Raw genomic sequence first — 51,388 nt, 5'->3', positions numbered from 1 at the left:
GGTCAGAGTTGAACCTGAGTCAAGACTCGGGTTCAACTCTGACCCCACTCTGACCCCCCAGCTTTCTGCTTAGCGCTGGACGCGACCGCTTCCGGAGCCTTTCATCAGGCCCTCGACCTCGGCCACGCTGACGCGGTTGAAGTCACCGTTGATGGAGTGCTTCAGGCAGCTGGCCGCCACCGCAAACTCCAGCGACTGCTGGCGGTCCTCGTAGCGCTCCAGGCCGGCGATCAGCGCACTGGCGAAGCTGTCGCCACCGCCGACGCGGTCGATTATGTCGGTGATCTCGTAGTGCCGCGACAGCTTGAAGCCGTCCTTGTCGCGCAGGCAGGCGGACCAGCCGTTGCGGTCGGCGCTCTTCGATTCACGCAGCGTGATGGCGATGGTCGACATGTCCGGGTACTCCTCCAGCACCTTGGCGCTCAGCGCCTCGTACTTGGCGGTATCCAGCTCGCCGGTGCTGACGTCCACGTCCACTTCAATACCCAGCGACTTCTGGCAGTCTTCCTCGTTGGCGATGCCCACGTCCACGTACTTCACCAGTTCGCGCATCACTTCCGGCGCACTCTTGCCGTACTTCCACAGCTTGCCGCGGAAGTTGAAGTCACAGCTGACGATCACGCCGGCGGCCTTGGCGGCCTTCACGCACTCCAGAGACAGGTCCGCCGCACTCTGGCTCAGCGCCGGCGTGATGCCGGTGATGTGCAGCCAGCGCACGCCTTCAAAGATTTTCGCGAAGTCGAAATCGCCCGGCTGGGCCTCGCAGATGGAGGAACGATCGCGGTCGTAGACCACCTTGGTGGCACGCTGGTTGGCGCCGGTTTCCAGGTAGTAGATGCCGACACGGTCACCCTGGCGGGCCACGTTGGACGTGTCCACGCCGAAGTAGCGCAGTTCGCGGATGGCCGCTTCACCAATATCGTTGTCCGGCAACGCGGAGATAAAACCGGCGTCAAAGCCATAGTTGCATAGCGCAACCGCCACGTTGGCTTCACCGCCACCAAACGTGGCTTCAAAAGCGGGTGACTGGAAGAAGCGTTCGTGCCCCGGCGTTTTCAGCCGCAGCATGATTTCACCAAAAGTAAGGTAATTAGCCATGATCGGGTTAACCTCGAGCGGATTGGGCGATGCCGGCCGCTTCCCGGGCCAGGGTGGTCACGGCATCGTAGTTGCCGGCGGCGATTTCGTCGGCCGGCGTCAGCCAGCTGCCCCCACAGGCAAGCACGGAGCTCACCGCAAGGTATTCGCCCAGGTTGGACGCGGATACGCCACCGGTAGGAATGAATTTCACATCACGGAACACGGAGCCCAGCGCCTTGAGCATGGGCGTACCGCCCGCCAGGCCGGCGGGGAAGAATTTCAGGGTGCGCAGACCCAGGTTCCAGGCCGTCTGCACCTCGCTGGGCGTGTTGACGCCGGGATAGACCGGCACGCCACCGGTGCGCGAAGCCTCGACCACGCCCTCGTTCAGGCCGGGTGAAACGATGAACTTGGCGCCCGCCTCGAGCGCGCTGCCCGCCTGGCCAGCACTCAGAACCGTGCCGGCACCGACGATGGCGTCCGGCAGGGCCTCAACGATCGCGGCCATGCAATCCAGGGCTTCAGGGGTTCGCATCACCACTTCGATAACGTCCAGGCCGCCGTCAACCAGGGCCTTGGAGGTGCGGATTGCGACCTCGGGGTCGCTGGCCTGCACCAGTGGGATAACGGGCGTTTGCAGGAGTTTGTCTTCGATGCTCAAAGTGGTGTACCTCGGGTTCAAACCAATATTGTAGCGGTTGGTAAACCAGTAACGAACCGAATGAATACGATTGTTTGAGTTGTTTTTGGAACTGGCAGGGCGCCAGAAAAAAAACGGCCCAGGATATCTACCTGGATGCGTTGGAGCGGAGACCACATGCCAAGCCTCCCATTCCGGGCAAACATTGCCCCGGGCCGTTCCTTGTAAACCGTGCTGGGGACAGCGGCCGGGCCGCGTCCCGGGCGATATCAGCCCTGGCCGTCCTTCGCCGGCGTCGCCACGCAATGAATGCTGCCGTAGTCGCCAAAGGTCGACACCGCAGACTGGCCGGCGCTGACATCATGAATACCGGTCTGGGCGCCACTGGACACCAGGTCGCCTGCCTTAAGCGGACGGCCGCGGCGGGCGTTGACTTCCAGGAGCACGCGCAGTGATTCCAGCGGGCCTTCCGGGCGCACCGGAATGTTGTTGCTGCCGGCGTTCTCACCGTCGATCGTCGTGCTGCAGTGCATGCCTTCATCCAGCACGTTGACACCGCCGGGGATCTCGGCGCCCAGGATCAGGCCATGGTTATTGCCGAAGTCGGAAATGATGACCGTGGGGCCCAGTTCGTTAATGGTCGCCAGCGGGCTGCCCGCCGTCTCGATGCCCATGTGCACCCGCGACACCAGCGCCGCGGCCTCCTCGGAGGTCCAGCTGAGCTTGTCGGCCGGCGCGTCTTCACCCAGCACCAAGACCAGCTCGGCCTCGACCGCGGCAAAGCCGCCGTCAAATACGGGGAACGGCACCGGGGTGTCGCCATTGGCAGCCCAGACATCGCTCGCGAAGATGGGGCCAACCAGGCGGGAAACACCAAACCGCGCCGTATTTTCGGCATTCAAGCCGCCGACCTTCCAGCCGACAACACGATCCGGCCACAGCTCAATGGCCTGGTCCTGGATGCGGTAGCTGGTGTCGATGTCCGCGGGGATCTCACCCGGGTAACCTTCCAGCGCCCTGGCGTTCTGCCGAGCACTGACGAATGATGAGGCGATGCCGCCAATGTCGTTAGCGATAGTCATGAGCCCTTAAATTCCGTTTCCACTCTGTGGTGGTTGTCGTTTCGGAGCGCTTTCCTGCGCTCGCTGTGTTTTCAGGCTATGGGATACCGGTGTCATTTGCAAGCACTATCCTCATTTTGGCGATATATCACCAGCCAAAAATTACACATCGTCATATCTATCAATTGGTTACGGACAAACCACCACCTGCACCTCGCCGCGCGCCGGAAAATGTGCCGCCCGGCACCCACGTGACGACGGTGCCACCCGCCGAACTGGCCGAAAATCGAGCACGATCAACGCAGGCTGGGCGAATCCCAATGGTTGCATTATGATGGCTCGGGAGACATTGACAGCGCTGTTGGTCGCAATGTCCCGGAAAACACAATAAAAAAACAGGTCTTAGCTCATGAACAAAGCGAAAAACATAACCCACCCGCGGGGGCGGCGGACGCCGGCCGGATTCCGATGATCAAGCCGGGCGGCAAGGTCACGATCAACGATATCGCCCGGCTCGCCGGCGTATCCAAGAAAACCGTCTCGCGCGTCATCAACGACTCGCCCAAGGTCCGGCCCGCCACGCGTGAAAAGGTGCAGGCCGTGATCGAGGAACATGGCTACACACCTCACCCCGAGGCCCGCGCGCTGGCGCTGCGAAAGTCCTACCTGGTGGCCATGATCTATGACAACCCCAGCCCGCAGTACATCGTCAGCATGCAAAGGGGTGTGCTGGATGCGCTGGAAGCCAGCGACCAGCAACTGGTGATTCGCCCTTGTGACCGCAACGAGGAGGGCTATTTCGAATCGATCCGCCGGTTTATCAAGCAACAGCGATTTTTCGGCGCCATCCTGCCGCCGTCGGTGTCCGAGGACCAGGAACTGGTGGACATGCTGCAGGAGAACAACTGCCGCTACGTACGCATTGCATCCGTGATCATGGACACGCCGCAGAACACGGTGAAGACGCACGACAGCGAGGGCGCCGAGAAAGCCGCGCACCATATCGCCGATCTGGGCCACAAGCGCATTGCCCATATCCGCGGTCCGTTGTCGTTCCGCTCATCGCATGAGCGATTCCGCGGTTTCGAGCTGGGCCTGAGCGAATACGGTATCCGGCTTGATTCCGGCCTGGTGCTGGAAGGCGGCTACACCTACGAGACCGGCTTCGAATGCGCCAGCGAACTGCTGGCCATGGACAACCGCCCGACCGCGGTGTTCTGCGGCAATGACGAGATGGCCGTTGGTGCCTACCAGGCCGCCCGCCAGGCCGGCATCCGCGTACCGGAAGACTTTTCCATTGTCGGTTACGACGACACGCCCATCGCCTCGAGGGTCTGGCCGCGCCTGACCACGGTGCGCATGCCGATCCGTGAAATGGGCAAGGCGGCGGGGCAATTGTTGTTGAGCGACCCTGCAGCCAGCGTGCACCGCTACGTCAGCTTTACACCTGAGCTGGTCGTGCGCGAGTCCACCGCGCCGCCGCCCTGACGGGTTGCCGGCGCAAGGATTTGCGGGCGATGCGGAGGCTGTTTAGAATGACACCGGTTTCCCCATTGGTCGCCCGTGCAACACGGACACCCGGGAACCCACGCCTGGCCGCGCCGGCTCCCCGGTGCGCGGCCACCTGACCCGACCAAGGAGTCACAGACGTGTTTGACAAGACGTACCAGGCCACCCACCCGGACATGATGGAGGGGGCCAGCAACCAGCAACTGCGCGATCGCTACCTGGTCAACAACCTGTTCACCGACGGCAGGCTCGCGCTGAACTATACCCACAACGAGCGCATGGTCATTGGCGGCGCGGCCCCGATGGATACGCCGCTGTCGCTCCCTGACCAGGTCGAGCCGGTGGCCGGCCAGCCCTTCCTGGAGCGCCGCGAGCTGGGCGCCATCAACGTGGGCGAAGGTGAAGGCGTTATCACGGTCGACGGTGAGGCATTCGTCATGCAGCCGCGTGACGGCTTGTATATTCCGATGGGCAGCAAGCAGGTCACGTTCGCGTCCCGGGACGCGGATAACCCCGCCCGCTTCTACCTGGCCTCGACCCCGGCGCATCACGCCTTCGACATCGTCAAGATCTCCATCGACAAGGCGGTGCCGGTCGAACTGGGCGCGCTGGAGACGTCCAACGAGCGGACCATCTACAAGTACGTCGTGCCGGAGACCTGCCAGTCCTGCCAGTTGTTGCTGGGGCTGACGATCCTGAAACCGGGCAGTGTCTGGAACACGATGCCCCCGCACCTGCACGACCGCCGCTCCGAGGTGTATTTCTACTTCGGGCTGGGCGAAGACGACCGCGTATTTCATTTCATGGGCGAGCCGGACAAGGCGCGCCACATCATCATGCGCGACAGCGAGGCGGTCATTTCACCGCCCTGGTCGATCCACATGGGATCCGGCACGCGCAACTACAGTTTTATCTGGGCCATGGGCGGTGAGAACCTGGACTACACCGACATGAACGTCCTCGACATTTGCCAGCTTAAGTAATCCAAGGAGTCATCCGAATGCTTTCCATGTTTAATCTCGACGGCAAGGTCGCCGTCGTCACCGGCGCCAACAAGGGCCTGGGCCAGGGTATGGCCGTCGCACTGGCCGAGGCCGGCGCTGACATCGTCGCGGTGTCGCGCGGCGCGGCTGAAGAGACCGGCGCCAAGGTGGAGGCCCTGGGCCGCCGCTTCCATGCCGTGTCCGCCGACCTGACCGACGGCAGCTGCGCCGACGACGTCATCGCCGAGGCCATCGACGCCCTGGGCGCGGTCAATATCCTGGTGAACAACGCCGGCACCATTCGCCGCCACCCGGCCATCGACTTCAGCGCCAAGGACTGGGACGACGTCATGGGCCTGAACCTGCGTACGCCGTTCATGCTGTCGCAGGCCGCGGCGCGCTTCATGGTCGACAACGGCGGCGGCAAGATTATCAACACGGTGTCGATGCTGTCCTACCAGGGCGGTATCACGGTGCCGTCCTACACGGCCAGCAAGAGCGGCCTGCTGGGCCTGATCCGCGCGCTGTGCAACGAGTGGGCGGCCAAGGGCATCAACGTCAACGGTATTGCTCCCGGCTACATGGCCACCGACAACACCCAGGCGCTACAGGCTGACCCGGTGCGGAACCAGCAAATCCTGGATCGCATCCCGACCGGCCGCTGGGGCTCTCCCGAGGACCTGGGCGGCGCGGCCGTCTACCTGGCGTCCAGCGCATCCGACTACGTCAACGGCACGGTGATCGCCGTCGACGGTGGCTGGCTGGCCCGATAGGGGATTCCATGAACCTGCGACATCTGGCTCACGGCGCCCTGGCGGCGTCGCTACTTGCCCTGGCGGTCCCGGCCACCGAGGCCCGCACTTTCCGTTCGGCGGACATCCACCCAACCGACTACCCGACCGTGGAAGCGGTGCGCTACATGAGCGACCGCCTGGAGGCGTTGTCAGGCGGCGAGTTCGACATTCGCGTCTACTACGGCCGCCAGCTGGGCGAAGAGCGCGACACGGTGGAGCAGACGGTGTTCGGTGCGATTGATATCAATCGCATCAATATCCCGGTGCTGAACAACGTGGTCACCGAAACCAACGTGCTGTCGCTGCCGTTCATCTTTCGCTCGGTGGAACACCGCGACAAGGTCCTGCGTGGCCCCATCGGCCGCGAGATCCTCGACGCGATGGCGCCGTATGGCCTGGTCGGCCTGGCCTTCTACGATTCCGGCGTGCGCTCGTTCTACACGCCGGACACCGCCATTCGCACCCCGGAAGACATGACCGGCCTGCGCATCCGCGTGCAGAACTCGGACGTGGCGGTCGCGATGGTCGAGGACCTGGGCGGCAACGCCACGCCAATGGAGTTTGGCCAGGTCTACGAGGCCCTGCGCAATGGCACCATCGACGGCGCCGAGAACAACTGGCCGTCGTATTCCAGCACGCGGCATTTCGAGGTCGCCCGCGTCTACAGCCTGACCCAGCACTCCATGGTGCCGGAAGCCCTGGTGATGTCGAAACTGACCTGGGACAAGCTGACGCCGGAGCAACAGGGTTGGGTTCGCCAGGCCGCCGAGGAGTCCATCGACGAGATGCGACGCCTGTGGGACCTGCGCGTGGCCGACGCGCGTGAGCGCATCATCGCTGCCGGCAACACCATCGTCGATGACATCGACAAGACCCCCTTTATCGAGGCCGTCCAGCCGGTGTACGAGAAGCACGCTTCCGACCCGGTGCTCGCCGACCTTGTGCGCCGCATCCAGGAGACCCCCGATGACTGACGTGCCAAACGACCCGACCGAACCACGGCCGCTGGACCGCGCCCCGGGGCCCGTCGGCCGGCTGCTGAACGGCGCCGCCGCCGTCACCCAGTTCTTCTGCACCGCGCTGATGGTGGTGATGACCGTGATCATCAGCTGGCAGATTTTCGGCCGCTTCATTCTTAACAACACGCCCAAGTGGTCCGAGCAGCTGGCCGGTGTGCTGATGGTCTACCTGACGCTGCTGGGCGGCGCCATTGCCGTCAAGGAAGGTCGCCACATCGCGCTCACCTACTTCCGCGACCGTTTTCCGGTCAAGCTGCGTGAAGCCGCCTGGGTGGTCTGCCACCTGCTGGTGCTGGGCTTCGGCCTGATCATGCTGGTCTACGGCGCGAAGATGGCCCAGCTGGTCCAGGCCTGGACCATCCCGACGCTGGGCGTGTCCACCAGCGTGAATTACTGGCCGTTCCCCGTGTCCGGCGCCCTGATCGTGGCCTTCAGCGCGCAAGCGCTGGTGCGGGCCTGGAGAAACACCCCATGACCCTCACCGTCCTTCTCGTCACCTTCGCGGTGCTGCTGCTGATCGGCATGCCGATCTCGTTCTGCCTGGCGTTGTCCTCGCTGGCCGCGATTTTCTTCCTCGACCTGTCACCGCTGGTGGTGCTGCAACGCATCTTCGCCGGCGTGAACGTGTTCGCGCTTATCGCCATTCCGTTCTTCATCTACTCCGGCGAGATCATGCTGCATGGCGGCGCGTCGGAGCGAATGGTGCGATTCGCCCGGGCGCTGGTCGGCCACTGGCGTGGCGGCCTGGGCCAGGTGAACGTACTGACTAGCCTACTGTTCGGCGGCATCTCCGGCTCGGCCATCGCCGGTGTTTCGGCGGTGGGCGGCGTGCTGATCCCGAAGATGAAGGAACAAGGCTACGACGCCGACTACGCGGTGAATGTCACCGTCTCGGCCTCCACCCTGGGCCTGATGATTCCGCCCAGCCACAACATGATCATCTACGCCATCGCGGCGGGTGGTGGTGTGTCGGTGGGCACGCTGTTTCTTGGCGGCATCCTGCCCGGCTTTGTCACCGCGGCATTGCTGATGGTTGCCGCCTATGCCGTGGCGCGCAAACGCGGCTATGCCACGACCGCCTTCGAAGGCTGGGCCATGATCGGCGACAGCCTGCTGGCCGCGACACCCGGCCTGCTGATGATCCTGATCATCGTCGGCGGCATCCGACTGGGCATCTTCACGCCGACCGAAGCGTCCGCCATCGCCGTGGTCTACGGCCTGGCCATCGGCTTCTGGGTCTACCGTGAACTGGGCATCAAGAGCTTCTGGAAGATCACCTCGAACGCCACCCGCACGGTGGCCTCGGTGCTGTTCCTGATCGCTGCCGCGAGCGCATTCGGCTGGGTGCTGGCCGTTAGCGACGCGCCTGCAGCGGTGGCGGAGTTCATGTCCAGCGTGACGGACAACAAGATCGTCGCGCTGCTGATGATCAATGCCGCGCTGCTGATCCTGGGCGCGGTCATGGATATGGCGCCGCTGATCATCATCGCCACGCCCATCTTCCTGCCGATTGCACAGCACTTCGGCATGGACCCGCACCAGTTTGGCGTCATGCTGATCATGAACCTGGGCGTCGGCCTGATCACCCCGCCCGTGGGCACCGCGCTGTTTGTCGGCTGCGCCGTGGGCGAAACGAAGATGGAAGCGATCATGCGCACCATCTGGCCGTTCTACCTGGCGCACCTGGGCGCCATTTTGCTGGTCACCTTCGTGCCTGGCTTCACCTTGTGGATTCCGGAGATGCTGTCATGAACAAAACCCTGCTGACTGCCGGCCTGCTGGCCGGCCTGGCCCTTGCCCACAACGCCATCGCCGATGTCGATGCCTCCGGCAAGGAAGACGTCGGACTCGCCGACGTGCCCGCGGACGTCATGGCCGTTGCGACCGCCGCCGGGCCCGGCGTCACGTTCAATGAAGCCGAGTTTGAGACCCGCAATGGCAAGGCCTACTGGGACATCGAGGGCGAAGGCCCGAACGGCGAAATCGAGTTCGACATCACCCAGGTCGACGGCCAGTGGGCCGTGGTCGAGACCCAGCGTGACATTTCCACGACAGATGTGCCATCAGCCGTCGCCGCCGCGCTGGCCGATGCCGCCACCGGCTTCGTGCCCGGCCGCATCATCGAAAGCATCCAGGCCGATGGCCTGGTGATCTACGAGTTCTTTGGCGCCGATGACAACGACGTCAAGCACGAAGTTAGCTGGAACGGCGAATCCGCCAACTGGCTCGAGGACGAGTGGGAACACTGACGGGTGACGGGTGACGCGTTACGCGTTACGCGTTACGCGTTACGCGTTACGGGATAGTTGTTACTCGTGGCGAGTTACTACGATCGGGGCGCCCTTGGTGACGATCATGGTGTGTTCGAACTGGGCTGAGAGGTTGTCCATTGCGCTGATCAGCGTCCAGCCATCCTCGGCCTCGATGACCAGCGTGCTGCGGGTCGACAGGAAGGGCTCGACGGCAATGACCTGGCCGTACTCGAGCCGGCGCCGGTCGCGCCGCTCGTAGTAGCTGACGATCCCGTCAGGCTCCTCGTGCAGGCTGCGGCCGATACCGTGGCCGGCCAGGTTGCGGATGGTGCGGAAGCCATTGTTGCGGGCCGTGCGCTCGATCGCCCGGCCGATGCCGTTGATCGGCGCGCCCGCGCTGACCTGATTGATCGCGCGCTCCAGCGCCTCGCGCGTGGCCGCGCACAGCCTGGCCTTCAGGTCGGAGACCGGCGGCACCACCGTGGTTCCACCGGTATCCGCGAAGTAACCGCCCAGCTCCGCCGAGACATCCACGTTGACCACGTCCCCGGGCGCGAACACCCGCTCGCCGGGAATGCCGTGCGCCGCTTCCTCGTTGACGCTGATGCAGGTGGCGCCCGGAAAGTCATACATCACCCGTGGCGCGGATTGCGCACCCAGCCGCTCCAGCATGTCGGCACCCAGCCGATCCAGTTCGGCGGTGGTCATGCCCGGCTCAACCGCCGCCAGCATGGCTTCGCGCACCTGCGCCACCACCCGGCCGGCGGCCTGGATGCCGTCGATGTCCGCCTGGCCGGTGACAATCACCCGCTTGCCCCCGGCATGGGAAAGGCACGCTTGAACGTGAACGCATCGGGCCCAGGCCCTTCACGTTCCAGCAGGTCCAGCCGCTCGCGGGCCTCGGCGGTGCCGGGGCGATGACCCGCCTCGACCCACCACAACACCGTGTAGGCGTTCTCCATGCGGCCAAACCACTCCTTGCGGCGCGCCATGATGGGCGCGTGGGCGGAGCGGTAAACAAACTCGAACAGCGACGCCACATCGGCCCAGACCGACAGGTTAACGATGTAGTCCGCGCCGAAATCACGGATCGCCGTGGCGTCACCGTCGTCCGTCTGCAGCCGCCAGACGAAACCCGGCGAGGCCTCCGCCAGCGCATTGATGCGGTCCAAGTTGGCGACGAAATCGGCCAAATTCGGGGAATCGATGGGCGCGAGCAGGTGCGCGATGTTCAGTTGGGCCAGCTGGTAGGCACTCATGCGGGCGGTTTCTCCAGTTCCTGGACCAGGTAACCCAGTTCATCCGCCTTCTCGGAAAACAGGGCGTAGGCATCGGCAAGGCCGCGATTGTAGAAATGCGGGCCAATCTGTCGGGCAAAGAAGTCGATCAGGAACTCGGCCTCGAAGCCGCCGATGTCCCGGTCCAGCTCGTCGCTGAAATACTGCTTGATCGCCTCGACCACCCGTTCGGTGTCGTCGCGGGACAACTCAATCCCGGTCATGCGCAACGCTCCAGTGCGTCCACGTCGCCGGACACGATGCGGTCCAGGCAACGGGTGATCTTTTCAATCGGCCAGTTCCACCAGGCCATGTCGTTGAGCACATCGACCGTAGCCGCGTCGAATCGCTGGCGGATCGGCCTGGCGGGGTTGCCGCCCACGATGGTGTAGGGCGGCACATCGGATACCACCACTGACCTGGCGGATACGATCGCGCCATTACCGATGTTGACCCCGGGCATGATCACGCTCTCGTAGCCGATCCAGACATCATTGCCGACCACCGTGTCGCCCTTGTAGGGCAGCTCACCCGGTTGCGGCGTGACCTTTTCCCAGCCGTTGCCGAAAATCTGGAAGGGATAGGTGGAGATACCGGAAAGCTTGTGGTTTGCGCCGTTCATGATGAACCGTACCCCGCGTGCGATTGCGCAGAACTTGCCGATCACCAGCTTGTCGCCGACAAACGGGAAGTGATACAGCACGTTGCGCTCGAAGTTCTCTGCACCGTCAGGATCATCGTAGTACGTGTAGTCACCGATGATGATGTTGGGGTTCCTGACCGTGTTGGCGATAAAGCAAACCTGGGGAAACCCCGCCATGGGGTGCGGGTTACTGGGACTGGGGCCATGCACGCGGGCGCTCCTTGGTGTCTTGCCGGCCCGCCCGGGCCGCGCGAAACAGTGTAGCGCACGGGCTGCATTCATGGCGCGCGAACGGCATACTGCGCGGATGAATCCGTGGCTCCTTCTCTTTCTTGGCGTGGCCGGCATCGCGCTGGCGGTGATGATCCCCAGCTGGCGGCTGAAACGCGCCATCGCCGCGCCGTTTCCGCAGGAATGGGTCGATATCCTGGAGCGCAACATCCAGGTCTATCGCAACCTGCCGATGCCGCTTCGCCTGCAGCTGCGGCGGCTGATCAAGCAGTTCCTGCACCAGAAGCACTTCGAGGGCGCCGGTGGGCTGGAGATCACCGATGAAATCCGGCTGACCATCGCGGCCGAGGCCTGCATGCTGATCCTGAACCGCAACTCCGGGGTGTATCCGGAACTGCGCTGGATCATCGTCTACCCCAGTGCTTTTATCGTTGAGCACGATGATATGGACGACGCCGGCGTGGTCGATGATGCGCCGCGGGACCTGCTGGGCGAGTCCTGGGGCAACGGCAAGGTCATCCTGGCCTGGGACTCGGTGCTGCGCGGCGCGCAGAATTTCGTCGACGGCCAGAACGTCGTGCTGCACGAGTTCGCCCACCAGCTCGACGACGAGACCGGCGCCACCGACGGTGCGCCGCTGCTGGCGGGCGCGTCCAGCTACCGCAGCTGGGCGCAGGTATTCTCACGGGAATTCGAAGCGCTGCACGACAGCATCCGCCGCGGCAAGCGATCGCTGATCGACGAGTACGGCGCCACCAACCCGGCCGAATTCTTCGCCGTGGCCACCGAGACCTTCTTCGAAAAGCCGCGGCAGATGGCCAAACACCATGCCGAGCTGTTCGAAGTGATGTCCAGCTACTACCGGGTCGACCCGCGTGAGTGGCGCGTCGACTGAAGCCGGCCCCGTGGTGACGGGCGCCGCCGAGGCCTCGCTCGACAGCGCGCTGGTCATCCTGGCCGCGCCGCGCTCCGGCAGCACCCTTTTGTTCGAGACCCTGTCCCGGCTGCCCGGCGTGGTGACCATCGGCGGCGAGAGTCACGGCGTGATCGAGGGGTTGGCCGCGCTGCGCCCGGGCGCGGGCGACCGGGCATCCAACCGGCTGCTGGCCGATGACGCCACGCCAGCCATCCGTGGCGCGCTGCGGCGGCTATTTGCGGAACGGCTGAAGGATCGCGAGGGGCAGCCGATACGGGCCGGCCAGTTCGTATTCCTTGAGAAGACACCCAAGAATGCCCTGCGCGTGCCGTTCCTGGACCGCGTACTGCCCAACGCGCGCTATCTCTACCTGGCACGCGAACCGCGGCCCAATATCGCCAGCATGCTCGAGGCCTGGTCATCCGGGCGATTCGTGACCTATCCCCGCCTGGAGGGCTGGGACGGGCCGCCGTGGTCATTGCTGCTGCCCCCCGGCTGGGCCGCGCTATCGGGCCGGCCGGTGGCGGAGATCTGCGGCTGGCAATGGACCGAGGCCAACCGGACCATTATGGACGACCTGGCGCCGCTGCCCGCAGACCGCTGGATCGCCTGCGACTACACCGACCTGGTCCGCCATCCCGAGCGGACGATACGCCGCATTGCCACGTTCGCCGGCCTGGCGATGGACGACCAGGCCCTGGCGCATATCCGCGGGGGATTGCCGCATTCGCGCTACACGCAATCCGCGCCGGACCCGCAGAAGTGGCGTCGCCACGAAGCCGACATCGAACCGATGATGGCGCCCGGTCACGCCTTTGGTATCACCCGCACCTGGCGGCGGGCCCGGCGGCTGACGGCCACGCCATGACATCACCATTTGCGACCCGCAGCACGCTGTTCGAAGTGGTTGAGCACATCAACGCCGGCCGGCTCACCCAGGCGGAGTCCATCTGCCGCGCCGCGGTGGCCCGCAACGGTGACGACGTGAACATGACCGCCCTTCTGGGCGCCACGCTGATCAAGGCCCGCAAGCCCGCGGAGGCCGAGCAATGGTTGCGTCGCAGCACGGAACTCGCACCCGGCTTCGCCAAGCCCTGGTCGGACCTGGGCCGGCTGCTGGCCGAGACCGGCCGCGCTCGCGAGGCCATCGCGGCGCTGGAGAAAGCCGTGGAACTGGCGCCTGGTGAAGAAGACGCCTGGTTCCAGCTGGGCCGCTGCCGGGCGCAACTGGGCCAGGGCGCCGAGGCCGATGCCGCCTTCGAGCGCTCATTCGCGCTGAATCCGGCCCGCAAGGCGCTGGCACTGGCGGCCGAGCACCAACGCGACGGCCGCTGGCGGGACGCAGAGACCTGTTACCGCGACGTGCTGCGCGCCCAGCCGGACGACGTTAACGCGCTGCGGGGCCTGGCGGCCTGCGCGGCCCATGCCGGCCGCCCGGCGCAGGCCGAACAGCGCCTGCGCCGGGTCGTGGCGCTGGCGCCGGACTGGGTAGAGGCGAGACTGGACCTGGGCCGCCTGCTGAAGGAGCAGCACCGCCTGGAGGACGCCATCACCGAGCTGGACCACGCGGTGCAGCTGGCGCCGGATCACCACCAGGCGCATTTCCTGCTGGGCTCCGTGCTGGCACCGGCGGCGCGCACCCACGACGCGGTCGCCGCCTACCGCCGCGTGGTCGAGTTACGCCCCAACCACGCCGCCGCCTGGCTGGGCCTGGGCCATACGCTGAAAACCGCTGGCCAGCAGGCCGAGGCCATCAATGCCTACCGGGAGTGCATTCGCCTGAAACCGGGCAATGGTGAAACCTGGTGGAGCCTGGCCAACCTGAAGACCTACCGGCTGGATGACGACGACATCGCCACCATCGAGGCGCAACTGGCCGCCGCCGATGCCGGCGAACCGCTGGACACGCAGTCACGGGTCAACTTCGAGTTCGCCCTGGCCAAGGCCTGGGAGGACCGGGGCGAAATCGAACGTGCCTGGCCGCTGTACCGGGCCGGCAACGAGCGCCAACGAGAGCACGAGAGCTACGACCCGGTGCGCACCGAGGTACTCAACGACACGCTGATCGAGGTCTTTGACCGCGACGGGTTCGAGCGTCGCGCCGGCGCCGGCCACGACGACCCGGCGCCGATCTTTATCGTCGGCCTGCCGCGGTCCGGCTCGACGCTGCTGGAACAGATCCTGTGCAGCCACAGCCAGGTGGAAGGCACGGCTGAACTGCCCTATATCGGCGTGATCAGCCACCGTATGGGCGACGGCCGCGCCGACGGCACCCATTACCCGCAGGCCATCCAAGACCTGGACGACGACGCACTCGCCGCACTGGGGCGCGAGTACCTGGCACTGGCGGACATCCACCGCACCCAGGGCCGGCCACGGTTCGTCGACAAGATGCCGAACAACTTTCCGGCCATCGGCCTGATCCATTCCATCCTGCCGAACGCAAAGATCATCGACGCGCGCCGCTACCCGGTCGATGCCTGCCTGAGCGGTTACCGCCAGCTGTTTGCGCGCGGCCAGAGCTTTACCTACGACATGGCCGACATCGGTGAGTACTGGCTCGAATACCAGCGCATGATGGACCACTGGCACGAGGTCCTGCCGGGCCGTGTGCTGACGGTCCAGTACGAGGACGTGGTCACCGACTTCGACGCGCAGCTCGAGCGCCTGCTGGCCTACTGCGAACTCCCCTTCGAGCCCGCCTGCGCCCGCTTCTGGGAAACCGACCGACCGGTGCGGACGGCCAGTTCCGAGCAGGTCAGGACGCCGCTGTACACCGGCTCCATCCATCGCTGGCGCCGTTACGCCCATCACCTGGACGAACTGCTGGAGGTGCTGGCGCCGGTGTTGCCGCGCTATAGCCGCTACGAGGCTTTGGGTGACGGGTGACGCGTGACGCGTGACGCGTGACGCGTGACGCGTGACGCGTGACGCGTGACGGACAAAGGCTAATTCTTGAAGGGCCAGGGGGTGATGGCGGTGATGGTTTCGTTGGGGTCTTCGGAGAGGATGTAGCGCTGTTCGGTTTGCATGGTTTCTACGTTGTGGACGCAGACGGTGAGTGGGGTGGTGCCGGATACGAATCGGTTTGGGCCGATGACGGCCAGGCCACCGGGGTGCGGGTTGCCGTCGGCGGCGGGATCGACGGGCGCAGCGAACACGCGATTGTGTGATGGTGTGAGAAAGCGGGCGGCGCCGGCATCGTGGTCGTTGAACAGGACGCCGTCGGCCCAGGGCCGGGCGTCTGTTGCACCCTCCGGCAAGGTGACCGGCCGGTGAATGCCGCGACCGTCGAAATACAGCAGCCCCAGGCTCAGCGCACCGGCCACGAACAGGCCGCGCGCGTCCGCAAACACGCTGTCGAGCTTCAGCGCCGATGACCGCGACGGCCCGGTCGTCGCACCCGGGTCAAACGGCACGCCGCGCAGGCCGGCATCGTCGTCCACCAGTTGCAGCCCCCAGGTGAACCGGCCCTCGGCCGGGTCGAAACGCAGCACCGCGTCGAGCGCGGATGAGACCACGTATAGCTCCCCGTCATGGGCGTAAACGCCACGCGCGGCTTCCAGGTAGGGGTTGCGGTATACCTCGAGCAACTCGAATGCAGGTGAAAACGCGAACAGTTCATCGCCACTGCTGGCCCAGGCGGTGTCGCCCAGGCAGGCCAGGCCGGAGAACCCGCGACCACCGCGCGCGCCGGAAAAGTCGATATCGGGGCGCCGCCAGTCCAGTACCCGGGCCGCGCGGCCGCCCTCCAGGTCCAGCAGGTGCACCGCGCCGTGGGAATCACCGGGCGGCGCGGCCCGCGTCAGTGAGGTGATGGCGACGATCGACATGGCAGGAATAACCGCTCTGGAGCCCGCGGGGAATTATGGCATGATAACCATGGCAGCCCGCCCACCCCGGATCGTTAACAAGAACCCAAGGAGCCAGCGCGCATGGCCAACGAACCGCAAAGCCGACAGCGATTTCCCCTGGGCACACTCGGCGCAACGGTATCCGCCGTCTGCGCGGGCCTGCCCACCGCCCATGCCCAGGTCGATGGCGACGACGACACGGTGCAGTTCAACGTGCTCGAGGAAGTCATTGTCACCGGCACCAAGCGTGGCGAGCTGAGCCTGCAGGATGTCCCGGTCTCGATCACGGCGCTGGGCGAGGAGACCATCCGCACGCAGGGCTTCAAGCAACTCGACGACTACTTCAGCCAGATCCCCAGCCTGACCTTCGGCCGCGTCGAGCCGGGCGGCACGAATGTCATCATGCGCGGCTGCGCCATTTCCGGTTTCGCCTTTGGCGATAACCCCACCACCGGCGTGTACCTGGACGAGCAGCCGATCACCTCGGCCGGCTTCAACCCGGACCCGCGGCTGGTGGATATCGAGCGCGTCGAGGCGCTGGCAGGGCCGCAGGGCACCACCTTTGGCGATGCCTCGCAGTGCGGCACGCTGCGCATCATCACCAACAAGCCCAAGGTGGGCGAGAACGAGGCCTGGGTGGACATCACCGGCACCAAGGTCGACGGCGGCGAAGCCGGCTACGACGCCAACGCGATGATGAATTTCGGCATCGGCGACAACATGGCGCTGCGCCTGGTGGGCTTTTCCGCCCACGAAGCCGGCTACGTCGACAATGTGCTCAGCGACAGCCCGCGCGGCACCTTTGACAATGCCCACGTGGCCGATAAGGACGTCAATGGCGTCGACATTTACGGCGCCCGCGCGGCGTTGCGCTGGGAACTGGGCGAGGCCTGGACGCTGGATTTCCAGGGCATCTACCAGAAGACCGAGCAGGACGGCATCGGCGACGCCGACCTGGATGAAAAGTACTGGGAAGGCCGCGGCATTGGCAAATGGGAGCAGGTGCGCTTCAACCCCGAGACCTTCGACGACGAGTGGAGCCAGCTGGCGCTGACGCTGGAAGGCGACCTGGGCTGGGGCGTGCTGACCGCCACCGGCTCGCACTTCGAGCGCGATGCCCACCACACTGTGGACGCGACCACCTACCTGCAGGGCTTCCAGGAGATCAACGACTACCTGCGCGCCTATTACAACCCGTACGCCACCATCTACGACTGGGGTGGCGACCCCAACGGCTTTATCTCTGAGCGCAATGACGGCAAGCGCGACACGTTGGAGATCCGCCTGGCGACTACCGATGAGCTGTCCGGCCGCTGGTCGGCGCTGGTGGGCGGGTTCTACAACAAGACGAAACAGCCGCGCTCGCCGGCCATCACCACCGTGTACGGCCAGGGCGACAACTGCAACGACTATTACGCCGCCGCTCCCGGCTGCTCCGGTGCGTTCACCTATCTCAGCTACCTGCAGTACTACTATTTCGGCACGCTGGGCCAGCCGTCCGACAACTGGTGGACCGGCATCTACGAAAACGAGCTGACCTCGGCCGCCATCTTCGGCGAGTTCCTGTTCAACATCACCGACAACTTCTCGGTCACCGTGGGTGGGCGCTGGTACGACATCGACACCGAGCGCACCCTGGTGCAGGGCGCGCTGATCGACCCGCCGGGCCGGGCCGTGAATTGTGGCACCGAGGATGACCGCCTGGCCTGGCAGGACGGCGGCGTGCCGCAGGACGGTTTCGACCTGTGCTTCGCCGACATCTACGCCGACTCGTCGGAGTCCGGCTTCGTGCCCAAGCTCAACGCCACCTGGTTCTGGTCCGACGAGAACATGGTGTACGCCACCTACTCCGAAGGCTTCCGCCGCGGCGGTGGTAACGGGGGCCGGCGCGGTTCGGTGTTCGCCGCCACCGGTGAGTTCGGTTCGTACGAGTCCGATTCGCTGGAGAACTTCGAAATCGGCTCCAAGAACACCCTGCTGGGTGGCCGCCTGACGCTGAACGCGACCTTCTATCACATGATCTGGGACGACATCCAGATCCAGGCCGAAGACCCGGACCCGACGCTGTTCACCGTGGGCATCATTAATTTCCCACAGGCCGAGATCAACGGCATCGAGGCCGATTTCAGCTGGGCCGTGACCGACCAGTTCACGCTCAGCGGCACGCTGGGCTACAACGATTCGGAGCTGTCCGAGGACGCGATCCTGTGGGAAGGCAGCGAGGAAGAACAGCCCATTTCGAAGGGCACCCGCCTGCCGCTGATGCCGGAGTGGAAGTACAGCCTGACCGGCCGCTTCAACTTCGATGGCTCGCTGTGGGGCGCCAGCCCTTACCTGCTGGGCACCTGGAGCTACAACGGCTCGTCGCTGAACTCGCTGGACGGCATCCAGTCCAGCGCCGTGCAGACCGGCGTGCGGGAAACGCCGTCGTACGACCTGCTGAACGTCAGTTTCGGCCTGGAGGCAGACGGCTGGGCGGCGTCGCTGTTCCTGAACAACGCCTTCAACGAGTACGCACAACTGTTCTACAGCGAGCGCTACACGCAGACCCGCGCCACGGTACTGGCGCCGCGCACGTTCGGGATCAATTTCCGCAAGTACTTCAACTAGGGTCCGTTGCTGGCATGAACATCGGCGATCGCCTGCGCGACCTGGGCGACATCGACATCGGGCCGCTGCGCGCGGCCATCCTGGCGCAGGAGCCGGCCGCCTGGCTGGAGCAGGAGCACCGCCAGAAAGTGTTCGACGTGCACCGGCTGACGCAGTCCATCGTCATGGTGTTCATCAACCTGGAGCCCTGGCCGGCCATCGAGCTGCACAAGGAGCCCGGCTGGGACCGGCTGGCGGACGTGGCCATCCCGGTGATGCATGACATCATCGCGCGACACTATCCGCCCGGCGGCACCATCATCCGCGCCATGGCGGCCAAGCTGCTGGCGGGTGGACGCATCCCGCCGCACAGCGACACGCACCCCTCATTCCACGTGGGCCACCGCATCCATGTGCCCATTACCACCAACCCGCGGGTGCGCTTCATGATCGACGGCCGGCCCCACCGACTGCAGCCGGGTCGCGCCTACGAAATCAACAACCAGCTGAACCACAGCGTGGCGAACAAGGGCGCCGACGACCGGATCACGTTCATTTTCGACTACCTGCCACCGGAACACCGGCCGTCTCGATCACCCGCGCCAGCAGCTCGACCGGCCCCGGGGTCGTCAGCGCAACGCCGCTGACGCCGGGGATTTCACGCAGTCCGGCCAGTTTCTCCGCACCCAGCGCGACGGCCTCGGCGGCGGGATCAGGGGCGGCCGACATCCGGTTTTCAATACGGTCGGACATCAGCGCCCTGGGAAGCTGGCCCCGCAGTTGCCGGGCGGCTTCCACGGTATGTGGAATCACCAGGCTGACGATCACCGCGCAGCGCCAGGTCAGGCGCGCCTCCACCAGGTGCGCCATCCAGCGCTTCAGCACCCGGTAATTGAAGCACGGCTGAGTCTGGATGAACCGCACGCCGGCATCAACCCGGGCCGCCAGCGCGGTGGGCCGCCAGTCGGCTTTGGGCGCGAACACGGTGGCCGCGGTGCCCAGGCAGAACGGCCGGCCCAGCGCGACACTGTCGTCTTCACCCAGCTGGTGGGCCGTGGTGACCAGGTCTTCACCGCTAAGCTCGAACACATGCCGCGTGGCCGGACGATAGTCGGGGGGCAGCGCTTCGCCGCGCGTCAGCACCACCGACTCGACCCCCAGCGCACCCAGGCCAAACAGGTCGTTTTCCAGGGCGATGCGGTTGCGGTCACGGCCAGTCAGCCGGACCACCGGGTCGATGCCTTCGGCCAGCGCCAGCACCGCCGCGGCCTGCGCGGACATCTGCAGCCTGCCGTCATGCGCGTCGGGCACACCGACGGCGTCCACCCAGGGCTTCAGGACAGCCAGCTGGCGCCGCAATTCTCCCGCCCCGACATGACGGTCCAGCGCCAGGTCGGCACAGATGCTGAACGGCTTTGTTTGCAGGGCATGGCTGTATCGGGCGATCTCGGGCATGCCCGGATGATAAGCGGATATGGCATCCGTCAGAGTCATAAATTACGATTCATGCATCGATCCGGAGCCTGATCACCATGACTGACCACCTGCCCTTGCGTCTGCCACGCCGCAGTTTCCTGCTTTCGCTGCTGCTGTTCGGCATGGTTTTGCCTTTCGCCGGCTGGGCCCAGTCAGGCGCTGCAACGCATTCTGACCCAGGCGCCGAGAGTGCCCGCCTGGATACGGCGCCCGTACGCGTCGACGGCCAGATCCTGTTCCATGTGCGTGGTATCACGGCCTTTCCAGCCGATGTACGTGCGGCCAGGATCCGCCGGAATATCATCAATGCGGCCAGGGACGAGAGTTTTGATGTCAGTACGATTGAGACCGTCAAGCGCGATGGCCACCTGATCCTGCGGGCCGGGGATGTCGACCTGGTCACCCTGGTGCAGGCCGATTCCGCAACCGAGCAGGTTCCACTGGAAGTCCTGGCGCGGGCGGCCAGGGAACGCGTGGCGAAAGCCATTGAGCAGTATCGCGAAGACCGGACGCCGGACGCCCTGAGAATGTCGGCACTCTACCTGGCCGGGCTGACCCTGGCACTGGTGGCCCTGGTCTGGGTGCTGGGGCGGCTCAAGCGTTGGCTCAACAAGGTCATGGAACGCAAGATTTCGGCGGGCATTCGCGAACTGGAGCGAAAGTCGAAGCGCCTGCTGAACCGCCAGCACCTGTGGGGCCTGTTCGACGGCCTGCTGAAGGGTTCCTACGTGCTGGTGCTGGCCGTCCTTGTTTTCACTTACATCGACTCGGTGCTGGGCGTCTTCCCGTGGACGCGGGGCGCGGCCAAGTGGCTGCTGGAGATGGTCACCACCCCGTTGCTGAGCATGGGCCGCAGCGTCGTCGCTTCGCTGCCTGACCTGTTCTTCCTGTTCATCCTGTTCCTGGTCGTGCGTGGTGTGCTGCGGTTCCTGCGGTTGTTCTTCCAGGCCATCGGCCGCAAACAGATCGTGCTGCCCAACTTCGACAACGACTGGGCCATGCCGACCTACAAGCTCGTACGCTTGATGGTCATCGCGTTCTCGCTGGTCATCGCCTACCCGTACATTCCGGGCTCGGAGTCCGCCGCCTTCAAGGGTGTTTCGCTGTTCCTGGGCGTGGTCGTATCACTGGGCTCGACCTCGTTTATTTCCAACATGATCGCCGGCCTGTCGATGACTTACCGCGGCGCTTACCGTGAAGGTGACTGGGTTCGGATCGGCGATGAAGAAGGCAAGGTGGAAGAAATGCGCATGATGGTCATGCGCCTGCGCACCCGCAAGAACGAGTGCGTCACGATTCCCAACTCGGTGATCCTGAATGCCAATGTCATCAACTACAGCAATTCCGGGGACTCCCCCGGGGTGTTGCTGCACCCGGAAATCGGTATTGGCTACGACACCTCGTGGCGCATGGTGGAAGCCATGCTGGTTGAAGCCGCTTACCGCACGGAAGGACTGCGCTTCGACCCGGCGCCATTCGTCAACCAGAAAGCGCTGGGCGATTTCGCCATTACCTACGAGCTGAATGTGCTGATTGACGACCCGGCGACCCGGCCGCGCGTGACCACGCAGCTTTTCCAGAACATCCAGGACGTGTTCAATGAGAACGATATCCAGATCATGTCGCCGGCCTACGAGACCGACCCGGAAACACCCAAGGTTGTGCCGAAATCGGCCTGGCCGGCCAAACTGGTGACGACCACGTCGCCGAAGCCTGAACTGGAGAAGCCGGAATCATGATGCGTCCACGCCACGCGGCAACCCTGCTGGTCCTGGCGACCGCGTGCTACCTGCCGGTGGGCTGGGGCGCCGACAACGCTTTGGCGCCCGACCCGGATCATGACTGCAGGGCCTGCGAGGGATGGAACGAGCCCATCGAGCCGTTTCGAGTGCACGGCAACACCTGGTATGTGGGCACCTCGGGTCTGGCGGCACTGCTGGTTACAGCCCGGAATGATGATGGTAGCGATGCTCTCGTTCTGCTCGATGGCGGCCTGACCCAGTCGGCGCCGCTGATTGCCGAAAATATCAGCAGCCTGGGTTACCGGCTTGGCGACGTGAAGGTCATCCTGAACTCGCATGCCCATTTCGACCATGCCGGTGGCATTGCCGCATTGCAGCGCGCCAGCGGCGCCAACGTTGTTGCGAGCCACATTGCCGCGGAATCATTGCGTTCCGGCGCCGTCAGGCCATACGACCCGCAGGCTGGCTACGCGCCGGAGAACGGCTTCCCCCCAATTGACGACGTGCACGTCGTGGCTGACGGCGGAACCGTGCGCGTCGGCGATCTTGTGTTGACGCACCGGTGGACACCCGGACACGCGCCAGGCAGCAGCAGCTGGTTCTGGCAATCCTGCGAGGCGGGCGAGTGCGTCAACCTGGTTTACGCGGACAGCCTGGGGCCCGTATCCGCGGAGGGCTTCCGGTTCTCCGCGCCCGTTGACGAATTCGGCGGAAAAACCACGGCCGACATGCTGGAAGCGAGCACCCGGTTTTTGCGCGAATTCGACTGTGGCGTGTTGGTGTCGCCACATCCGTTTTATTTCGATATGACCGCCAAGCTGGAAGCCCGGGCCAATGACCCCTCGGTGAACCCGTTCCTCAACCCCTCGGAATGCGCTGGTCTCGCAGACCGGTTCAGCGAGGCCCTGGAGGCGCGGCTGACCGAAGAACGCAGCGGAATGTAGCCGGTATTTTCGCCCGGAAATCGTGACGCGTCGGTCAGAGCGCGCTCACCAATCAAGGATCAGCGAGACAAACGGGCCGTGCTGCCTGATTTCCGCGCCGCCATTCCAGTAGGTGTCATCGACGTCAACGTCCAGCTCAAAGTAGTTGTAAGACAGGCCCAGGCCCACGTTGTCCGTGAACTGGTAACTGGCCATTACGCCGCTGTTGAACAGGCTGCCGGAATACTCGTCAAAACTGGCGCTCAGCCAGTCCACGCGGGCCTGCACCGCCCACGTGCTGTTCGGTGCATAGATGTACCAGGCACCAATATTGGGTAATGGTGCGCCGACATCGGCGTCACGTCGCTCGGTGGTTATACCACCAACATTGGTTTTCACCTCGCCCTGGATATACGCCTCGATTTCCATCCAGTGGAAACCCAGGCCGGCGCCGAACTCGTAGTCGCGTCCACTCATGAACTCGCGACCGAAAAACACCCGCATCACGGCCGTGTCGACCCCCGCCTCGGCGAAACTTCCCGACTCAAGCGTCAGGTCTTCCCAGGTGATGTCTTCTTCCAGGACGCGTCGACCCGAGACCCTGGCATCCCAGTACTGGCCGGAAACCGACCATTTCTCTCCAAAACGCCAGCGAAAATCCAGGGCGAACGTGCTATCGCTTTTGTCGACGCCAAACACCTTGTTGAAGTCGATCAGGTCGCCAAGGTTGGAATCATCCAGGTTGGCCTGAAGCTCCAGCCCGTTGTTGGGAAAAAATGCGCCAAGCTGCAGTTCAAATGTGCTACTCAGTGCCGGATGGGCCAAATCGCCATTGGATTGCGCCAGCAGGGGCGAAGAGAACGCCATGCCAATCGCGACCAGGCACCTGGAAATATTCGCAGCTGACATGGCTTCGCCCCGTACCGCGTCAGTTCGCCAACGGTTCGAATTCAAGGATTGACCCGTCGGCCATCGTGGCCAGGTAAAGGTTACCGTCGCGCATCACGTAGGTCCGAACATACTCCAGCTCGCGTACGAACCGGTCGTGTATGGATCCCGGTGGGCACATTGCCCGGGTCAGCGCCAGGGGGCCGAAGGTCAGCTGTCCCGGTGAAACCGACTCCCAGCTACCGGCACCGCGGTTGCAATCGACTTGCATACTGGCGCGGCCATCGGCATTGAACGTGATGGTGTAGGCGGTATCCGCGGAGGGTTCGGCCACGCTGTCATCCATGGACTGAATCTTGACCAGTGACCAGGCCGTGTCGGCAAGTTGGGACCCTGCAACGTCTTCAACCTGGGGCGTTGGCTCAACCGGCTCAGGCGTCGCCGCGGCCGGAGCAGTGATCTCCGGTGGGTTCGATTCGGCTGTCGCGGATTCACTTTCCGTGTTTGAACAGGCTGCCAGGCCGAACGCGCCAAGCAGGAGACAAAGCAGTAGACCAACGTTTGGTTTCGCCATGAGTATTCTCTGCGGTGCAGGAACGGAAATCATACACCAGCACGAGGCGCCGAAACGCCAGGCATGAAAAAGCCGGCTCAAGGCCGGCTTCTTCAGCATCACTCTGAATTGAACTCAGTGCTTGAGCTTCTTGCGCAACTGCTCCAGCGCCTGCAGCTGGGCCATGGCCTCGGCCAGTTTCTTCTGCGCCTCGCCCACGTCCATGGTGTCGTCACCGCGGTTTTCCAGGGCGCGCTCGGCTTCTTCCTTGGCGCGCTGGGCCGCGGCCGCGTCCAGGTCGTCGCCGCGCATGGCGGTGTCCGCCAGCACGGTCACAATATGCGGCTGCACCTCGATGATGCCACCGCCAACGAAGAAGAACTGCTCTTCGCCGTTTTCGTCGACCACGCGAACCGGGCCAGGCTGGAGCTGGGTGATCAGCGGCGTGTGGCGCGGGTAGATGCCCAGTTCGCCAGAGACGCCATTGGCAAAGACCGAGGCGGCCTTGCCGGACCAGATGGCGTCCTGCGCGGAGACGATGTCACACTGGATGGTTTTGCTCATGTCGCGTTCCCGGTAGGGCCTGTGCCGTTACCAGCTCAGGCCGCTTCCTTCTTCTGCATTTCCTTGGCTTTCTCGATGGCTTCCTCGATGCCGCCGACCATGTAGAACGCCTGCTCGGGCAGGTGGTCGTACTCGCCGTCGACGATGCCCTTGAAGGCACGGATGGTGTCTTTCAGGGTCACGTACTTGCCGGGCGCACCGGTGAAGGTCTCGGCCACGAAGAACGGCTGTGACAGGAAGCGCTGCACCTTACGGGCGCGGGCCACGGTGGCCTTGTCTTCCTCGGACAGCTCGTCCATGCCCAGGATGGCGATGATGTCCTTCAGCTCCTTGTAGCGCTGCAGTACACCCTGCACGGCGCGGGCCACGTCGTAGTGTTCCTGGCCGATCAGGTTCGGGTCCAGCAGGCGCGAGGTGGAATCCAGCGGATCCACGGCCGGGTAGATGCCCTGCTCGGCAATGGAGCGGGACAGTACCAGCGTCGCGTCAAGGTGAGCGAAGGTGGTGGCCGGAGACGGGTCAGTCAGGTCATCCGCGGGCACGTAGACGGCCTGGAAGGACGTGATGGAACCGGTCTTGGTGGTGGTGATGCGCTCCTGCAGCAGGCCCATTTCAAGAGCCAGAGTCGGCTGGTAACCCACGGCGGAAGGCATACGGCCCAGCAGTGCGGACACCTCGGTGCCGGCCAGGGTGTAACGGTAGATGTTGTCGATGAACATCAGTACGTCACGGCCTTCGTCACGGAATTCCTCGGCCATGGTCAGGCCGGTCAGCGCCACGCGCAGACGGTTGCCCGGCGGCTCGTTCATCTGGCCGTAGACCAGCGCCACCTTGGACAGAACGTCGGCTTCCTTCATCTCGTGGTAGAAGTCGTTGCCCTCACGGGTACGCTCACCCACACCGGCGAACACGGAGTAGCCCGAGTGCTCGATGGCGATGTTACGGATCAGCTCCATCAGGGTCACGGTCTTGCCCACGCCGGCGCCGCCGAACAGGCCAACCTTACCGCCCTTGGCGATCGGCATGATCAGGTCGATGACCTTGATGCCGGTTTCCAGGATGTCGTTGCCACCGGCCTGCTCTTCGTATGAAGGCGGCTTACGGTGAATTGGCATGGCCTTCTCGGCGCCAATCGGGCCGGCCTCGTCAATCGGGCGACCCAGCACGTCCATCACGCGACCCAGGGTCTTCTCACCCACGGGCACGGAAATCGGCGCGCCGGTGTTGGACACCGGGATGCCGCGCTTCAGGCCATCGGTGGAACCCAGCGCGATGGTACGCACCACGCCGTCGCCCAGCTGCTGTTGAACTTCCAGCGTGATCTCGGTGTTGTCCACCGTCAGGGCGTCGTAGACCTTCGGCAGGTCTTCGCGAGCGAACTCCACGTCGACAACAGCGCCGATGACTTGAACGATTGATCCTTTGCTCATCTTCAATTGCTCCGCAATTTTGGTGACGCGTGACGCGTGACGGGTGACGGGCTTACAGCCCTCGTTGTCCCACTACGCTTCGCCTTCCACCCTTTCAATAAATCCCAAAATTCTTCGATCCGGCTCTTCGTCACGCGTCACGCGTCACGTGTCACCCACTCAGACGGCGGCTGCGCCGCTGACGATCTCGCTGATTTCCTGCGTGATCGCGGCCTGGCGGGCCTTGTTGAAGGCCAGTTTCAGCTCGTCGATCAGTTCACCGGCATTGTCGGTGGCGTTCTTCATGGCGATCATGCGCGCGGCATGTTCGCTGGCCAGGTTCTCCAGGACCGCCTGGTAGACCTGCGACTCGATGTAACGCACCAGGACCGTGTCCAGCAGCGTTTCGGAATCCGGCTCGTAGATGTAGTCCCAGATATCGCGGACTTCCTCGTCGTCGGTTTCCGGCAGCGGCAACAACTGGTCCACCGTCGGCGTCTGCGCCATCGTGTTGATGAAGTCGTTGTAGACCAGGAACACCCGGTCGACTTCCTCGGCACGGTAGGCATCGAGCACGGTGCGGATCGAGCCGATCAGGTCTTCGATCTGCGGCTTTTCGCCCAGGTCCTGCACGTGGGTGGAAATCTCCACCTTCACGTTACGGAAGAACGCGGACGCCTTCTTGCCCAGCGTCGCCAGGCTGATTTCGGCACCCTGCTCCTGCCAGTGACGCATCTCGCCCAGCAGCTTCTTGAACAGGTTGGTGTTCAGGCCACCACACAGGCCGCGATCAGTGGACACCACGATGAACGCGACCTTCTTGACGTCGCCTTCGTGTTCGATGGTGAACGGATGGCGGTATTCCGGGTTGGCCTTGCCCAGGTGGCCGATAATGCGACGCATCATCCGCGCATAGGGCCGGGTCGCATTCATCAGGTCCTGCGATTTCCGGATCTTGCTGGCCGACACCATCTCCAGCGCCGAGGTCACCTTCTTGGTGTTCTCGACACTCTTGATCTTGCCTGTGATTTCCTTGCTGCCTGCCATTCTTTCGCTCCGTCAGACCGGGCTTACCAGCTGCCGCTGGCCTTGAATTCCTTCACGGCCGCGTCGAGGCTGGCCTCGATATCGCCGTTCCAGTCGCCGGTGTTCAGCGTGTCGACCAGGTCGCCGTTGACGCTGGCGATGTGCGCCAGCAGCGCCGCTTCGAAATCACCGATCTTGGCCAGTTCGACGTCGTCCATGTAACCGCGGTCGGCGGCGAACAGGGAGATGGCCATCTGCGAGACCGACATCGGGCTGTACTGCTTCTGCTTCATCAGCTCGGTGACGCGCTGGCCGCGTTCCAGCTGGGCGCGCGTGGCGTCATCCAGGTCGGAAGCGAACTGGGCGAAGGCCGCCAGCTCACGGTACTGGGCGAGCGCCAGGCGGATACCACCGCCAAGCTTCTTGATCACCTTGGTCTGCGCCGCACCACCCACTCGGGAGACCGAGAGGCCGGCGTGCACGGCCGGGCGGATACCGCCGTTGAACAGGTCGGTTTCCAGGAAGATCTGGCCGTCCGTGATCGAGATCACGTTGGTCGGGACGAAGGCCGACACGTCACCCGCCTGGGTTTCGATGATCGGCAGCGCGGTCAGTGAACCGGTCTGGCCCTTGACGGCGCCGTCGGTGAACTTCTCCACGTAGTCCTCGGACACACGCGCGGCGCGTTCCAGCAGGCGCGAGTGCAGGTAGAAGACGTCACCCGGGTAGGCTTCGCGGCCCGGCGGACGGCGCAGCAGCAGTGACACCTGGCGGTAAGCCCAGGCCTGCTTGGTCAGGTCATCGTAAATGATCAGGGCGTCTTCACCGCGGTCGCGGAAGTACTCACCCATGGTGCAGCCGGCGTACGGCGCGATGTACTGCATGGCCGCAGAGTCGGACGCAGAAGCGTTCACCACGATGGTGTGCTCCATGGCGCCGTGCTCTTCCAGCTTGGCAACGATATTCGCCACGGTGGACTGCTTCTGGCCGACGGCAACGTAGATACACTTAATGCCGGACTTCGCCTGGTTGATGATGGCGTCGATGGCGATCGCCGTCTTACCGATCTGGCGGTCACCAATGATCAGCTCACGCTGGCCACGGCCGATGGGCACCATGGCGTCGATGGATTTCAGGCCGGTCTGTACCGGCTGGTCAACCGACTTTCGCCAGATCACGCCCGGCGCGACCTTCTCGATCGGCGCGAATCCATCATTGTCGATCGGGCCCTTGCCGTCGATCGGGTTGCCCAGGGCGTCGACGACGCGACCCAGCAGGCCTCGGCCGTGCGGCACTTCGAGAATACGACCGGTGCATTTAACCGTATCGCCTTCAGTGATGTGCTCGTAGTCACCCAGGATTACGGTACCGACGGAGTCACGCTCGAGGTTGAGCGCCAGGCCGTAGGTATCACCCGGAAACGCGATCATCTCACCCTGCATGGCGTCTTCGAGGCCGTGGATGCGGGCGATGCCGTCGGAGACCGACGCCACCGTACCCTCGTTACGGGTCTCGGCAGAGAGGTTCAGCTGCTCAACGCGTTCGCGAATGATGTCGCTGATTTCAGATGGATTCAAAGTTGCTTGCATCGTCTTTTTCCTGTCAGGGCCGGCACCTGGGCCGGTCTGCATTCAAATGTTCGGTCAGACCCGGTTCAGAGTCGCGGACAGCTTGTCCAGGCGCCCTTTAAGGGAACCGTCGATCACTTCGTCGCCGGCGTAGATCACTGCACCACCCAGCACCGAGGCATCCACCTCGTTGGCCAGGTCGATCTCGCGATCGTAGCGCTTGGCCAGCGCCGTTTTCATGCGCGCGGCCTGGTCATCGTCCAGGGCCACGGCGGACACGACCTTCACCTCGAGCCGGCCTTCGGCTGCCTCGCGGAGCTGGCCAAACATCGCGGTGATTTCCGGCAACAGCGGCAGGCGGTCGTTCTCCGCCAGCACGGCAAGGAAACGGCCGAACTTCTCATCGCCGCCCACGGCGTCGTTGATCATGCCTACGGCCTTGGCGCGGTCCAGTGACGGCGCACCCAGCCATGCGGCCATTTTCGGCTCGCTGACCGCGGCGCTGGCCGCGGCCAGGGCAGCGCCCCAACCCGCCAGGTCGCCGGCGTCCTTCGCCACGCCAAAAGCGGCCTTGGCGTAGGGTCGTGCCAGTGTCGTTTCGTTGCTCATGACTCAGCTCAATCCTGCGCTCAGATCTCGGCGATCAGCTTGTCCAGCAGCTCGCGGTGGGCGTTCTCGTCGATCTCTTTCTCAAGGATCTTGGAGGCACCCAGAACCGCCAGGCTGGCCACGGAACCGCGCAGGGACTCGCGCGCCTGGTGCGCCGCCTGGGCGATTTCCGCCTCGGCCGCGTTGACCTGGCGCTGGCGCTCAGACACGGCATCGTCCTTCGCCTGCTCCAGGATCTGGCCATGGCGCTGGTTGGCCTGGTCCACGATCTCACCCGCCTTGTCGCGGGCCGCGCGGATTTCACGCTCGGCTTCGACACCGGCTTCCTCGAGCGCCTTTTCGGCACGATCGGAAGCGGCCAGGCCGTCCGCGATCTTCTCGCGGCGCTCATCCAGGGCCTTCAGCAACGGCGGCCAGACGAACTTCATGCAGAACCACACGAAGATCAACATGGCGATCGAGTTCAGTACTAGCGTGGCATTCATGTTCATGCCTGCACCTCGACGGTCAATTCAGCGCCCCAAAAGGGGCGCAAAAGGGCTACAGCGCTCGACTTAGCCCAGGAAGGGCTCAAGCTGGCCGATGAACGGGTTCGCGAACACCAGCAGCAGCGCGATGGCCACACCGATCATGGCGACAGCGTCAAGCAGGCCAACGGCCAGGAAGAACTTGCCCTGCAGCATCGGGGCCAGTTCCGGCTGGCGGGCTGAGCCTTCCAGCAGGCGACCGCCCAGCATACCCACACCAATACCTACACCGAGTGCACCCAGGCCGATCAGCAGGGCGACGGCGATTGCGGTCATACCAATTACAGTTTCCATTTCTGACTCTCCGTTTAAGAGTTTCTTGCTACCAAAAAATAGTTACAGGTCGAGCGACAAGCCGCCGGCCTAGTGATGTTCCGTGGCCATCGACATGTAGACGATGGTCAGCATCATGAAGATGAAGGCCTGCAGCAGGATGACGATCAGGTGGAACGCGGCCCACCCGAAGTGCATCAACTGCCCGCCCAGGAACGCCATGCCACCCACCAGGAAAACTTCCGCCAGCAGCAGCCACAACGTCATCTTCATGTTCAGTTTGCCCTTCATGTTCGCCCACAGCGTGGCAAACACGGCGACACTGGCGACGATCCAGAACCAGGCCGGGATATGGTCGCCGAAGATCGAGCTCAGGCCCGCGCCAAACAGGCCGGAACCGGCGGTAAACACCAGCGCGATCAGGATAAAGATCAGCTCACCCGCGTACAGGTTGCCGAACAGTCGCAGACCCAGCGAGACCGGCTTGGCCAGCAGTGACGCCAGTTCGACCACCAGGTTGAACGCCATCAGCAGCGGCCACGCGACCACCGGCAGGCCCAGCTCTTTCGGGTTCAGCGGGTTCATGACCAGCTCTTTCAGGAAGCCGCCCGCGCCCTTGTAACGAATGCTGTAGATGATCATCAGCGCGAACACGGTAATCGACATGCCCATGGTGGCATTGACGTCCGTGGTCGGCACGACCTTCTGGTAGTCGATACCCATGGCCATGGCGGCCGACGGCAGCCAGTCCACGGGGATCAGGTCCATGAAGTTCATGAAGAAAGTCCAGACGAAAATGGTCAGCGCCAGCGGCGCAACCAGTCGGCTGGTACCGTGGAAGGAGTCCTTCACGCTTTCATCGACGAATTCGACGACCATTTCGATGAGCGCCTGGAAACGTGTGGGCACGCCGGAATTGGACGCTTTCGCCACCTTGCGAAACGCGACACAGAAAACCAGGCCCAGCAACAGGGCCCAGAACATGGTGTCGACGTGAATCGCCCAGAAACCCATCGCCGCCGCTTCCTCGGCGCCATGGGCAAAGCCCCAGCCGTTCTCCGGGTGCTTACCGAACGTCAGGTTGACGAGGTGATGCTGGATATATCCGCTCGCGGTGAGCGCTTCGCCTTCAGCTGCCATTTGGATCCAGTCCGATCGTGTCCTGTTTGCCCCACCGCACAGGTGGGTGCTATCGATTGAAAATCAAGCCAAGCCAGCCGGCCGCCATGGTGACCAGCATGCCGGCGAAAAACCAGCCCGGCGCCAGCGGTTTGACGAAAGCGAAAACCGCCACGCAAACCAGCACCGTCATCAGCAGTTTTCCGGCCTCGCCCATCGTCGCCGCTCGCAGGAAGGTCACCGGATCGCTTCCGAACCGGCGTGCCACCACCAGGGCAAACAACAAAGCGGGCAAAAACACCGCGAGACTGCCGAACATCGACGAGTAGGCGGCCACCGGGCCAACCAGCAACAGCGCACCCGCCATGGCGAGCGACGCCAACGACTGCATCCGCAGCCACCGGCGAACCATGCCAGGGTTTGACGACCCGACCGGGCGAACCGCCGACGGGCAACCCGTCGATTTATCGGCGCCCTGGACGCTCATCCGCACTGCCTCATCAACGAAAAGCGGCCCCCAGGCCGCGTTTTTTCAGGCGGGTGAAAGCAAAAATCACTTCCGTCCGCCAAAGACCGCCCATTTTAACACCCCGGTTTTCTATAGGGCAATAGATAGGGAGGGGGAATGTGGGAGGAGGGAGGAGGGAGGAGGGAGGAGGGAGGAGGGAGGAGGGAGGAGGGAGGAGGGAGGAGGGAGGAGGGAGGAGGGAGCGTGATGTTCCTACAGTCGTGTAGGGGGATTGGCTATAGATAGGGGGTCGTTGGGTGGTCAGTATGAATTTATCAGTGGCAAGGGGGGTGAAACGTGGTTCGGGCACATATGCGACTGGATGCGTGGAAGGTAGCCGTTGAGCTTGTGGTGGAGATCTATGAGTACACCGTCGCGTTTCCGGCTGTTGAACGGTTTGGGATAACTTCACAGATGAGACGCGCGGCGATTTCCATTCCTTCGAATATTGCCGAGGGCGCTGCAAGGGGCTCGACCATGGAGTTTCGTCGATTCCTGCGAATTGCCAGGGGCTCTCTCGCCGAACTCGAAACCCAGGTCCACCTGGCCGAGGCGCTTCGACTCCAGACCAGACAACCCGCCATCCATTCACGCCTGCAAGACCTCTACGGCCTGCTGTCAGGCCTGATCAACGCCCAGGAGAGAAAACTGAACTGACGCCTACCTCCTCCCTCCTAACTCCTCCCTCCTACCCCCCATCCCCGGCCAGGTGCCCGATGATGCCCTCCAACTCGTCCGCCGAGTTGTAATCGATCACCAGTTTGCCCTTGCCCTTGGCGCCGTGCTGGATGCGCACTTTCGCGCACAGGCGCTCGGTCAGGTCGTCCTGCAGGCGCAGGATGTCGGGGTTGATGGCGCGGGGTTTGGGCTTGTTCGGCCGTTGCAGGCGCTTGACCAGTTGCTCGGTTTCGCGCACGGAGAGCTGCTTGCGCACCACTTCGCGTGCGGCAGTGACCTGCAGCTCGGGCGGCAGGGCGAGCAGCGCGCGGGCGTGGCCCATTTCCAGGTGACGGTCGTCGACCAGGCCGCGCACGTCGGCTGACAGTTCCAGCAGGCGCAGCAGGTTGGAGACCGCGGAGCGGGAGCGGCCGACGGCCTCGGCGGCCTCGGCGTGGGTGAGCTGGAATTCGTCGACCAGGCGGCGCAGCGCGGTGGCTTCTTCCAGCGGGTTCAGGTTTTCGCGCTGGATGTTCTCGACCAGCGCCATGGCCACGGCGATCTCGTCGGGCACGCGGCGGACGATGGCCGGGATGGTGTCGATGCCGGCACGCTGCGCGGCGCGCCAGCGGCGCTCACCGGCGATCAGCTCGAAACCGGCGCCCACCTCGCGTACGACGATGGGCTGGATCACACCCTGTTTCTCGATCGAGTCTGCCAGTTCGTCCAGCTTGTCTTCATCGAAGATGGAACGCGGCTGGTAGGGGCCCGGGGTGATGCGGTCCAGCGGCAGTTCGCGCAGGCTCGCGTCGCCGGGGGCCGCCGTGCTGCCGTTGTCCGCGGCGCGGTCGGCATCGGCTTTCGCCAGCGTGCTCTTGGAGAGCATGGAAGAGAGGTTGCGTCCGAGCGGGGCTTTCTTGGCGGCCATGGGTGGTATCCGGTTCAGTCGTGTTCGCGCGGGGTGTGCGCGGTGTCGGTGGGCGCGCGGCCGGCATCGCGGTCGCGACGGCGGCGGAGCATCTCGCCGGCCAGGCCGATATAGGCCAGGGAGCCGCGCGAGCCCGGGTCATAGCGTAACACCGGCACGCCGTGGCTGGGGGCCTCGGCCACGCGCACGTTGCGCGGGATCAGGGTCTTGTAAACGCGGTCGCCGAAATTCTCGATCAGCTGGTCGGACACGGCCGCCGAGAGATTGTTGCGGGCGTCGTACATGGTCCGCAGCAGGCCTTCGATTTCCAGCCGCGGGTTCACGCTGTCCTGCACCTGGTCAATGGTGTTCAGCAGCGCGGCCAGGCCTTCCAGCGCGTAGTACTCGCACTGGATGGGCACCAGCACGCTGTTGGCGCAGGCGAGCGCGTTCAGCGTCAGCATGTTCAGCGACGGCGGGCAGTCGATAATCACCCAGCCGTAGCGCGGCGCGACGTCTTCGAGCGCGTCGCGCAGGCGGAACTCACGGCCGTCCACGCCCATCAGTTTCATCTCGGCGGCGGTCAGGTCGCCGTTGGACGGCAGCAGGTCGAACTGGAATTCGTCCAGGCGCAGGATGACGTCGGCGATGGGCGCCTCGGCCGTCATCACGTCGTAGGCCGTGGTTTCGAGCTCGTGCGGGTTCACGCCACAGCCCGTGGACGCATTGCCTTGCGGGTCCAGGTCGACCAGCAGGACGGCATGGTTCATGTCCGCCAGGGCGGCGGCCAGGTTAACGGCGGTGGTGGTCTTGCCGACCCCGCCTTTCTGGTTGGCGATGGCGATGATGCGGGCCATGGGTTCTCTTTTCAGTCGTTATCGGGTGGCGCCAGGCGCAGGGTCACCAGGTGACGCTCGGCGCCCAGCCCGGGGACCAGCAAGCGGACCGGCTCGCCGTCCAGGCGTGCCCATTCGGGCAGGGCGTCGATTTCGGCCGGGTCCAGCCGGCCTTTCATGGCCAGCAGGCGCGTGTCGGGGCCGGCCAGGTGCCGGACCGTCTCGGCGAACAGCGTGAGCGAGCTGAAGGCCCTCGAGGTGATGGTACTGAACTCCACCGCGGGTGAGAAGCGCTCGACCCGACCGTGCGTCGCATGGACATTGTCCAGGTCCAGCTGCCGCGCGGCATTGGCCAGGAAGCGGATCTTCTTGCCGGCGCTGTCCACCAGCCAGTGATCATCGGCGGGCCGGACGATGGCCAGCGGCAGCCCCGGGAAACCCGCCCCGGTGCCCACGTCCAGCAGCGGACCCTCGCCCACATGGGGCAGGATGCTCAGGGAGTCGAGCGTGTGACGGGTCACCAGGTGGTCGAGCTCGCCCGGGGCGACCAGGTTATAGGCGCTGCTCCATTTGCGGATCAGCGCCAGGTGGCCGGCCAGGTGATCGACCTGCCCCGGCGTGGGCGACAGGCCCAGCACGTCGAGGCCGGCTTCGAGCCGGCGGCGTTCGTCGTGGTTGTCCAAGCCGCCGCCAGCCGCTTACAGCTGGTCGTGCTTCTTCATCTGCGACGACACCTTGCCGGCGATTTTCGCGGCCATGTCCTGGTACTCGATGTCGTCGGACTTGGTGACGATGCTCCACACGCGTGACAGCTGGCGCACGTCGACGTAGGACGTCTCCAGGAAGATCTCGGTGGTCGACTCGGTGTAGCCGGGGCCTTCGCGGACCACGTAAACGTCGTAGAAGTCGGTGTAATAGGGGTGGTACCAGCCATAACCGACGCCGGTGCCGGCGTACTGCAGCCAGTAGTCGGAGCGGACGTATTTGCCACCGCCGCCACCGCCGATGACGAACACCAGCACCACGGCATCGACGTCCGCGTTGCGCAGCGCCTTCTCGGCTTCGCTGCGGGTCAGGCGGCTGCTCATGCCGGGCAGTTCGCTGGCCGCCACGGCGTTGACGCCGTCCTTGCGCAGGCCGGAAACGATATCGCGCTCGATCACGCGCCGCTGCAGGTCTTCGGGCCAGGCAGCCAGCACGGCCAGGCGCTGTGGCTCGACCGGGCTCACTTCATCCGACGTCCAGGTGTCCACCACCTTGGTGGTGCCGCAGCCGGTCAGCAGGGCCAGGGCCAGTAGTGCAACGGCCAGCGACCGTGATGAAATTTTACGCATGATGCTCATGTTCGATGTGTAGCGGGTCGTCATTATAGTTTGACCGGGGCGGGTTTGACGATGCCGAGATCAAGGTCTTCGGCTCGATGGCACGCGACCCAGTTGCCGTCCGGCATGCGTCGCAATGCCGGGACGTCGCGCTGGCAGCGTTTGACCACGTAGGGACAGCGGGTATGGAACACGCAGCCCGATGGCGGATTCAGCGGTGAGGGCATGTCCTCGGTCAGGCCGGCATCGGCGCGGAACCGCGCCAGCGCGGGGTCCGGCACCGGCGCGGAGCGGATCAGCGCGCTGGTGTACGGGTGCAGCGGCCGCCGGTACAGCGAGGCGGCATCCGACACTTCCATCGAGCGCCCCAGGTACATGACCATGACGCGGTCGCTGATGTGGCGCATCACCGACAGGTCGTGGGCGATGAAGATCAGTGACAGGCGCAGCTTCTTCTGCAGTTCACGCAGCAGGTTGATGATCTGCGCCTGGATCGAGACATCCAGCGCGCTGACCGGCTCGTCGCAGACGATCAGTCGCGGGTTCAGCACCAGCGCGCGGGCGATGCCGATGCGCTGGCACTGGCCGCCAGAAAACTCGTGCGGGTAACGGTTCACCTGGTTGGGCAGCAGCCCCACCAGCTTCATCATGCCGCGCACCCGCTCCATGACCTGGACACGGGCGATGTTCGGATAGAACGTCCACAGCGGCTCGGCGATGATGTCGCCCACGGTCATGCGCGGGTCCAGCGAGGCCAGCGGGTCCTGGAAGATGATCTGCAGCTCCTTGCGCTTGCGGCGCATGGCCTCGTCATCGAGCTTGACCAGGTCCTCACCCAGCCAGAGCACGCGTCCACGCCGCGGCTTGACCAGCCCCAGCAGCGCGCGGGCCAGCGTCGACTTGCCACAGCCGGACTCGCCGACCACGCCCAGCGTCTCGCCCGGCGCCAGCTCGAAGCTGACCCCGTCGACGGCCTTCAGGTCCACGGTACGGCGGCGGAACAGGCCGCCCTGCTCGACCGGGTACCACACGGACAGGTCCTGCACCTTCAGCACGGGGTCGCTCACGGCGCGTCCTCCAGGTGGCAGCGGCTGGCGCGGTCGCCGCCCAGCGGGTGCAGCGGTGGCGGCTCGCCGCAGGCCTCGAAGGCCCGTGAGCAGCGGGCGCGGAACGCGCAGCCCGCGGGGATATCGGACAGGTTTGGCGGATTGCCGGGAATGGCTGGCAACACGTCATCGATGCGATCCAGGCGCGGCATGGACGCCAGCAACCCCTGGGTGTACGGGTGCCGCGGCGCGGAGAAGATATCGCCTACGCTGCCTGTCTCGACCACCTGTCCGGCATACATCACCATCACCCGGTCGCAGACGCCGGCGACGGCGCCCAGGTCATGGGTGATCAGCACCGACGACATGTGCGAGCGCCGCGCAATGTCGCCCACCAGGCGGGCGATCTGTGCCTGTACGGTCACGTCCAGGGCCGTGGTCGGCTCATCGGCCACCAGGATGTCCGGCTCGCACAACAGCCCCATGGCAATCGTGATGCGCTGGCGCATGCCGCCGGAAAACTCGTGCGGGTACTGGTCGATGCGCTGCTCGGGGTCGGGAATGCGAACGGCGCGGAGCATTTCAATGGCATGAGCCCGGGCCTCCGCGTGCCCCAGCCCCTGGTGGTGCATGACCACTTCCACCATCTGCTTCTCAATGGACAGGTAGGGGTTCAGCGCGGTCATCGGGTCCTGGAAGATCATCGCGATGTCATGGCCGCGATGGCGGTTCAGTTCCGAAGGCGACATCGCCATCAGGTCTTCTCCGCGATAGCGGGCGACGCCCGTCGCGCTGCCGTTCTCGGCCAGCAGGCCCAGGATCGCCATGAAGGCCTGGGTCTTGCCGGAGCCCGACTCGCCCACCACGCCCAGCGACTCGCCCGGCGCCAGGTCAAAATCGATGCCGCGCACGGCCTCGACCTCGCCGTCCGGCGTGTCGAAGCGCACCCGCAGGTCGCGGACTTCCAGCACCGGGGTCATTGGCGGTCCTTGGGATCGAGCGCGTCCCGCAGGCCGTCGCCGATGTAGTTGAAGCAGTACAGCGTCACGGTCAGGAACAGCGCCGGAAACACCAGCGTCCAGGGCGCCGACTCCATGTCCTGGGCGCCGTCCGCCACCAGCCCGCCCCAGGAGCTCATCGGCTCCTGCACCCCCAGGCCCAGGAAGCTGAGGAACGATTCCACCAGGATCACCTGCGGGATGGTCAGGGTGACGTAGACCATGACCACGCCCAGCAGGTTGGGAATGATGTGACGGCGGATGATGTCATGCGCCTCCACGCCACTGGCCCGGGCCGCCTCGATGAACTCCATGCGTTTCAGGCTCAGCGTCTGGCCGCGCACGATACGTGCCATGTCGAGCCAGTTCACGGCGCCGACGGCGACAAAAATCAGCACGATATTGCGCCCGAACACCACCATCAGCAGGATCACGAAGAACATGAACGGCAGCGCGTAGATGATATCCACGGCACGCATCATCAGCCGGTCCGTGGTGCCGCCGTAATAACCGGCCACGGCGCCGTAAGTCACGCCGATGACCAGGCTGACCAGGGTCGCGACCAGTCCCACCAGCAGCGAGATACGACCGCCCTGCAGCGTCCGCACCAGGATGTCGCGGCCCACCGCGTCGGTGCCGAACCAGTGACCGTTCGCCAGGCTGGGCGGCGCCGAGGTGTGGTCCCAGTCGGTGTAATCGATGTCCCACGGGCTCAGCCACGGGCCGACGATAACGGCCAGCACAACCACGGCCATGACGACGGCGGCGGAGATCGCCGCGCGGTTCTTCAGCAGCCGGTGCCAGGCATCCTCCCACGGCGAGCGGCCCTTGACGTCGCCCAGCGTGAGCGCCGCCTCGAAGGCATCGACCGTTTCGACGGCGGGTTCAGCCCGAGCCATAGCGCACCCTGGGGTTCAGCCAGACATAAAGCAGGTCGACGATGAAATTCAGCACGATAATCAGGAAGCCATAGAAGATCACCACCCCCATGACCAGCGTGTAATCGCGGTTCAGCGCGCCCTGGACGAAATAGCTGCCCAGGCCCGGGATGGCGAAGATGCGCTCGATGACCACGGAGCCGGTGATCAGGCCGGCCGTAGCCGGCCCCAGGTAGGAGATCACCGGTAACAGCGCCGGCTTCAGCGCATGGCCCAGGATCACCTGGCGCTCCGGCAGCCCCTTGGCGCGGGCATTGCGGATGAAGTTGCTGTGCAGCACCTCGATCATGCTGCCGCGCGTGAGTCGGGCAATGTAGGCAATCACCGGCAGCGCCAGCGTCACCACCGGCAGCACCAGCTGCGTCCAGCCGCCTTCCCAGCCACCGGCCGGCAGCCAGCCGGCGTAGACCGCGAACAGCAGGATCAGGATGGGCGCGACGACGAAATTCGGTATCGACACCCCCAGCATCGCCAGGCCCATGACCGAGTAATCCGTGACGCTGTTCTGCCGCAGCGCGGCCACCACCCCCACCGGTACGCCAATCGCCAGCGCCAGCAGCAAGGCCAGCGCGCCGATGGTCAAAGACACCGGGAAACCCTGCGCGATGAGCTCATTGACGGTCCAGTCGCGGTACTGGAATGACGGCCCGAAATCGAACCGCAGCACCTGGCCCAGGTAGCGGAAGTACTGCTGGATCAGCGGCTCGTCCAGGTGATAGCGCGCCTCCAGGTTGGCCTGGATCTCCGGCGGCAGCGCCTTTTCGGCATCGAAGGGGCCGCCCGGCGCCACGCGCACCATGAAAAAGACGATGGTGATCAGCAACAGCAGCGTCGGCAGCAGCCCCAGCAGGCGGCGGCCGGCGTGGCGCATGACGCCATGGTCGGCGGTCATGGTCGCGGCTCCGATTTCAGCAGGAACATGTGCCGGCTGTAGTGGTGGTCCATGACGTTGGGCGCCCAGCCCCGCAGGTGCGGGTCCACCAGCCGCCGGGTCACGTAGGTGTACAGCGGAATGATGGGCTGGTCCTCCAGCAGCACGCGCTCGGCCTCGACCATCAGGCGGTTCCGGCGCGCCGGGATGCGCTCCGACGACGCCTGCTCCAGCAGCGTGTCGTACAGCGTGTCGCTGAAGGCGAAGTCATTCTGCCCGTGACCGCTGCGGAACAGCTCCAGGAAGGTGTACGGGTCCGCGTAATCGCCAATCCAGCCGGCGCGGAATACCTGGGTCAGCACCTTCTGCTGGCGGTTCTGCAGGAACACCTTCCATTCCTCGTTGATGAGCTCGGTCTGCACGCCCAGCACCTGCTTCCACATCGATGCCACGGCCAGCGCGACCTTTTTGTGGTTTTCGCTGGTGTTGTAGCGCAGCTGCACGCGCAGCGGCCGGTCGTCGCCATAGCCGGCGATGGCAAACAGGCGGCGCGCTTCTTCCTCGCGCTGTGCCTGGGTCCAGCCTGTCCATTCCGGCTCCGGCGGCTCGTAATCGCCGATGCCCGGCGGCACCAGGTTGAAGGTCGGCTGTTCTCCAAAGCGGGTCACCTTTCCGGTGAGAATCTCGCGGTCCACGGCCAGCACCAGGGCCAGGCGCAGTTCCAGTGAATGCGCGAATGGCTCCCGCGACAGGTTGTAGCCCAGGAAATAGGAGCCCAGCCAGGGGCTGATGGCCAGCTCGTCCGGGTAGTTGGCCTGCAGCCAGTCGAACTGGTTGGCCGGCACCTCCCAGGTCCAGTGCAACCGGCCCGACCGGTACTGCTTGAGCGCGGTGGAACTGTCCTCGTAGGGGTAGTAGACCACCCGCTCGGGAATCACGTCCGCGACGCCGTGGTAGTGCGGGTTGCGCGTCAGCTCGATGCGCGAACGCACCTTCCACTCCGACAGCACGAAGGCGCCGTTGGACACCAGGTTGCCGGGGCGCGGATAGCGCTCGCCATGGGCCGCGACGCTGGGCCGGTGGACCGGGTAGGTGGACGCGTGGCTGAGCAGGCCCAGGAAGTACGGCGTGGGGTCGACCAGGCTGACCTGCACCGTGCGCTCGTCCAGCGCCGTCACGCCCAGCGAGTCGACGGGGGCGGTGCCGGCCAGCACCCCGGCGGCGCCGGTGATGGGGCGCAACACGTGCGCATACTGCGATGCCGTGGCCGGATCGGCGCTGCGGCGGAAGCCCTCGACAAAATCCGTGGCCGTGACCGGGTCGCCGTTGGACCAGCGGCCGTTGGCGCGCAGGTGAAACGTGTACAGCAGGCCATCGCGGCTGATGTTCCAGCGCTCCGCCGCGCCGGGAATGATGGCGCCCGTAGGTGATTCGGCGGTCAGGCCCTCGAACAGGTCGCGCAGGATATTGGCCGCCGGCACGCCCTGGGCCAGGTGGGGGTCCAGCGTCTGCGGCTCGTTGCCATTGTCGCGATGCAGCACCTGCTCGGCCGCCAGCACCGCGGGGTCAGGGCGGCCGTCCACCATGCGCAACGCCACCGGCTGGGCGCGGTGCACGGCATCACGCGCGCCCGGCCCCGGCGTGTCCTCGCGGCCACAGGCGGCGAGCGAAGCGCAGATGAGCACAGCTGTGAAAATCCGGGCTGACATCAATGGGCCTGGTGCGGGTTTCAGGTGTATCCTAATCCATTCACCAAACAATGGGAGACCCGCCTTGGCCGGGAACGATTCCAGCCCGGTCATCACGGGCAAAACCCAGCTGGTCGAGTACCTGGAGTCCGGCTGCAAACCGCCGGAACGCTGGCGCCTGGGCACGGAGCACGAGAAGTTCGGCTTTACCACCGCCGACCTGAAACCGCTGCCCTACGATGGCCCCAGTGGCATCGGCGCGGTGCTGTCCGGCCTGGCCGAGCAGTTTCCGTGGCAGCCGGTGCTTGAGAACGGCAACATCATCGCCCTGCTGGATGACACCGGCGCGTCGATCACGCTGGAGCCCGGCGGCCAGCTCGAACTGTCCGGCGCGCTGCTGGACGACATCCACCAGACCTGCCGTGAAGTGAACACCCACTTAAAGCAGGTGAAGGCCGTCTGTGAACCGCTGGGCGTGGCCTTCCTGGGCATGGGTTTCCACCCCAAATGCCGGCGTGACGAAATGCAGTGGATGCCCAAATCACGCTACCGCATCATGCGCGATTACATGCCGACCGTCGGCACCATGGGCCTGGACATGATGACCCGCACCTGCACCGTGCAGGTGAACCTGGATTTCGGCTCCGAGGCCGACATGGTCAGCAAGTTCCGCACCTCGCTGGCGCTGCAGCCCATCGCCACCGCGCTGTTCGCCAACTCGCCGTTCGTCGAGGGCAAGCCCAGCGGCTTCCTGAGCTTTCGCTCGCACGTGTGGGAAGACACCGACCCGGACCGCACTGGCATCCTGCCCTGGGTGTTCGAGGACGGCATGGGTTTCGAACGCTACGTCGACTACATGCTGGACGTGCCGATGTACCTGGTGCGGCGCGACGGCCAGTACGTCAACTGCGCCGGCATGTCGTTCCGTGATTTCATCGACGGCCGCCTGCCCGCCCTGCCCGGCGAGCGCCCGACGATGACCGACTGGGAAGACCACCTGACCACGGCGTTCCCGGAAGTGCGGCTGAAGCGTTTCCTGGAAATGCGCGGCGCCGACGGCGGCCCCTGGGACAGGCTGTGCGCGCTGCCCGCGTTCTGGGCCGGGCTGCTGTATCACCCGGCCTCGCTGAGTGCGGCCTGGGACATCGCCCGCGACTGGACCATCGAGGAGCGCGCCGCGCTGCGACACGACGCCGCCCGTGATGGCCTGGCCGCGAAGGTCGGCGGTCGCACGGTTCGCGAGATTGCCACGGAGTTGCTGGACCTGGCCCGCGTCGGCCTGGCCGCGCGCAACCGCCTGGACGCCGCCGGCGACAACGAAAGCGGCTTCCTGGCCCCGTTACAGCGGGCCGCGGACAGCGGCGAGACGCCGGCGGACCGGCTGCTTGCGCTTTACGAGGGTGATTGGAACGGGTCGGTCGACCCGGTCTTCCGCGATTTCGCCTACTGAAGGGCGTCTTCGATCAATACCAGGCGCCACTCCGCGGCATCGGCGGCGGAGTGGTCGAAACCCACGCGGTAGGCGCGCCCGGCCTCGAACATGGCCTCCAGCGGCGCCATGGTCACGCCGGCATTGCCGCGCGCGACCTTGCAGCGCGACGTGTCCATTTCAACGATGCCGCTCAGGCGGTGCACGCCGGGCAGCAGTTCCACTTCCCAGTCTTCCACCTTCGGTGCCTGGTCCGGGCTCGACTCGGCGACCTCGCCGGTGGCCGAGTCCAGGTCCGAGTCGTCAAACGACATCACCGGCGTCTGCATCACGCCGTCCACCTGCAGGGCGACCAGGCCGGACAGGCAGGCGTCCGGCACCGGCGTGACGCTGCTGACCGTGGCCACCCGGTCCTGCGCCAGGGCCGGCGCCGCCGCGAGCAGCGCCAGGGCTGTCAGCGGCATTTTCAGAACGGCAACTCCAGTTCCGGGTTGAGCGCCAGCAGTTGCGCGCGGAACGCCTCCTGCACGCGCTCTAGCGCGGCATGGTCGTCGGCGTCGAAACGCAGCACCAGCACCGGCGTGGTGTTGGAGGCGCGCACCAGGCCCCAGCCATCCGGGTAGTCGGCGCGCACGCCGTCGATATTGCTGACCGTGGCGCCGTCGAACACGGCTTCGTCCTGGAAGCGCTCGATGAACGGGTGGTTCTCACCCTCGTTCATGTAGACCTTGAGTTCAGGCGTGCCAACCGAGTCAGGCAGGGCTGCAAACACCTCCTGCGGGCTGCGTTCATCATCGGCCAGGATTTCCAGCAACCGTGCGGCCGAGTAGATACCGCAGTCGAAACCATACCAGCGATCACCGAAAAAGAAGTGCCCGCTCAGTTCGCCGGCGAACGGCGCGCCCACTTCCTTCATGCGGTTTTTCATCAGTGAATGACCGGTCTTGTACATTTCCGGCTCGCCGCCAGCCTCGCGAATGATGCCGTCCAGCTTGCCGGTGCACTTGACGTCATAAATGATCTTCGCGCCCGGGTTGCGCGACAGGATCTCGCGGATGTACAGCATCATCACGCGGTCGGCGTAAATGATGCGCCCGTCCGGGGTGACCACGCCCAGGCGGTCGGCATCGCCGTCGAAGGCCACGCCCAGGTCACCGTCCATGACCTTCAGCGAATGGATCAGGTCCTGCAGGTTCTCCGGCTCGCTGGGGTCCGGGTGATGGTTAGGGAATGAGCCGTCGACGTCGTCAAACATCGGCACCACCTCGGCGCCGATGGCGCGCAGCACGTCGGCGGCGATCACCCCGCCAATGCCGTTACCGCAATCGGCCAGCACCTTCAGCGGGCGCTTGAGCTGGATGTCGCTGGCGATGCGGTCGCGGTACTGCTCCAGCACCTCCCGGCCCTCGACATTGCCGGCGCCCTGGCGCAGGTTGCCCGAGCGGATGCGCTCGTACAGGCCATAGATGTTGTCGCCGAACAGCGTCTTACCGCCGACCATGATCTTGAAGCCATTGTAGTCCGGCGGGTTGTGGCTGCCGGTGACCATCACGCCCGAGCCGCGGCCCAGTTCGTAACAGGCGAAATACAGCGCGCCGGTGGGCACCGCGCCCACGTCGATCACGTCGCAGCCGGTGGACAGGATGCCCTCGATCAGGCCATCGACCAGCTCGGGGCCGGAGTCGCGCCCGTCCCGGCCCACCACCACGGGGCCGGCCAGGGCGTCCATGGTCAGGCTGCCAACGGCCTGGCCGATCTGCCGGGCCACGCCCGCGTCCAGCGTTTTGCCCATGACGCCACGGATGTCGTAGGCGCGAAAAATTTCTCCGTTCAGTTCCACGGGTTCGATATCTCCATTGTTCAGCATGAACCGCGACTGCGGCGGCCGCAGGCTCAGGTCGTGCGGCAGGTCGGCCAGCCGGGCGGCCTCGGCTTCATCTTCGGGCTCCAGGGTTTCGGCCAGCATGGCCTGCTCCTCGTCACCCCTGCCCGCCACCCGCGCGCGTGTGGCGTTGTTCTCGGTAATCTCGCGCGACACCCGCCGCACGTGCTGGTGGCGCAACACGCCCCAGGCCAGCAACAGGCAACCCACCAAGAACAGCAGCAGCCGCTCATGGCCGCTGATGGTCGACACCGCCACCACCTGCGGGAAGACGATCTGGAACATCGAGCCCTGCACCGGCAGGCGCTGCTGGGTAAAGCCCACCGGCGGCTGGCCGATGGTCACCAGTGGCACCGGCGAGTTTCCGCCTGTGGCGTGCTCCAGGGCCAGGTAACCGGCCTCGGGCATGGTGGAATTAAAGCGCGCCAGCACCAGGTCGGGCGTGGCCGTGACCAGCACGTAACCCTCCGGCGCCTGCTCGCTACCCAGCCTCGCCGCCACGGCCACGCGTTGGCCGTCACCGCGGCCAGCCATCTGCACCGGCGAGACACGGTCCGACAGGGCCGAGAACAACATGTCCAGCTGGATGAACCCATCGTCACCCAGTTCGTCAAAGCCGGTCATCAGCGCGTCGGCGCCGAACACGCGCACGCTGTCAATTTCGGCGACATGCGCCTGCATGCGCTGCAACAGCGCCGCGTGGGCATCGGGGTCGTCCAGCACCACGCGCGTCTCGGCCTGGATGGTGTCGCTCATCAGCAGGTTACGCAGCTGCACGACCGGCTCGCGCAGGCTGTTGTGCAACCGCTCGCCCTGGGCGCGCGCCTTTTCGCTGTTGCGGCTGTCGGCACTGTCACCGAACAGCAGCACCGCGGACACGGCGATGATCACCAGCCCGGCGATAATGTATGGCCACGGGCCGGACAGCAGGCTGCCGCCGCGCTTGCCCTGGCTCTTGCGGGCCATGGTTCCCAGGTCCATCAGCCGCGCCCCGTGTGCCCGAAGCCGCCGGCGCCGCGTTCGCTGGCCTCGAAGTCCTCGACGACTTCCCAGCGCGGCTGCACCACCGGCAGGAACACCAGCTGGGCGATGCGCATGCCGCGCTCGACCTCGAATGGCGCCTGTGAACGGTTCCAGCAGGACACGAACAACTGGCCCTGGTAATCGCTGTCGATCAGCCCGACCAGGTTACCCAGCACCAGGCCGTGTTTATGGCCCAGCCCCGACCGCGGCAGGATCACGGCGGCCAGTGACGGGTCGGCGATATGCATGGCAAAGCCGGTAGGAATGAGCACGGTCTCGCCCGGCCCGATGACGAGCGTGTCCACGACACAGGCGCGCAGGTCCATACCGGCGGATCCGTCGGTGGCGTATTCAGGCAGGGGGAATTCCGATCCCAACGCGGCATCGAGCACGCGAATGCGGACCGGTGGTCGTTCGACTGCCCCGTTCATGCGCCCCCCCCTGGGGCAACGCGGAGCACTTGCATCTGGTTCAAAGCGCCGGGCCTCCCTTGCTCGCGGTTTTATTATGCATCGCTGGCAAACCGCGTTCTGGCGCCCGCCATCATACCAAGCCTGTTACCCGGTGCACCCGCTTTTCATCCATCGATGACAAAATCTGTAGCCGATTTCCTATTCGCCCACGGCGAACCGCACGGCACACTGTGTGCCATGGACACACTTCCGCCACAGACCGAAACCATTCGCGACGCGGTGACCGCCGTACCACTGACCGCGGCCCAGCCACCTGGCGGTAACGCCGGCGACGCCGAACTGCTGGCCCGCTTCCTGGGCATGGGCGCCGCACCACCGGACATCGCCCACTGCCGCCGCGCCCTGCGCCGTTTCAAGGGCCTGCGCGGCCTGCTGGACAGTGAGCCCGCCGACATTGCCCGCTGCCCCGGCTTTGGCGCGGCGCGGGCGACACAACTCACGGCCGGCCGCGAACTGTTCCGCCGCCAGCTGGAACAGCAGCTGTGCCGCGGCCGCGCGCTCACCAGCCCCGCCGAGACTGTCGACTACCTGCGCGCCGCGCTGCGTGACCGGCGCCGCGAGATCTTCACCGGGCTGTTCCTGGACACGCGGCACCGCGTCATCGCCTGCGAAGAACTGTTCCAGGGTTCCATCGACGGCGCCTGCGTATACCCGCGCGTGGTGGCCGAAAAGGCGCTGCGCCACGCAGCCGCCGCCGTCATCGTGGCCCACAACCACCCCTCCGGCGTGACCGAGCCCAGCCTGGCCGACCAGGCCATCACCCGGCGCCTGAAGGACGCCCTGGGCCTGCTGGAGATCCGTTTGCTGGATCATTTCGTCATCGGCGAAGGCGAACCGGTGTCGATGGCCAGCCGCGGCATGCTCTGATTTCCACGAAAAAGCTTGCATGGATCAAAACTCTGCGGTATAAAGTGCGGCTCTTTTTTGCACCAGTCGCTACGGGAAACTCCGATGTCCAGAGTCTGCCAGGTCACCGGCAAAAAGCCGATGTCCGGAAACAACGTGTCGCATTCCAACATCAAGCGGAAGCGGCGTTTTCTGCCCAACCTCCATACCCACCGTTTTTGGGTGGAAAACGAGAACCGTTGGGTGAAACTTCGCGTCTCCACGAAAGGCCTGCGGATCATCGACAAGAAGGGCATCGACGCCGTTCTGACCGACCTGCGCGCCCGTGGCGAACGCGTCTAACCGAGGATTTAGCCATGGCCAAGTCAGCACGTGAAAAGATTCGCCTGGTGTCCTCAGAAGGCACCGGCCACTTCTACACCACGGACAAGAACAAGAAGAACATGCCCGGCAAGATGGAGATCAAGAAGTACGATCCCGTCGTCCGCAAGCACGTGATGTACAAGGAAGCAAAGATCAAGTAAGCCGGCGGCCCCTCGGGGCGCTTCTTACGGATCTGGATGAACCCGCCCTCGTGGCGGGTTTTTCTTTGGGTGACGGGTGACGCGTGACGCGTGACAGAACAGCCTTCCACGCCGTGGGGTGGGCGTTGGCTTCGTTCCGGACCTTCGGCGGCATGGATGCCGCCGATGAGCGATCCATGGATGGACTCGAGCGAGTCCGGAACGAAGCCAACGCCCGCCCCAGGGCATGCTACACGCTCTCAAAGTGGCGCGTCACGCGTTACGCGTCACCACCAGGTTGCCGAGCGGGTCGGCCGTGGCCTGCCAGTCGGAAGGGATCCAGGCGGTGCCGACCGTGTCGGTGATGATGGCCGGGCCGTCGATGGGAGGTGCGGTGGCCTGTTCCAGCTCGGCGCGGGTGATGACGGGGACGTCGGTGTTGCGTTCGGGCGCGTCGAGCCCGCGGGCCGGGGGCGGCTCGGTGGGTAAGGTGGGCATGGGCGCGGTCGCGCGGGCGGCCAGGCGCAGGTTGGCCAGTTCCACGGGGCGCTCCAGGCGGTAGCCGCTGGCGGCTTCGTGGCGCGCGGCGAAGGCTTCGGCGTGGTCGGCGCCGAGCTCGAAGGGCAGCATGATGCCGGCATCCTGGCCGTGGTAGCGCAGCTCGAGCTGGTGAGTGAAAGACAGGTCGGCCCGGACATGGCCCTCGGCGGCGAGTTCATCGGCCAGGGCATCGGACAGGGCCGCGAACCGGCCGCCGATCGTCGTGTCACTCCAGTCCGCCAGCGGGGCCAGGATGGCCTCCACGGCGTCGCGCCCGGGCGCGGACGCCAGCATGCCCTGCGCCGACAGCACGCCGGCCCGCCGGGGCAAGACCACGCGGCGCATACCCAGCAGGTTAGCCAGCTCGCAGGCGTGCAGGCCGCCGGCGCCGCCGAAGCAGAACAGGGCGTCCTCGCGGGGATCATGGCCGCGCTCGACGGAGATCACGCGCAATGCCCGGGCCATGTGTTCATTGGCGATGCGGATGACGCCACGCGCCGCCTGCTGCGCGTCGCAATCCATGGCGTCGGCGAGCCGCGCCATCGCGGCGTCGGCTGCGGCCCGGTCGAGGGCCAGGTAGCCGCCCAATTTCGTGCCTGCCGGGATGCGGCCCAGCACCAGGTTGGCGTCGGTTACCGTCACCTGCTCGCCACCGCGGCCGTAGCAGGCCGGCCCCGGGTCGGCCCCCGCCGATTCCGGCCCCACCAGCAGCATGCCGCCCGCGTCGACGCGGGCGATCGAGCCGCCACCGGCGCCGATGGTGTGGATATCGACGGTGGGAATGGTCAGCGGCCAGCGGCCCATGCGCGAGGTCGTGGTCAGCGGGATGCCACCGTCAACCAATGCCACGTCAGTCGAGGTGCCGCCCATGTCGAAGGTCAGCAGCCGCTTCGCGCCAATGGCGCGGCCCAGCTGCTCGGCCGCGGCGATGCCGCCGGCCGGCCCGGACAGTAGCAACCGGACCGCGTGCCCGGCCGCGGTGGCCGCGGCTACCGTGGTGCCGGCGCTTTGCATGACGGCGATGCGCGCGCGCGGCAGGCGCGCGGCCAGCGAGCGCAGGTAACGACCAATCAGCGGCCCGACACCGGCGTTCAGCCAAGTGGCCACGCCGCGCTCATACTCGCGCGCCTCGGGCAGCACCTCGCTGGAGAGCGAGACAAACCAACGCTCGCCCAGCGCCTCGGCAATGCGCTGCTCCTCTTCCGGTCGCAGGAAGGAAAACAGCAGGTTCACGGCTACCGCGTCGACCTCAGCCGCGGCAATCGACGCAGCCAGCGCCGCCAGCTCGTCATCGTCGGCCCGGGCGATCAGCTCGCCATCGGCATCGATGCGGGTGCTGACTTCGAAGCAACGCTCACGCGGCACCGGCGGCGCCATGGCGGGCTGTTCCAGGCGATAGACGTGATCGCGCTCTTGCCGGCCCAGCGTCAGCACATCGGCGAATCCCGCGCTGGTGACGTAGGCGACGCGAGCGCCCTTGCCCTCGAGCACGGCGTTGGTGCCGACCGTGGTGCCGTGCACGATGTCGATGTCGCGGTCCGCCAGCCCCAGCCGATCGATGCCTTCGACAATCGCGCGGGACGGGTCATCCGGCGTGGAGAGCACCTTGCAGTGCCGCAGCTGGCCATCGACCAGCGCGACAAAATCCGTGAACGTACCGCCGGTATCGACGCCCACCATCGGCCGGGCGCGGACACCCGCTGCGGTGCGGCTATGGTTGGCGGCTGGCTCAGTCAATGGCGGTATCCGTGGCAGGGCGATGACGCCCGGAACAGCGTATTGTAAAGTCCGTCTCGCCCCGCATCATGCCCGCTGTTCGGAAATCGCCATGCCCGAGTTGCCCGAAGTCGAAACCACCCGCCGCGGCATCGCACCCTGGCTGGACGGTGCCGTGATCGAACGGATCGTGGTCCGCGACCCACGGCTGCGCTGGCCAGTGGCCGATGACGTGCATCGCGCGGAGGGCCAGCGCGTCACCCGCCTGGCCCGGCGGGCCAAGTACCTGCTGGTGAGCGTCGACGGCGGCGCGCTGATGCTGCACCTGGGCATGTCGGGTTCGGTCCGGGTGCTGACTACGTCCGCGGAGCCGGGCCGCCATGACCACGTCGACATCGTCACCGACCGCGCCACGTTGCGTTTCAACGACCCGCGCCGGTTCGGCTCGCTGCACTGGGTCGACGAACCGCTGGACGCTCACGCGCTGTTGCGGGACCTGGGCCCCGAGCCGCTGGGTCCGGATTTCGACGGCGACCACCTGTGGCGGCTATCGCGCGGCGCGCGGCGGTCAGTCAAGACCTTTATCATGGACGGCAAGGTGGTGGTCGGGGTCGGCAACATCTACGCCTCCGAGGCACTGTACATGGCCGGCATCCACCCCACCCGGCACGCCGGCCGTGTCAGCCGCGCGCGCTACGACGGACTGGCGGCGGCCATCCGCGACGTGCTCGGCCGCGCCATCGAGGCCGGCGGCACCACGCTAAGGGATTTCAGCAGCGCCCAGGGCACGCCCGGCTATTTCGCCCAGGACCTGCTGGTCTACGACCGCGAGGGCCAGGCCTGTTTCCAGTGCGGTGACGCCATTCGGCGCAGGGTGATCGGGCAGCGGGCGAGTTACTACTGCCCACGCTGCCAGCGGTGACGCGTGACGCGTGACGCGTGACGCGCAAAGAGCTTAGTCGTCCTGGGTGGGGTCGAGCTGTTTTTCCATGCGGTCCTGCTGGGCCTTGACGGCGTCCAGGTGGCTTTGCTCGAAGCCCTCGGCCTTTTTCAGCACCTTGACCTGGTCGCCGATGAAGGTGTCCTCGACGGCCATGGGCTCAGGCTCCGGCCAGAAATGCCAGACCAGCAGGGCAACCAGGATGAGCCCGATCAGGAAGCGCATGAGCGCCAGCATAGCACCGGCGGGCGCGGCCTACAGCAGGTTGGCCGGCTCTTCATCGTCCGCCACCGGCTCGAAGAACTTCACCCGGCGGCCACCCTCGAACACGTTCTTGAACTCGACGCGACTGACGGATACGTAGCGGTCGTTGCCGCCGATCTCCACCTGGTCGCCATCGCGCAGCGCGTAACCGTCGGCATCGACGCGCACCACCATCGTTGCCTTGCGGCCCGTGTGGCAGATGGTCTTCAGCTCCTGCAGTTCATCGGCCCAGGCCAGCAGCTGCGCGCTGCCCTCGAACAGTTCGCCGCGAAAATCCGTTCGCAGGCCAAAACACAGCACCGGGATATCGTGGCGATCCACCACCTCGGATAGCTGGTAGACCTGATCTCGGGACAGGAACTGGGCCTCGTCCACCAGCACGCAGTGGATGCTGCGATCATCGAGTTCCGCGCGGGTGCGCTCCAGCAGGTCGGTATCGGCATCGAAAACGATCGCCTCCGCCGCCAGCCCGATGC

Annotated in this window: 55 protein-coding genes (1 of these 55 only partly in view); 20 read left to right on the top strand and 35 right to left on the bottom strand. The window is 65.2% G+C overall.

Annotated elements, in window-relative coordinates; translation table 11 throughout:
* Positions 1-69 precede the first annotated feature (69 nt).
* The 3 genes from F3N42_RS10250 to F3N42_RS10240 form a co-directional block, all read right to left on the bottom strand.
* Positions 70-1,098, bottom strand: a complete 1,029-nt coding sequence (locus F3N42_RS10250) for a sugar kinase (RefSeq protein WP_150864359.1) — start codon at positions 1,096-1,098, stop codon at positions 70-72.
* Between the two features lie 7 nt (positions 1,099-1,105).
* Positions 1,106-1,741, bottom strand: coding sequence for a bifunctional 4-hydroxy-2-oxoglutarate aldolase/2-dehydro-3-deoxy-phosphogluconate aldolase (locus F3N42_RS10245; protein WP_224784842.1), 636 nt, complete (start codon positions 1,739-1,741; stop codon positions 1,106-1,108).
* 248 nt (positions 1,742-1,989) lie between these two features.
* Positions 1,990-2,802, bottom strand: a complete 813-nt coding sequence (locus F3N42_RS10240; protein WP_150864358.1) for a 2-keto-4-pentenoate hydratase — start codon at positions 2,800-2,802, stop codon at positions 1,990-1,992.
* Positions 2,803-3,249: 447 nt separating this feature from the next.
* Here F3N42_RS10240 and F3N42_RS10235 point away from each other — a divergent pair, with 447 nt between their 5' ends.
* The 7 genes from F3N42_RS10235 (at position 3,250) to F3N42_RS10205 (ending at position 9,335) form a co-directional block, all read left to right on the top strand.
* On the top strand, positions 3,250-4,269 hold the full coding sequence (locus F3N42_RS10235; RefSeq protein WP_150864357.1) for a LacI family DNA-binding transcriptional regulator: 1,020 nt from the start codon (positions 3,250-3,252) through the stop codon (positions 4,267-4,269).
* A gap of 161 nt (positions 4,270-4,430) precedes the next feature.
* Positions 4,431-5,273, top strand: coding sequence for a 5-dehydro-4-deoxy-D-glucuronate isomerase (kduI, locus tag F3N42_RS10230; RefSeq protein ID WP_150864356.1), 843 nt, complete (start codon positions 4,431-4,433; stop codon positions 5,271-5,273).
* 17 nt (positions 5,274-5,290) lie between these two features.
* Entirely contained in the window at positions 5,291-6,046 is a 756-nt protein-coding gene (kduD, locus tag F3N42_RS10225) for a 2-dehydro-3-deoxy-D-gluconate 5-dehydrogenase KduD (RefSeq protein ID WP_150864355.1), read from the top strand.
* Positions 6,047-6,054: 8 nt separating this feature from the next.
* Entirely contained in the window at positions 6,055-7,041 is a 987-nt protein-coding gene (locus F3N42_RS10220; protein WP_150864354.1) for a TRAP transporter substrate-binding protein, read from the top strand.
* Entirely contained in the window at positions 7,034-7,561 is a 528-nt protein-coding gene (locus tag F3N42_RS10215) for a TRAP transporter small permease (RefSeq protein ID WP_191621350.1), read from the top strand. Before F3N42_RS10220 ends, F3N42_RS10215 begins: the two co-directional genes overlap by 8 nt.
* Complete coding sequence (locus F3N42_RS10210) at positions 7,558-8,838, top strand: TRAP transporter large permease (RefSeq protein ID WP_150864352.1); 1,281 nt, start codon at positions 7,558-7,560, stop codon at positions 8,836-8,838. Before F3N42_RS10215 ends, F3N42_RS10210 begins: the two co-directional genes overlap by 4 nt.
* Positions 8,835-9,335 carry a hypothetical protein gene (locus F3N42_RS10205; protein ID WP_150864351.1) on the top strand — a complete coding sequence of 167 codons (501 nt, stop codon included), beginning with the start codon at positions 8,835-8,837 and terminating at the stop codon, positions 9,333-9,335. The genes F3N42_RS10210 and F3N42_RS10205 overlap by 4 nt, the downstream gene beginning before the upstream one ends.
* Positions 9,336-9,395: 60 nt before the next feature.
* Here F3N42_RS10205 and map read toward each other — a convergent pair whose 3' ends face one another.
* From map to F3N42_RS10185, 4 genes are read right to left on the bottom strand one after another with little or no spacing between them, the layout of a single operon-like run.
* Complete coding sequence (map, locus tag F3N42_RS10200; RefSeq protein ID WP_150864350.1) at positions 9,396-10,145, bottom strand: type I methionyl aminopeptidase; 750 nt, start codon at positions 10,143-10,145, stop codon at positions 9,396-9,398.
* A complete protein-coding gene (locus F3N42_RS10195; RefSeq protein WP_150864349.1) occupies positions 10,142-10,597 on the bottom strand; it encodes a DUF3291 domain-containing protein in 456 nt (151 codons plus the stop codon). Before F3N42_RS10195 ends, map begins: the two co-directional genes overlap by 4 nt.
* The gene (locus F3N42_RS10190; RefSeq protein WP_150864348.1) at positions 10,594-10,839 is read right to left on the bottom strand and encodes a DUF2164 domain-containing protein; all 246 of its coding nucleotides are present in this window, start codon (positions 10,837-10,839) and stop codon (positions 10,594-10,596) included. The genes F3N42_RS10195 and F3N42_RS10190 overlap by 4 nt, the downstream gene beginning before the upstream one ends.
* The gene (locus F3N42_RS10185; protein WP_150864347.1) at positions 10,836-11,468 is read right to left on the bottom strand and encodes a Vat family streptogramin A O-acetyltransferase; all 633 of its coding nucleotides are present in this window, start codon (positions 11,466-11,468) and stop codon (positions 10,836-10,838) included. The genes F3N42_RS10190 and F3N42_RS10185 overlap by 4 nt, the downstream gene beginning before the upstream one ends.
* A gap of 97 nt (positions 11,469-11,565) precedes the next feature.
* On the opposite strand from F3N42_RS10185, the gene F3N42_RS10180 reads away from it, so the two are divergent.
* The 3 genes from F3N42_RS10180 to F3N42_RS10170 are packed head-to-tail and all read left to right on the top strand — an operon-like array spanning position 11,566 to position 15,294.
* On the top strand, positions 11,566-12,384 hold the full coding sequence (locus tag F3N42_RS10180; protein ID WP_150864346.1) for a M90 family metallopeptidase: 819 nt from the start codon (positions 11,566-11,568) through the stop codon (positions 12,382-12,384).
* Positions 12,365-13,273 carry a sulfotransferase family protein gene (locus F3N42_RS10175; protein WP_150864345.1) on the top strand — a complete coding sequence of 303 codons (909 nt, stop codon included), beginning with the start codon at positions 12,365-12,367 and terminating at the stop codon, positions 13,271-13,273. The genes F3N42_RS10180 and F3N42_RS10175 overlap by 20 nt, the downstream gene beginning before the upstream one ends.
* Positions 13,270-15,294 (top strand): tetratricopeptide repeat-containing sulfotransferase family protein, encoded by a 2,025-nt coding sequence (locus tag F3N42_RS10170; protein WP_150864344.1) that lies wholly within the window; start codon positions 13,270-13,272, stop codon positions 15,292-15,294. The genes F3N42_RS10175 and F3N42_RS10170 overlap by 4 nt, the downstream gene beginning before the upstream one ends.
* A gap of 59 nt (positions 15,295-15,353) precedes the next feature.
* Here F3N42_RS10170 and F3N42_RS10165 read toward each other — a convergent pair whose 3' ends face one another.
* Positions 15,354-16,238, bottom strand: a complete 885-nt coding sequence (locus tag F3N42_RS10165) for a hypothetical protein (RefSeq protein WP_150864343.1) — start codon at positions 16,236-16,238, stop codon at positions 15,354-15,356.
* Positions 16,239-16,340: 102 nt separating this feature from the next.
* On the opposite strand from F3N42_RS10165, the gene F3N42_RS10160 reads away from it, so the two are divergent.
* Together F3N42_RS10160 and F3N42_RS10155 are read left to right on the top strand one after the other, a co-directional pair.
* Complete coding sequence (locus F3N42_RS10160) at positions 16,341-18,869, top strand: TonB-dependent receptor (RefSeq protein ID WP_150864342.1); 2,529 nt, start codon at positions 16,341-16,343, stop codon at positions 18,867-18,869.
* A gap of 14 nt (positions 18,870-18,883) precedes the next feature.
* Positions 18,884-19,495 carry an aspartyl/asparaginyl beta-hydroxylase domain-containing protein gene (locus F3N42_RS10155; RefSeq protein ID WP_150864341.1) on the top strand — a complete coding sequence of 204 codons (612 nt, stop codon included), beginning with the start codon at positions 18,884-18,886 and terminating at the stop codon, positions 19,493-19,495.
* On the opposite strand, the gene F3N42_RS10150 is transcribed toward F3N42_RS10155, so the two are convergent.
* The gene (locus tag F3N42_RS10150; protein ID WP_191621349.1) at positions 19,401-20,303 is read right to left on the bottom strand and encodes a methylenetetrahydrofolate reductase; all 903 of its coding nucleotides are present in this window, start codon (positions 20,301-20,303) and stop codon (positions 19,401-19,403) included. The genes F3N42_RS10155 and F3N42_RS10150 overlap by 95 nt on opposite strands.
* 77 nt (positions 20,304-20,380) lie before the next feature.
* Here F3N42_RS10150 and F3N42_RS10145 point away from each other — a divergent pair, with 77 nt between their 5' ends.
* Both F3N42_RS10145 and bla read left to right on the top strand, forming a co-directional pair.
* The gene (locus F3N42_RS10145; RefSeq protein WP_150864339.1) at positions 20,381-22,063 is read left to right on the top strand and encodes a mechanosensitive ion channel family protein; all 1,683 of its coding nucleotides are present in this window, start codon (positions 20,381-20,383) and stop codon (positions 22,061-22,063) included.
* The gene (gene bla, locus F3N42_RS10140) at positions 22,060-23,010 is read left to right on the top strand and encodes a subclass B3 metallo-beta-lactamase (protein WP_150864338.1); all 951 of its coding nucleotides are present in this window, start codon (positions 22,060-22,062) and stop codon (positions 23,008-23,010) included. The genes F3N42_RS10145 and bla overlap by 4 nt, the downstream gene beginning before the upstream one ends.
* A 45-nt stretch (positions 23,011-23,055) precedes the next feature.
* On the opposite strand, the gene F3N42_RS10135 is transcribed toward bla, so the two are convergent.
* The 11 genes from F3N42_RS10135 to F3N42_RS10085 form a co-directional block, all read right to left on the bottom strand.
* Positions 23,056-23,898: a hypothetical protein gene (locus tag F3N42_RS10135; RefSeq protein WP_150864337.1), complete on the bottom strand. Its 843-nt coding sequence runs from the start codon at positions 23,896-23,898 to the stop codon at positions 23,056-23,058.
* 19 nt (positions 23,899-23,917) lie between these two features.
* Positions 23,918-24,550 (bottom strand): META domain-containing protein, encoded by a 633-nt coding sequence (locus F3N42_RS10130; protein WP_224784848.1) that lies wholly within the window; start codon positions 24,548-24,550, stop codon positions 23,918-23,920.
* A gap of 15 nt (positions 24,551-24,565) precedes the next feature.
* A complete protein-coding gene (locus F3N42_RS10125) occupies positions 24,566-24,994 on the bottom strand; it encodes a F0F1 ATP synthase subunit epsilon (protein ID WP_150864335.1) in 429 nt (142 codons plus the stop codon).
* Positions 24,995-25,029: 35 nt separating this feature from the next.
* A complete protein-coding gene (gene atpD, locus F3N42_RS10120; RefSeq protein WP_150864334.1) occupies positions 25,030-26,424 on the bottom strand; it encodes a F0F1 ATP synthase subunit beta in 1,395 nt (464 codons plus the stop codon).
* 159 nt (positions 26,425-26,583) lie between these two features.
* Positions 26,584-27,450 carry a F0F1 ATP synthase subunit gamma gene (atpG, locus tag F3N42_RS10115; RefSeq protein WP_150864333.1) on the bottom strand — a complete coding sequence of 289 codons (867 nt, stop codon included), beginning with the start codon at positions 27,448-27,450 and terminating at the stop codon, positions 26,584-26,586.
* Between the two features lie 23 nt (positions 27,451-27,473).
* Positions 27,474-29,018, bottom strand: a complete 1,545-nt coding sequence (gene atpA / locus F3N42_RS10110) for a F0F1 ATP synthase subunit alpha (protein WP_150864332.1) — start codon at positions 29,016-29,018, stop codon at positions 27,474-27,476.
* Positions 29,019-29,072: 54 nt separating this feature from the next.
* Entirely contained in the window at positions 29,073-29,606 is a 534-nt protein-coding gene (locus F3N42_RS10105; RefSeq protein ID WP_150864331.1) for a F0F1 ATP synthase subunit delta, read from the bottom strand.
* A gap of 20 nt (positions 29,607-29,626) precedes the next feature.
* On the bottom strand, positions 29,627-30,097 hold the full coding sequence (locus tag F3N42_RS10100; RefSeq protein WP_150864330.1) for a F0F1 ATP synthase subunit B: 471 nt from the start codon (positions 30,095-30,097) through the stop codon (positions 29,627-29,629).
* Positions 30,098-30,160: 63 nt separating this feature from the next.
* Positions 30,161-30,427, bottom strand: a complete 267-nt coding sequence (gene atpE / locus F3N42_RS10095; RefSeq protein WP_150864329.1) for a F0F1 ATP synthase subunit C — start codon at positions 30,425-30,427, stop codon at positions 30,161-30,163.
* 69 nt (positions 30,428-30,496) lie between these two features.
* The gene (gene atpB, locus F3N42_RS10090; RefSeq protein WP_150864328.1) at positions 30,497-31,546 is read right to left on the bottom strand and encodes a F0F1 ATP synthase subunit A; all 1,050 of its coding nucleotides are present in this window, start codon (positions 31,544-31,546) and stop codon (positions 30,497-30,499) included.
* A gap of 49 nt (positions 31,547-31,595) precedes the next feature.
* Entirely contained in the window at positions 31,596-32,012 is a 417-nt protein-coding gene (locus F3N42_RS10085) for an ATP synthase subunit I (protein ID WP_150864327.1), read from the bottom strand.
* Positions 32,013-32,345: 333 nt separating this feature from the next.
* On the opposite strand from F3N42_RS10085, the gene F3N42_RS10080 reads away from it, so the two are divergent.
* Positions 32,346-32,690, top strand: a complete 345-nt coding sequence (locus tag F3N42_RS10080) for a four helix bundle protein (protein WP_150864384.1) — start codon at positions 32,346-32,348, stop codon at positions 32,688-32,690.
* Positions 32,691-32,721: 31 nt separating this feature from the next.
* Here F3N42_RS10080 and F3N42_RS10075 read toward each other — a convergent pair whose 3' ends face one another.
* From F3N42_RS10075 to F3N42_RS10035, 9 genes are read right to left on the bottom strand one after another with little or no spacing between them, the layout of a single operon-like run.
* Complete coding sequence (locus tag F3N42_RS10075; protein ID WP_150864326.1) at positions 32,722-33,618, bottom strand: ParB/RepB/Spo0J family partition protein; 897 nt, start codon at positions 33,616-33,618, stop codon at positions 32,722-32,724.
* A gap of 14 nt (positions 33,619-33,632) precedes the next feature.
* Positions 33,633-34,454: a ParA family protein gene (locus F3N42_RS10070; protein WP_150864325.1), complete on the bottom strand. Its 822-nt coding sequence runs from the start codon at positions 34,452-34,454 to the stop codon at positions 33,633-33,635.
* Between the two features lie 11 nt (positions 34,455-34,465).
* Positions 34,466-35,116 (bottom strand): 16S rRNA (guanine(527)-N(7))-methyltransferase RsmG, encoded by a 651-nt coding sequence (gene rsmG / locus F3N42_RS10065; RefSeq protein WP_150864324.1) that lies wholly within the window; start codon positions 35,114-35,116, stop codon positions 34,466-34,468.
* Positions 35,117-35,131: 15 nt separating this feature from the next.
* Positions 35,132-35,776, bottom strand: a complete 645-nt coding sequence (locus tag F3N42_RS10060) for a hypothetical protein (protein WP_191621348.1) — start codon at positions 35,774-35,776, stop codon at positions 35,132-35,134.
* A 23-nt stretch (positions 35,777-35,799) separates the two neighbouring features.
* Positions 35,800-36,822: an ABC transporter ATP-binding protein gene (locus F3N42_RS10055; protein ID WP_150864322.1), complete on the bottom strand. Its 1,023-nt coding sequence runs from the start codon at positions 36,820-36,822 to the stop codon at positions 35,800-35,802.
* Positions 36,819-37,781: an ABC transporter ATP-binding protein gene (locus tag F3N42_RS10050; RefSeq protein WP_150864321.1), complete on the bottom strand. Its 963-nt coding sequence runs from the start codon at positions 37,779-37,781 to the stop codon at positions 36,819-36,821. Before F3N42_RS10050 ends, F3N42_RS10055 begins: the two co-directional genes overlap by 4 nt.
* Positions 37,778-38,698, bottom strand: a complete 921-nt coding sequence (locus F3N42_RS10045; protein WP_150864320.1) for an ABC transporter permease subunit — start codon at positions 38,696-38,698, stop codon at positions 37,778-37,780. The genes F3N42_RS10050 and F3N42_RS10045 overlap by 4 nt, the downstream gene beginning before the upstream one ends.
* On the bottom strand, positions 38,685-39,629 hold the full coding sequence (gene oppB / locus F3N42_RS10040) for an oligopeptide ABC transporter permease OppB (RefSeq protein ID WP_150864319.1): 945 nt from the start codon (positions 39,627-39,629) through the stop codon (positions 38,685-38,687). The genes F3N42_RS10045 and oppB overlap by 14 nt, the downstream gene beginning before the upstream one ends.
* Positions 39,626-41,317 carry a peptide ABC transporter substrate-binding protein gene (locus F3N42_RS10035; RefSeq protein ID WP_191621347.1) on the bottom strand — a complete coding sequence of 564 codons (1,692 nt, stop codon included), beginning with the start codon at positions 41,315-41,317 and terminating at the stop codon, positions 39,626-39,628. Before F3N42_RS10035 ends, oppB begins: the two co-directional genes overlap by 4 nt.
* A 64-nt stretch (positions 41,318-41,381) precedes the next feature.
* On the opposite strand from F3N42_RS10035, the gene F3N42_RS10030 reads away from it, so the two are divergent.
* Positions 41,382-42,746 carry a glutamate--cysteine ligase gene (locus F3N42_RS10030; protein WP_224784841.1) on the top strand — a complete coding sequence of 455 codons (1,365 nt, stop codon included), beginning with the start codon at positions 41,382-41,384 and terminating at the stop codon, positions 42,744-42,746.
* Here F3N42_RS10030 and F3N42_RS10025 read toward each other — a convergent pair.
* The 3 genes from F3N42_RS10025 to dut are packed head-to-tail and all read right to left on the bottom strand — an operon-like array spanning position 42,740 to position 46,061.
* Positions 42,740-43,189, bottom strand: coding sequence for a hypothetical protein (locus F3N42_RS10025; protein WP_150864316.1), 450 nt, complete (start codon positions 43,187-43,189; stop codon positions 42,740-42,742). The two genes, F3N42_RS10030 and F3N42_RS10025, sit on opposite strands and share 7 nt — an antisense overlap.
* A gap of 2 nt (positions 43,190-43,191) precedes the next feature.
* On the bottom strand, positions 43,192-45,588 hold the full coding sequence (locus F3N42_RS10020) for a phosphomannomutase/phosphoglucomutase (protein ID WP_224784840.1): 2,397 nt from the start codon (positions 45,586-45,588) through the stop codon (positions 43,192-43,194).
* On the bottom strand, positions 45,588-46,061 hold the full coding sequence (dut, locus tag F3N42_RS10015) for a dUTP diphosphatase (protein WP_150864315.1): 474 nt from the start codon (positions 46,059-46,061) through the stop codon (positions 45,588-45,590). The genes F3N42_RS10020 and dut overlap by 1 nt, the downstream gene beginning before the upstream one ends.
* Positions 46,062-46,280: 219 nt before the next feature.
* Here dut and radC point away from each other — a divergent pair, with 219 nt between their 5' ends.
* The 3 genes from radC to rpmG all read left to right on the top strand — a co-directional run bounded on the left by radC (position 46,281) and on the right by rpmG (position 47,473).
* On the top strand, positions 46,281-46,970 hold the full coding sequence (gene radC, locus F3N42_RS10010; protein ID WP_150864314.1) for a RadC family protein: 690 nt from the start codon (positions 46,281-46,283) through the stop codon (positions 46,968-46,970).
* A gap of 84 nt (positions 46,971-47,054) precedes the next feature.
* The gene (gene rpmB, locus F3N42_RS10005) at positions 47,055-47,291 is read left to right on the top strand and encodes a 50S ribosomal protein L28 (RefSeq protein ID WP_150864313.1); all 237 of its coding nucleotides are present in this window, start codon (positions 47,055-47,057) and stop codon (positions 47,289-47,291) included.
* 14 nt (positions 47,292-47,305) lie between these two features.
* Positions 47,306-47,473, top strand: coding sequence for a 50S ribosomal protein L33 (gene rpmG / locus F3N42_RS10000; protein ID WP_150864312.1), 168 nt, complete (start codon positions 47,306-47,308; stop codon positions 47,471-47,473).
* 252 nt (positions 47,474-47,725) lie between these two features.
* Here rpmG and F3N42_RS09995 read toward each other — a convergent pair whose 3' ends face one another.
* A complete protein-coding gene (locus F3N42_RS09995; RefSeq protein WP_224784839.1) occupies positions 47,726-49,729 on the bottom strand; it encodes a hydantoinase/oxoprolinase family protein in 2,004 nt (667 codons plus the stop codon).
* 91 nt (positions 49,730-49,820) lie between these two features.
* On the opposite strand from F3N42_RS09995, the gene mutM reads away from it, so the two are divergent.
* A complete protein-coding gene (gene mutM / locus F3N42_RS09990) occupies positions 49,821-50,630 on the top strand; it encodes a bifunctional DNA-formamidopyrimidine glycosylase/DNA-(apurinic or apyrimidinic site) lyase (RefSeq protein ID WP_150864311.1) in 810 nt (269 codons plus the stop codon).
* Positions 50,631-50,663: 33 nt separating this feature from the next.
* Here the strand turns inward: mutM and F3N42_RS09985 are convergent, their stop codons facing one another.
* Positions 50,664-50,885 carry a hypothetical protein gene (locus tag F3N42_RS09985; RefSeq protein WP_191621346.1) on the bottom strand — a complete coding sequence of 74 codons (222 nt, stop codon included), beginning with the start codon at positions 50,883-50,885 and terminating at the stop codon, positions 50,664-50,666.
* 18 nt (positions 50,886-50,903) lie between these two features.
* On the bottom strand, positions 50,904-51,388 hold the 3' portion of the coding sequence (locus tag F3N42_RS09980; protein WP_150864309.1) for a thymidine kinase. The gene runs 154 nt beyond the window's last position; 485 of the gene's 639 nt are visible here — the last part of the coding sequence; the start codon falls outside the window, past its right edge; its stop codon occupies positions 50,904-50,906.

The sequence above is a fragment of the Marinihelvus fidelis genome (assembly GCF_008725655.1).
Taxonomy (GTDB): Bacteria; Pseudomonadota; Gammaproteobacteria; order Xanthomonadales; family SZUA-36; genus Marinihelvus; species Marinihelvus fidelis.
The sequence above is the reverse complement of the archived record's forward strand: the minus strand, read 5'-3'. Positions and strand labels throughout refer to the sequence as shown.

Excerpts from the sequence above, each read along its gene's own strand:
- atpE (WP_150864329.1), bottom strand. The coding sequence starts at position 30,427 with ATGGAAACTGTAATTGGTATGACCGCAATCGCCGTCGCCCTGCTGATC.
- oppB (WP_150864319.1), bottom strand. The coding sequence starts at position 39,629 with ATGACCGCCGACCATGGCGTCATGCGCCACGCCGGCCGCCGCCTGCTG.
- atpD (WP_150864334.1), bottom strand. The coding sequence starts at position 26,424 with ATGAGCAAAGGATCAATCGTTCAAGTCATCGGCGCTGTTGTCGACGTG.
- F3N42_RS10105 (WP_150864331.1), bottom strand. The coding sequence starts at position 29,606 with ATGAGCAACGAAACGACACTGGCACGACCCTACGCCAAGGCCGCTTTT.
- F3N42_RS10070 (WP_150864325.1), bottom strand. The coding sequence starts at position 34,454 with ATGGCCCGCATCATCGCCATCGCCAACCAGAAAGGCGGGGTCGGCAAG.
- F3N42_RS10125 (WP_150864335.1), bottom strand. The coding sequence starts at position 24,994 with ATGAGCAAAACCATCCAGTGTGACATCGTCTCCGCGCAGGACGCCATC.
- atpA (WP_150864332.1), bottom strand. The coding sequence starts at position 29,018 with ATGCAAGCAACTTTGAATCCATCTGAAATCAGCGACATCATTCGCGAA.
- F3N42_RS10020 (WP_224784840.1), bottom strand. The coding sequence starts at position 45,588 with ATGGACCTGGGAACCATGGCCCGCAAGAGCCAGGGCAAGCGCGGCGGC.
- F3N42_RS10220 (WP_150864354.1), top strand. The coding sequence starts at position 6,055 with ATGAACCTGCGACATCTGGCTCACGGCGCCCTGGCGGCGTCGCTACTT.
- F3N42_RS10240 (WP_150864358.1), bottom strand. The coding sequence starts at position 2,802 with ATGACTATCGCTAACGACATTGGCGGCATCGCCTCATCATTCGTCAGT.
- F3N42_RS10075 (WP_150864326.1), bottom strand. The coding sequence starts at position 33,618 with ATGGCCGCCAAGAAAGCCCCGCTCGGACGCAACCTCTCTTCCATGCTC.
- F3N42_RS09985 (WP_191621346.1), bottom strand. The coding sequence starts at position 50,885 with ATGCTGGCGCTCATGCGCTTCCTGATCGGGCTCATCCTGGTTGCCCTG.
- F3N42_RS10155 (WP_150864341.1), top strand. The coding sequence starts at position 18,884 with ATGAACATCGGCGATCGCCTGCGCGACCTGGGCGACATCGACATCGGG.
- F3N42_RS10150 (WP_191621349.1), bottom strand. The coding sequence starts at position 20,303 with ATGCCCGAGATCGCCCGATACAGCCATGCCCTGCAAACAAAGCCGTTC.
- dut (WP_150864315.1), bottom strand. The coding sequence starts at position 46,061 with ATGAACGGGGCAGTCGAACGACCACCGGTCCGCATTCGCGTGCTCGAT.
- F3N42_RS10080 (WP_150864384.1), top strand. The coding sequence starts at position 32,346 with ATGCGACTGGATGCGTGGAAGGTAGCCGTTGAGCTTGTGGTGGAGATC.
- kduD (WP_150864355.1), top strand. The coding sequence starts at position 5,291 with ATGCTTTCCATGTTTAATCTCGACGGCAAGGTCGCCGTCGTCACCGGC.
- F3N42_RS10035 (WP_191621347.1), bottom strand. The coding sequence starts at position 41,317 with ATGTCAGCCCGGATTTTCACAGCTGTGCTCATCTGCGCTTCGCTCGCC.
- F3N42_RS10130 (WP_224784848.1), bottom strand. The coding sequence starts at position 24,550 with ATGCTGAAGAAGCCGGCCTTGAGCCGGCTTTTTCATGCCTGGCGTTTC.
- F3N42_RS10145 (WP_150864339.1), top strand. The coding sequence starts at position 20,381 with ATGACTGACCACCTGCCCTTGCGTCTGCCACGCCGCAGTTTCCTGCTT.
- F3N42_RS10165 (WP_150864343.1), bottom strand. The coding sequence starts at position 16,238 with ATGTCGATCGTCGCCATCACCTCACTGACGCGGGCCGCGCCGCCCGGT.
- F3N42_RS10205 (WP_150864351.1), top strand. The coding sequence starts at position 8,835 with ATGAACAAAACCCTGCTGACTGCCGGCCTGCTGGCCGGCCTGGCCCTT.
- F3N42_RS10060 (WP_191621348.1), bottom strand. The coding sequence starts at position 35,776 with ATGAGCATCATGCGTAAAATTTCATCACGGTCGCTGGCCGTTGCACTA.
- F3N42_RS10250 (WP_150864359.1), bottom strand. The coding sequence starts at position 1,098 with ATGGCTAATTACCTTACTTTTGGTGAAATCATGCTGCGGCTGAAAACG.
- F3N42_RS10160 (WP_150864342.1), top strand. The coding sequence starts at position 16,341 with ATGGCCAACGAACCGCAAAGCCGACAGCGATTTCCCCTGGGCACACTC.
- F3N42_RS10050 (WP_150864321.1), bottom strand. The coding sequence starts at position 37,781 with ATGACCCCGGTGCTGGAAGTCCGCGACCTGCGGGTGCGCTTCGACACG.
- F3N42_RS10170 (WP_150864344.1), top strand. The coding sequence starts at position 13,270 with ATGACATCACCATTTGCGACCCGCAGCACGCTGTTCGAAGTGGTTGAG.
- atpG (WP_150864333.1), bottom strand. The coding sequence starts at position 27,450 with ATGGCAGGCAGCAAGGAAATCACAGGCAAGATCAAGAGTGTCGAGAAC.
- F3N42_RS10215 (WP_191621350.1), top strand. The coding sequence starts at position 7,034 with ATGACTGACGTGCCAAACGACCCGACCGAACCACGGCCGCTGGACCGC.
- F3N42_RS10045 (WP_150864320.1), bottom strand. The coding sequence starts at position 38,698 with ATGGCTCGGGCTGAACCCGCCGTCGAAACGGTCGATGCCTTCGAGGCG.
- rpmB (WP_150864313.1), top strand. The coding sequence starts at position 47,055 with ATGTCCAGAGTCTGCCAGGTCACCGGCAAAAAGCCGATGTCCGGAAAC.
- F3N42_RS10100 (WP_150864330.1), bottom strand. The coding sequence starts at position 30,097 with ATGAACATGAATGCCACGCTAGTACTGAACTCGATCGCCATGTTGATC.
- F3N42_RS10235 (WP_150864357.1), top strand. The coding sequence starts at position 3,250 with ATGATCAAGCCGGGCGGCAAGGTCACGATCAACGATATCGCCCGGCTC.
- rpmG (WP_150864312.1), top strand. The coding sequence starts at position 47,306 with ATGGCCAAGTCAGCACGTGAAAAGATTCGCCTGGTGTCCTCAGAAGGC.
- mutM (WP_150864311.1), top strand. The coding sequence starts at position 49,821 with ATGCCCGAGTTGCCCGAAGTCGAAACCACCCGCCGCGGCATCGCACCC.
- F3N42_RS10180 (WP_150864346.1), top strand. The coding sequence starts at position 11,566 with ATGAATCCGTGGCTCCTTCTCTTTCTTGGCGTGGCCGGCATCGCGCTG.
- F3N42_RS10025 (WP_150864316.1), bottom strand. The coding sequence starts at position 43,189 with ATGCCGCTGACAGCCCTGGCGCTGCTCGCGGCGGCGCCGGCCCTGGCG.
- atpB (WP_150864328.1), bottom strand. The coding sequence starts at position 31,546 with ATGGCAGCTGAAGGCGAAGCGCTCACCGCGAGCGGATATATCCAGCAT.
- F3N42_RS10195 (WP_150864349.1), bottom strand. The coding sequence starts at position 10,597 with ATGAGTGCCTACCAGCTGGCCCAACTGAACATCGCGCACCTGCTCGCG.
- bla (WP_150864338.1), top strand. The coding sequence starts at position 22,060 with ATGATGCGTCCACGCCACGCGGCAACCCTGCTGGTCCTGGCGACCGCG.
- F3N42_RS10085 (WP_150864327.1), bottom strand. The coding sequence starts at position 32,012 with ATGAGCGTCCAGGGCGCCGATAAATCGACGGGTTGCCCGTCGGCGGTT.
- F3N42_RS10190 (WP_150864348.1), bottom strand. The coding sequence starts at position 10,839 with ATGACCGGGATTGAGTTGTCCCGCGACGACACCGAACGGGTGGTCGAG.
- radC (WP_150864314.1), top strand. The coding sequence starts at position 46,281 with ATGGACACACTTCCGCCACAGACCGAAACCATTCGCGACGCGGTGACC.
- F3N42_RS10210 (WP_150864352.1), top strand. The coding sequence starts at position 7,558 with ATGACCCTCACCGTCCTTCTCGTCACCTTCGCGGTGCTGCTGCTGATC.
- F3N42_RS10135 (WP_150864337.1), bottom strand. The coding sequence starts at position 23,898 with ATGTCAGCTGCGAATATTTCCAGGTGCCTGGTCGCGATTGGCATGGCG.